The 57,671-nt window shown below is 38.7% G+C and carries 52 protein-coding genes (1 of these 52 running past the window's edge); 27 read left to right on the forward strand and 25 right to left on the reverse strand.

The features are described from left to right. Positions 1–432 precede the first annotated feature (432 nt). Together GJU39_RS10815 and GJU39_RS10820 are read left to right on the forward strand one after the other, a co-directional pair. A complete protein-coding gene (locus GJU39_RS10815) occupies positions 433–828 on the forward strand; it encodes a helix-turn-helix domain-containing protein (RefSeq protein WP_154280824.1) in 396 nt (131 codons plus the stop codon). A gap of 265 nt (positions 829–1,093) precedes the next feature. Beyond that, entirely contained in the window at positions 1,094–1,630 is a 537-nt protein-coding gene (locus tag GJU39_RS10820; RefSeq protein WP_154280825.1) for a hypothetical protein, read from the forward strand. Positions 1,631–1,757: 127 nt separating this feature from the next. Here the strand turns inward: GJU39_RS10820 and GJU39_RS10825 are convergent, their stop codons facing one another. Further along, positions 1,758–2,321, reverse strand: a complete 564-nt coding sequence (locus GJU39_RS10825) for a PIN domain-containing protein (protein WP_154280826.1) — start codon at positions 2,319–2,321, stop codon at positions 1,758–1,760. After that, complete coding sequence (locus tag GJU39_RS10830; RefSeq protein WP_245227794.1) at positions 2,311–2,793, reverse strand: helix-turn-helix domain-containing protein; 483 nt, start codon at positions 2,791–2,793, stop codon at positions 2,311–2,313. The genes GJU39_RS10825 and GJU39_RS10830 overlap by 11 nt, the downstream gene beginning before the upstream one ends. A gap of 555 nt (positions 2,794–3,348) precedes the next feature. Here GJU39_RS10830 and GJU39_RS10835 point away from each other — a divergent pair. Both GJU39_RS10835 and GJU39_RS10840 read left to right on the forward strand, forming a co-directional pair. Further along, positions 3,349–3,882 carry a hypothetical protein gene (locus GJU39_RS10835; protein WP_154280828.1) on the forward strand — a complete coding sequence of 178 codons (534 nt, stop codon included), beginning with the start codon at positions 3,349–3,351 and terminating at the stop codon, positions 3,880–3,882. A gap of 611 nt (positions 3,883–4,493) precedes the next feature. Then, positions 4,494–5,273: a leucine-rich repeat domain-containing protein gene (locus tag GJU39_RS10840; protein ID WP_154280829.1), complete on the forward strand. Its 780-nt coding sequence runs from the start codon at positions 4,494–4,496 to the stop codon at positions 5,271–5,273. A gap of 205 nt (positions 5,274–5,478) precedes the next feature. On the opposite strand, the gene GJU39_RS10845 is transcribed toward GJU39_RS10840, so the two are convergent. From GJU39_RS10845 to GJU39_RS10860, 4 genes are all read right to left on the reverse strand, one after another. Next, complete coding sequence (locus GJU39_RS10845) at positions 5,479–7,056, reverse strand: hypothetical protein (protein ID WP_154280830.1); 1,578 nt, start codon at positions 7,054–7,056, stop codon at positions 5,479–5,481. 10 nt (positions 7,057–7,066) lie between these two features. Next, a complete protein-coding gene (locus GJU39_RS10850; RefSeq protein ID WP_154280831.1) occupies positions 7,067–7,723 on the reverse strand; it encodes a suppressor of fused domain protein in 657 nt (218 codons plus the stop codon). A gap of 78 nt (positions 7,724–7,801) precedes the next feature. Further along, a complete protein-coding gene (locus GJU39_RS10855; RefSeq protein ID WP_154280832.1) occupies positions 7,802–8,803 on the reverse strand; it encodes a DUF6985 domain-containing protein in 1,002 nt (333 codons plus the stop codon). A 241-nt stretch (positions 8,804–9,044) separates the two neighbouring features. Then, on the reverse strand, positions 9,045–9,395 hold the full coding sequence (locus tag GJU39_RS10860; RefSeq protein ID WP_154280833.1) for a DUF4870 domain-containing protein: 351 nt from the start codon (positions 9,393–9,395) through the stop codon (positions 9,045–9,047). A 321-nt stretch (positions 9,396–9,716) separates the two neighbouring features. Here GJU39_RS10860 and GJU39_RS10865 point away from each other — a divergent pair, with 321 nt between their 5' ends. Continuing rightward, a complete protein-coding gene (locus GJU39_RS10865; RefSeq protein ID WP_245227796.1) occupies positions 9,717–11,465 on the forward strand; it encodes a helix-turn-helix transcriptional regulator in 1,749 nt (582 codons plus the stop codon). A 360-nt stretch (positions 11,466–11,825) separates the two neighbouring features. Here GJU39_RS10865 and GJU39_RS23865 read toward each other — a convergent pair whose 3' ends face one another. From GJU39_RS23865 to GJU39_RS10890, 6 genes are read right to left on the reverse strand one after another with little or no spacing between them, the layout of a single operon-like run. Then, the gene (locus GJU39_RS23865; protein ID WP_245227798.1) at positions 11,826–12,119 is read right to left on the reverse strand and encodes a malate:quinone oxidoreductase; all 294 of its coding nucleotides are present in this window, start codon (positions 12,117–12,119) and stop codon (positions 11,826–11,828) included. Continuing rightward, positions 12,073–13,389, reverse strand: a complete 1,317-nt coding sequence (mqo, locus tag GJU39_RS10870; RefSeq protein WP_245227799.1) for a malate dehydrogenase (quinone) — start codon at positions 13,387–13,389, stop codon at positions 12,073–12,075. The genes GJU39_RS23865 and mqo overlap by 47 nt, the downstream gene beginning before the upstream one ends. Positions 13,390–13,418: 29 nt before the next feature. Then, positions 13,419–14,606, reverse strand: coding sequence for a cation:dicarboxylate symporter family transporter (locus tag GJU39_RS10875; RefSeq protein ID WP_154280835.1), 1,188 nt, complete (start codon positions 14,604–14,606; stop codon positions 13,419–13,421). A gap of 35 nt (positions 14,607–14,641) precedes the next feature. Beyond that, positions 14,642–16,234 carry a phosphoenolpyruvate carboxykinase (ATP) gene (pckA, locus tag GJU39_RS10880; RefSeq protein ID WP_154280836.1) on the reverse strand — a complete coding sequence of 531 codons (1,593 nt, stop codon included), beginning with the start codon at positions 16,232–16,234 and terminating at the stop codon, positions 14,642–14,644. Between the two features lie 10 nt (positions 16,235–16,244). Then, positions 16,245–17,552 carry a cation:dicarboxylate symporter family transporter gene (locus GJU39_RS10885; protein WP_154280837.1) on the reverse strand — a complete coding sequence of 436 codons (1,308 nt, stop codon included), beginning with the start codon at positions 17,550–17,552 and terminating at the stop codon, positions 16,245–16,247. A 14-nt stretch (positions 17,553–17,566) separates the two neighbouring features. Then, positions 17,567–18,922 (reverse strand): hypothetical protein, encoded by a 1,356-nt coding sequence (locus tag GJU39_RS10890; protein ID WP_154280838.1) that lies wholly within the window; start codon positions 18,920–18,922, stop codon positions 17,567–17,569. Positions 18,923–19,092: 170 nt separating this feature from the next. Here GJU39_RS10890 and GJU39_RS10895 point away from each other — a divergent pair, with 170 nt between their 5' ends. From GJU39_RS10895 to GJU39_RS10925, 7 genes are all read left to right on the forward strand, one after another. Beyond that, positions 19,093–20,187 carry a sensor histidine kinase gene (locus tag GJU39_RS10895; protein ID WP_154280839.1) on the forward strand — a complete coding sequence of 365 codons (1,095 nt, stop codon included), beginning with the start codon at positions 19,093–19,095 and terminating at the stop codon, positions 20,185–20,187. Continuing rightward, positions 20,184–20,861 (forward strand): LytR/AlgR family response regulator transcription factor, encoded by a 678-nt coding sequence (locus GJU39_RS10900; RefSeq protein WP_154280840.1) that lies wholly within the window; start codon positions 20,184–20,186, stop codon positions 20,859–20,861. Before GJU39_RS10895 ends, GJU39_RS10900 begins: the two co-directional genes overlap by 4 nt. Positions 20,862–20,983: 122 nt before the next feature. After that, positions 20,984–21,727, forward strand: coding sequence for a DUF3108 domain-containing protein (locus GJU39_RS10905; RefSeq protein ID WP_154280841.1), 744 nt, complete (start codon positions 20,984–20,986; stop codon positions 21,725–21,727). Positions 21,728–21,747: 20 nt separating this feature from the next. Continuing rightward, positions 21,748–22,332 carry a Crp/Fnr family transcriptional regulator gene (locus tag GJU39_RS10910; protein WP_154280842.1) on the forward strand — a complete coding sequence of 195 codons (585 nt, stop codon included), beginning with the start codon at positions 21,748–21,750 and terminating at the stop codon, positions 22,330–22,332. A gap of 61 nt (positions 22,333–22,393) precedes the next feature. Continuing rightward, complete coding sequence (locus GJU39_RS10915) at positions 22,394–23,161, forward strand: hypothetical protein (RefSeq protein WP_209437631.1); 768 nt, start codon at positions 22,394–22,396, stop codon at positions 23,159–23,161. A 285-nt stretch (positions 23,162–23,446) separates the two neighbouring features. After that, the gene (locus tag GJU39_RS10920; protein ID WP_167515675.1) at positions 23,447–24,568 is read left to right on the forward strand and encodes a pectate lyase family protein; all 1,122 of its coding nucleotides are present in this window, start codon (positions 23,447–23,449) and stop codon (positions 24,566–24,568) included. Between the two features lie 382 nt (positions 24,569–24,950). Continuing rightward, positions 24,951–26,063 (forward strand): pectate lyase family protein, encoded by a 1,113-nt coding sequence (locus GJU39_RS10925; RefSeq protein WP_154280843.1) that lies wholly within the window; start codon positions 24,951–24,953, stop codon positions 26,061–26,063. Positions 26,064–26,242: 179 nt separating this feature from the next. Here the strand turns inward: GJU39_RS10925 and holA are convergent, their stop codons facing one another. Continuing rightward, positions 26,243–27,265: a DNA polymerase III subunit delta gene (holA, locus tag GJU39_RS10930; protein ID WP_154280844.1), complete on the reverse strand. Its 1,023-nt coding sequence runs from the start codon at positions 27,263–27,265 to the stop codon at positions 26,243–26,245. 128 nt (positions 27,266–27,393) lie between these two features. Here holA and GJU39_RS10935 point away from each other — a divergent pair, with 128 nt between their 5' ends. Further along, positions 27,394–27,852, forward strand: a complete 459-nt coding sequence (locus GJU39_RS10935) for a type I restriction enzyme HsdR N-terminal domain-containing protein (RefSeq protein WP_154280845.1) — start codon at positions 27,394–27,396, stop codon at positions 27,850–27,852. 339 nt (positions 27,853–28,191) lie between these two features. On the opposite strand, the gene GJU39_RS10940 is transcribed toward GJU39_RS10935, so the two are convergent. The 6 genes from GJU39_RS10940 to GJU39_RS10965 form a co-directional block, all read right to left on the reverse strand. Beyond that, positions 28,192–29,391 (reverse strand): Gfo/Idh/MocA family protein, encoded by a 1,200-nt coding sequence (locus GJU39_RS10940; RefSeq protein WP_154280846.1) that lies wholly within the window; start codon positions 29,389–29,391, stop codon positions 28,192–28,194. Continuing rightward, positions 29,391–30,755, reverse strand: a complete 1,365-nt coding sequence (locus tag GJU39_RS10945) for a 3-keto-disaccharide hydrolase (RefSeq protein WP_154280847.1) — start codon at positions 30,753–30,755, stop codon at positions 29,391–29,393. The genes GJU39_RS10940 and GJU39_RS10945 overlap by 1 nt, the downstream gene beginning before the upstream one ends. Positions 30,756–30,844: 89 nt before the next feature. Beyond that, entirely contained in the window at positions 30,845–32,200 is a 1,356-nt protein-coding gene (locus tag GJU39_RS10950; protein ID WP_154280848.1) for a Gfo/Idh/MocA family protein, read from the reverse strand. A 31-nt stretch (positions 32,201–32,231) separates the two neighbouring features. Continuing rightward, on the reverse strand, positions 32,232–33,095 hold the full coding sequence (locus GJU39_RS10955; protein ID WP_154280849.1) for a sugar phosphate isomerase/epimerase family protein: 864 nt from the start codon (positions 33,093–33,095) through the stop codon (positions 32,232–32,234). Between the two features lie 510 nt (positions 33,096–33,605). After that, on the reverse strand, positions 33,606–36,284 hold the full coding sequence (locus GJU39_RS10960; protein WP_154280850.1) for a valine--tRNA ligase: 2,679 nt from the start codon (positions 36,282–36,284) through the stop codon (positions 33,606–33,608). 1,327 nt (positions 36,285–37,611) lie between these two features. After that, positions 37,612–39,594 (reverse strand): heavy metal translocating P-type ATPase, encoded by a 1,983-nt coding sequence (locus tag GJU39_RS10965; RefSeq protein WP_154280851.1) that lies wholly within the window; start codon positions 39,592–39,594, stop codon positions 37,612–37,614. Between the two features lie 382 nt (positions 39,595–39,976). On the opposite strand from GJU39_RS10965, the gene GJU39_RS10970 reads away from it, so the two are divergent. Together GJU39_RS10970 and GJU39_RS10975 are read left to right on the forward strand one after the other, a co-directional pair. Further along, positions 39,977–42,013 (forward strand): M13 family metallopeptidase, encoded by a 2,037-nt coding sequence (locus GJU39_RS10970; RefSeq protein WP_154280852.1) that lies wholly within the window; start codon positions 39,977–39,979, stop codon positions 42,011–42,013. Positions 42,014–42,242: 229 nt separating this feature from the next. Then, positions 42,243–43,019, forward strand: a complete 777-nt coding sequence (locus GJU39_RS10975) for a DUF2625 domain-containing protein (protein WP_154280853.1) — start codon at positions 42,243–42,245, stop codon at positions 43,017–43,019. A 13-nt stretch (positions 43,020–43,032) separates the two neighbouring features. Here the strand turns inward: GJU39_RS10975 and GJU39_RS10980 are convergent, their stop codons facing one another. Next, positions 43,033–43,371, reverse strand: a complete 339-nt coding sequence (locus tag GJU39_RS10980; protein WP_154280854.1) for an MmcQ/YjbR family DNA-binding protein — start codon at positions 43,369–43,371, stop codon at positions 43,033–43,035. 158 nt (positions 43,372–43,529) lie between these two features. Here GJU39_RS10980 and mnmD point away from each other — a divergent pair, with 158 nt between their 5' ends. From mnmD to GJU39_RS11015, 7 genes are all read left to right on the forward strand, one after another. Then, positions 43,530–44,192: a tRNA (5-methylaminomethyl-2-thiouridine)(34)-methyltransferase MnmD gene (gene mnmD, locus GJU39_RS10985; RefSeq protein ID WP_154280855.1), complete on the forward strand. Its 663-nt coding sequence runs from the start codon at positions 43,530–43,532 to the stop codon at positions 44,190–44,192. 125 nt (positions 44,193–44,317) lie between these two features. Next, positions 44,318–45,265 (forward strand): aldo/keto reductase, encoded by a 948-nt coding sequence (locus tag GJU39_RS10990; protein WP_154280856.1) that lies wholly within the window; start codon positions 44,318–44,320, stop codon positions 45,263–45,265. Between the two features lie 82 nt (positions 45,266–45,347). Further along, complete coding sequence (locus GJU39_RS10995) at positions 45,348–46,457, forward strand: AI-2E family transporter (RefSeq protein WP_154280857.1); 1,110 nt, start codon at positions 45,348–45,350, stop codon at positions 46,455–46,457. Positions 46,458–46,573: 116 nt separating this feature from the next. Continuing rightward, positions 46,574–47,023, forward strand: a complete 450-nt coding sequence (locus tag GJU39_RS11000) for a DoxX family protein (RefSeq protein ID WP_154280858.1) — start codon at positions 46,574–46,576, stop codon at positions 47,021–47,023. Between the two features lie 10 nt (positions 47,024–47,033). Further along, complete coding sequence (gene mazG, locus GJU39_RS11005) at positions 47,034–47,840, forward strand: nucleoside triphosphate pyrophosphohydrolase (RefSeq protein ID WP_154280859.1); 807 nt, start codon at positions 47,034–47,036, stop codon at positions 47,838–47,840. 66 nt (positions 47,841–47,906) lie between these two features. Continuing rightward, positions 47,907–48,974 carry an ATP-binding protein gene (locus GJU39_RS11010; RefSeq protein WP_342448200.1) on the forward strand — a complete coding sequence of 356 codons (1,068 nt, stop codon included), beginning with the start codon at positions 47,907–47,909 and terminating at the stop codon, positions 48,972–48,974. Positions 48,975–49,006: 32 nt separating this feature from the next. Beyond that, positions 49,007–49,393: a hypothetical protein gene (locus tag GJU39_RS11015; protein WP_154280860.1), complete on the forward strand. Its 387-nt coding sequence runs from the start codon at positions 49,007–49,009 to the stop codon at positions 49,391–49,393. Here GJU39_RS11015 and GJU39_RS11020 read toward each other — a convergent pair. Next, entirely contained in the window at positions 49,390–49,770 is a 381-nt protein-coding gene (locus GJU39_RS11020) for a YchJ family protein (protein ID WP_154280861.1), read from the reverse strand. The genes GJU39_RS11015 and GJU39_RS11020 overlap by 4 nt on opposite strands. 73 nt (positions 49,771–49,843) lie before the next feature. Between GJU39_RS11020 and truA the strand changes: the two genes are divergently transcribed. Next, entirely contained in the window at positions 49,844–50,644 is an 801-nt protein-coding gene (gene truA, locus GJU39_RS11025; protein ID WP_154280862.1) for a tRNA pseudouridine(38-40) synthase TruA, read from the forward strand. 22 nt (positions 50,645–50,666) lie between these two features. Here truA and GJU39_RS11030 read toward each other — a convergent pair whose 3' ends face one another. The 3 genes from GJU39_RS11030 to gyrB all read right to left on the reverse strand — a co-directional run bounded on the left by GJU39_RS11030 (position 50,667) and on the right by gyrB (position 53,888). Beyond that, complete coding sequence (locus GJU39_RS11030) at positions 50,667–51,341, reverse strand: hypothetical protein (protein ID WP_154280863.1); 675 nt, start codon at positions 51,339–51,341, stop codon at positions 50,667–50,669. 1 nt (position 51,342) lies between these two features. After that, positions 51,343–51,681, reverse strand: coding sequence for a PadR family transcriptional regulator (locus tag GJU39_RS11035; protein WP_154280864.1), 339 nt, complete (start codon positions 51,679–51,681; stop codon positions 51,343–51,345). Between the two features lie 248 nt (positions 51,682–51,929). Next, positions 51,930–53,888: a DNA topoisomerase (ATP-hydrolyzing) subunit B gene (gyrB, locus tag GJU39_RS11040; protein ID WP_154280865.1), complete on the reverse strand. Its 1,959-nt coding sequence runs from the start codon at positions 53,886–53,888 to the stop codon at positions 51,930–51,932. A gap of 592 nt (positions 53,889–54,480) precedes the next feature. Between gyrB and GJU39_RS11045 the strand changes: the two genes are divergently transcribed. The 3 genes from GJU39_RS11045 to GJU39_RS11055 all read left to right on the forward strand — a co-directional run bounded on the left by GJU39_RS11045 (position 54,481) and on the right by GJU39_RS11055 (position 56,456). Beyond that, positions 54,481–55,080, forward strand: coding sequence for an OmpH family outer membrane protein (locus tag GJU39_RS11045; RefSeq protein ID WP_154280866.1), 600 nt, complete (start codon positions 54,481–54,483; stop codon positions 55,078–55,080). A 65-nt stretch (positions 55,081–55,145) separates the two neighbouring features. Then, entirely contained in the window at positions 55,146–55,628 is a 483-nt protein-coding gene (locus GJU39_RS11050) for a nucleoside deaminase (protein WP_154280867.1), read from the forward strand. A gap of 54 nt (positions 55,629–55,682) precedes the next feature. Next, entirely contained in the window at positions 55,683–56,456 is a 774-nt protein-coding gene (locus GJU39_RS11055; protein ID WP_154280868.1) for an EcsC family protein, read from the forward strand. Here GJU39_RS11055 and GJU39_RS11060 read toward each other — a convergent pair whose 3' ends face one another. After that, positions 56,457–56,858, reverse strand: coding sequence for an RNA-binding S4 domain-containing protein (locus tag GJU39_RS11060; RefSeq protein ID WP_154280869.1), 402 nt, complete (start codon positions 56,856–56,858; stop codon positions 56,457–56,459). Positions 56,859–57,021: 163 nt separating this feature from the next. Between GJU39_RS11060 and GJU39_RS11065 the strand changes: the two genes are divergently transcribed. After that, positions 57,022–57,671 carry the 5' portion of a 2,3,4,5-tetrahydropyridine-2,6-dicarboxylate N-succinyltransferase gene (locus GJU39_RS11065; RefSeq protein ID WP_154280870.1) on the forward strand. It continues 169 nt past the right edge of the window, so only the first 650 of its 819 coding nucleotides appear in the window; the start codon lies at positions 57,022–57,024; the stop codon falls past the right edge of the window.

The following is a 57,671-nucleotide window of genomic DNA, read 5'->3' on the forward strand; positions in this document are numbered from 1 at the left end:
ATATAAGAAAATAAACCCATAAAAACAAGTCAAATAGTTGGTAATCAGATATTTAAACACTTAACTTAATGACATTGCGCGTGCGCCAGCGAAGAAACGAAATAACGAGAAACATTTTTTTATTTCATGGTAAATTGTTTCTATTGCGAGAAACAAAATTTGGAGAAACTTTTTTTTGTTTCTCGATAAATTGTTTCTCCAACCCGAAACAAAATGATTGTAAACTTTTTTTTGTTTCCTGTAAATTTGTTTACAACAATAGCTTAAGAACGATTGTAGAAGGATTTTAGTTAAAAGTAGATTTTTGGAGGTTGAGAAATGAGCAATGAGACATACGCGCCGGCAGCAATGATAGTAACTTACCATTAAACTTGGTATCATACATCATTATCCATTGCACAACACTTGTGTAAATTAATTATATTTGGTGCTATGGAAACACCTACAAAATCTGGCAAAACGCACATCGGAAGAAAAATCAGCCGTATTAGAGAAATCAGAGGAATTAAACAAGATTTCCTGGCTGTTGAATTAGGCGTAAGCCAGCAAACTATCTCCAAAATTGAGCAGAGTGAAGAGGTGGAAGAGGCAACATTAGAAAAAATTGCAGGTGTACTGGGTGTGAGTGCTGAAGCAATAAAGAATTTTAATGAAGATGCTATTTTGAGCATTATCTCTAATACATTTACGAGCAACGATAGTTCCACAATCAACGCTATTAATATGCAGTGCACTTTCAATCCATTAGATAAAGTAGTAGAACTTTATGAGCGCCTACTTGCCAGCGAACGGGAAAAGATGGAAATTTTGAAAAACGGCAATCAATAACAAGCATCTAAATAACTAAAAAGAGACCGTTTCTATAACCTGCCCTCGCTAGCGCAGTCGCGCGTGTGAAGCTATTTATGATTTAGTTATCAAGCAGAAAAGTGATTTAATCCGATATCTTGCAATAAAATCGTCGAAATTGATATACCGCAGATAGATAGCATCGGCTTGAAACACATACGCGTCAAGCATGCGCCAGCATTGCGTTTGGCATTTTTTTTAATATATAGCCACTTACCAGAAAAGGTTTACATTATCATTTAAAATGGGTTTCGGACTTGCTTTACTCTTCATATTTATAATTTTCCCAACAACGATAATTCTTCTCGTACTGTGGATATCAACAAAAAAAAGACTGTATGGCAAAATTCTTGGCCTGTTTTGGACAGCAATTCTTCTACTAATTATTACCTCATCAACCTGGGCATGGTTTACGGCTAAGAAAGTACTTAAAAAAGAAGATTACTATGGAGAATACATTATTAATAGAGATTATTTTCCTGGTAAGCAAGCAGACTGGCAATATGATCACTATCGTTTTGAAATCAAAAGGAACGATTCAATATTTTTCTATGTAACAGATCGGGATAAAATTTTGAAAACATTTCGTGGTAAAATTGTCACGTCTGCACCTTATCGGTCGGTTCATATTAAACCCTTAATGGAAGAACCAACCTATCATATCATGGAGGCATTCCCTACTACTTACCGGAGTGCATGGAGTTTTTATTTGGTATTCTATTCCTCAAAGTTTAATAACGTCTATTTTAAAAAAGGCCATTGGAAACAGTTAAAAGACTAAGAGGCTTAAACTTTTTTATATGTTTAAATCACTAGTTCAAAACCTACCATTACTAGCGCAAGTCTTAGTGTCCTGGCAAGCGGGCTGTATGACTTGTGCTCTAATTAATAAGTATGGTACTAGGATTTTACAATAGCGCATGCAAATAATTTGCAGTATCGATAAGCCCATTCCTACGCAGGCTTTCCAATACTTGATATTCATCCATTGCGGGATTCTTCCGGTTCAGAACCATCTCGCGGAAAGCCTTAATTGCTTGCTCCTGATTCAGATCGATGATATCGGTGAGAAAATCATCAGCACTTTTGGCCTTCAAGCCGAAAGCGTCCAGATATTCCTCTGGAAAATCTTTCAGGTTATTGGTAACGATCACATTTGCGTTCGTTTTAATTGCAGCCGCAAGCACATGACGGTCATCCTCATCCGGTAGTTGAAGCTGCGGAATAAGGCCTTCATAATTACCCACCAAAGCATCTGGGAAAGCCTGGTTTGCCTTTTGCACCCGCTTTTCAGCTTCCCTTTCTTCCACGCCATGCCTGAGCATCACTTCTTTCCACTCACAAAAAATATTAGTACCCCACTTGGGCGTATAAAGATCATAATGCGCAAACCAAAAAAGCAGGTCCCTGATCACAACTGGATAGATGACATTGGTATCCAATACTGCCTTAAACCTTACACTATGAATCATACAATCCGAGTTCATCATCAGCGCCCATGATGTCGATAATATTATTCTTCTGCTGCACTTTCATTTTTTCTCTGTAAGCCACAACATCCTCGAATTTGATCCTGCGGTGCTTACCCACCTTGATAAACTCAATAGCCCCCTCTTCCAGTAATTTCACTAAATATGGCCTTGAACATCCCAATATCTCGGCTGCCTTCTGGGTAGTTACCTCTGTTGCCATTGGAACTATAGAAACAGGCTTGCCTTCACCCATAGCCTTTAAAATATCGCCAAGAAATACCAAAGCCCTGGCAGGTATCTTAATGCGTTCGCCCGTCTCCTCAATCTCAATCTCAGTATGTTCAGAATGGATGTTGGAGAGTATCGATGATAAAGCTGGTAAAGATTCTATGGCCATCTTCTGCTCTGTTTTGGAAGGACGGCGTATTTGATCGGTTGAAATCATGCTGCAATTTTCTACGAAGTTAAACAAAAAACACAAACGAAATAAACGAAATAAATAAAATAAACAAAAACCAACAAACCAAACGGAGCAATAGTTTGAAAAAAGAAACACATCATAACAGTACGAACAAAAAACTGTAAAAAGTTAAGGATACAAAAACAGGGAGAAATGAAATTTATCAATTTCAAAGAACAAGCTCATAGTGGTACAATGACTAACTGACGATCGACTGCAACGTCTGAACTATCGACTGTAAAGTCTGAACTGCCGACTGCAACCTCTGAACTATCGACTGCAACGCCTGAACTACCGACTGTAACCTCTGAACTATCGACTGCAAGTATGGAACTGCCTCCATTTGCGCGTTATTCTTCAAAAAGATTTCGTTAATTATTTTATTGTATCTATCTTAGTTGTGCAGATTAATAAATAACATATTTTTTCACCTAACAACGAGATATCAACTTCACAATTAAATTTCAAAAATATTCCTGGACGAGCGTTTTAGAAACGTATTTTCTCATATCTCTGAAAAGAGTTATTTGTTAGTCTGCAGCGTCCAGGGACTTTTATTTTAATGTTATGCAGACTAACAAAAGTAAAAACCGAAACACACAGTTCCCTGATCAGGTAGTAGCTGTAAACGAATTTCAAAAGCTTATTGAAGCCTATTTTGAAATGAATAGTTTATCAGAAGTAAATCGAATACTTACTGAAATGCTGAGTGCATCTACCGGGCCCGATCCACGATCGGGTAAACATCATCCTATTACTATTGCCAACACACTTTACAAGGTAAACAATATCATTAATCTGTTTACCAAAGCTAAACCTTTAGCCAATAAAGCATCCTTTCGGCATTCCGTTAAAAACCAACCTTATAATTTACAAGCAGTTGGCCATTTCGATATAGCGCAACTATCCGAACTATTACATTATGGATTAAGTGCCTTTATCTTTCAGGAAGAAGGTTTTGAAGGGGCAACCTTAAATTTTTCTGCCGAAATTATCCCTGCATATAAAATGATTTATGACTGGTTTACCGATTGCGATGCCTGGTATACAGCTGTAAAGAGGAATGAAAGTGGAAGGATAGTTTCAAATGAAATAAATTAATAGCTATTTGGTTTTAGGCGTTTGTTTTTAAAGCAGGCGCCTAAATTATATTATCGGTGGAGTTTTTTAACCAACCAAAACTCGGGCTTCTGGTTTTATCCGAACAAAAATATAAACGCATTAATTTTTGGCGGGAGACACCGCCCGATAGGTTGAATCTAATTATCAATAAAAAATTCAAGTTTAAAATGCTCTTAGCTAGCCATCTTTAATATTTATCAAAACATTTTCGAAACAAAATAATTCGAAACATTTTTTTGTTTCGAGAAAAATTGTTTCGAAAACCTGAAACAAAATAACTGGAAACATTTTTTTGTTTCGAAAAAATTTGTTTCGAAAAGCCTTTTCCTTTCAGGGGATGGGGAGTTTGCTGCGAAGAATGCTTTTTCTTGCGCCCTTTCCCCTCCCGGGGAAAGGTGCCGATAGGCGGATAGGGGCTGTTTCCCTTCATTTCAATGATTAAATGTAACTTGGTGCGCTTGTAAAGCCTAAAAAAACGAACCCTTTTTATCATCAATAAGAAATGGAATTCAATTACTTTAGGCTGTTTCTTCGAACTTGACACACACCATATCGAATCAAAATATTAACAACTCCTTAAAAAACAACCAATGAAATTAACAGACAAGCAGATAGAATTTGGTTTTAACTACTATTTTAAAGCAGAACACGATCAGATTAAATCGATTGTTGAAGTTTCAGAATACAATGGCGAAGAGAAACTGATGATCAATTGTACGCAGCTAGGCGATTCTTTTACCCATCAATATAAAACCCAGAAAGATAAAAAGCGTGTGGTAACAGAATGGTGTGATTTTTTATCCCACAATGAAACAGCCTTTAAAGAGCTACATTTTGGAACCAGAATGCCACAAGAACTTTTTGATGCGGTTTGCAAGCAAAAACTACTAAAGCGGCTGGAAATTAAGTGGGGTGGTTATAAGGACATTTCAGCAATTGAAAATCTGGAAAATATCGAACTCCTCCATATGGGTTCTGGTGCAGGTGTGGAATCGATTAAGCCCTTAGCTAAACTTGCAAAACTGATCGGCTTATCGGTAGAGAACTTCCAAAAAATCACCTCTTATACTGAACTTTCAAATCTATCTGCGCTCGAAAGTTTGAGCATTGAGGGTGATGCCTTCGGACCACAATACATCAAAATAGATCATCTTGATTTTCTAAGTGCAATGCCTCAACTCAAATTTTTCCGACTGTTGGCAGAAAGGCTGCAGAGCAAAGATTACAGCCCTGTTTTGTTGCTGAAAAACCTCGAACACCTATCTTTGAGCGCAAATAAAGAGGTTTTGAAACGCTATGATCAACTCTTGGAATTACCCGAATTGAAATGGGGAACAATCAAAAACAGACCTGAATTATATAGGAAGTAAAAATCAAACATTTTTTTTATTTAAGTAACACTTAAGAAATAGATGCTGAAATAATTCACCATGAGGGGTGGCTATGGGTTTTTCGAAAAACCTTCCTCCTGAACTTGTTTCAGGATCTAACTTTACTGCTTGTGAAATAGATACTGAAATAACGTCAGCATGACGTTGAATGTGGGCGTACAGCTGTAAATTGTGCTTTATTCTTCTATTTTTTCCTAAGCGAATTCACCAGGTAAAGATGCCAAACCGGAGGAAACATCATCGCTTTTTTTTCATACCAGAGCTGTAATAAAGGATCAAAAATAACTTCTTTTTGAAGTGCTGATACAGACATTGTCTCGACAATTTCCTTAATCTGATTCATTATTTTTTCGGCTTGCTGTACATCTTTTTTTTCTGCAGCCCATTTGGCGAAAGCAATTAAGGTGGTGATTTTGCTATCAAACAACACGTATTTCGGTATAGTGCCCGTTCCATCTTCCCCTTCATCCAACAAGTATAAAATTCTTTGGGCGTCTTGTGCCAGAAATTTTTCAGGGAACTCTGCCAATACAAATCTGAAATAATCAGCTTGTTTTAGCCCTTCAATCAAATTCTCCAAATGGCTTTTGAGTATTTTTTCTGATGATTTCAAATCAAACTTCCAGCTTCCCCAACTGCCTAAATGTTTATTTTTATTGGTAAAATCGCCCGATAGCCAACCAGACAGATCATAATAAAAATGCCAGTCTTTCGGTAAAAATGAAGGTTGCTTTTCCTGCCATTTCAAAATTAAACTGTGCTGCAGGGCAAGGTTGCAGAACAAGGTGCTTTCATCTGCATCCAATTTAAGTTGAATAAACAGGCGATGGCCAGGCCCTTCATATTGTTCATCATTAAGATCTTGATACCAAAGCCAGGTATTTTCAGGCTCCATACCAACATAGTTCCATCCAATACGCACCAGATAGTCATTAATAAAAGGTTGTACAATTTTTATTTTCTCTGGTCCGGTTTCTAAGGCCTGCTGATCTTTTCGGTAGGCCTTGCGCAGCTGATCTATGCTTTTTGAAAACTCGAGCAGGTAACGGATTTTATAGATTTCCTCCAAACCTGTTGCGCTATCCAGGTTACTTTTTAAATGGGGCAGCAACAAATAACCCTCCATTTCGCTCCCCATTTTTTGCTTCATAAGCTGATTGCGCAAGGCAATATCACGAATTTCAGTAAAATCCTCATCTTGCGAAAAACCTTCAAACGTGCCTGGCACACCTTCATCTTCTGCAAAATCGCCTTCTAAAATACCGTTTGCAAGTAAATTATACCACTGCTTTAATAAATCGTTACGGTGTTGCCTTTCTGCTTCTAACATCATTACTTTAACCAGTTGCAGCATTGAAAGCTGTTGAGGGCTTTTATGATCTGCTTTCGGTAAAATATCAAGTTCACATAATCGTTTCCAAAACCAATCTCCGGCATCACAATAGAGGTACATCACCCCATTTCCGCTTTGTGCATAACACATTTCCTTTTCATCCTGAGCATACACCCAATCACCATCATCATCCGTAGGAAGCTGTTCATCAGTAATACCCAACTGCGGGTATTTGGCTATAGGGATTTGATACACAAACCTATTTCTAAGTAAAATATCCATCACCCTGAAATGAGTGTAGCTGGTATCAAAAAATGCTTCTAAACGATACAGGTTAAATAGGAGATCTCGTTTAGTGATCAACTCATCATTAGAAGACCGGTCTACCAGATAAGTGGTTTCTTCAACAAGATCTTCAATTTCGTGCATTGACATGGCTTTACTTTCTGTTAAGGTCTGTAATCAATAATGGATTATCCACTTTAAAACGATCGATCAGTTCTTTTACGGCATCTGTAGTTGGATTAAGCTTCAGTTGTTCTACCTCAGCATTGGTAATACCTACCATTTGCAGAAAGCTAACTTCACCATGTGGCGTTTGGATTTTACCCAGTTCAGGGTCGAGGGTAAAAACAAAGCCGGTAATTTCGGTTTCCGTATCCAGCCTGATGGGGCCATTAGCCGGAACAAAATGATTTTCTTCAAACCACTTCCCACTCGAAAACACATAGCGGGCCAGGTTATTCATTACCTGTATGGCCCAGATCGGATCATGCTCATCATCCTGAAAAGGTGCCAGCCGGAAAGTAAACTCAAAACCCCATTTACTAAATTCATCACCCGCTTTCTCTTCATCATAATAAAGTTCGCTCATGCCGTAACTTACCATGTGCCTGTGAAATTGCTGGTGGTTGCTATCATAAACACTAACCCCATCTATTGGGTCGCTGCCCCCGGCCATATAATGCACCCCACACAAAGGTGGGTAATGGCGTGGCTCGATGCCGCTGTAAATCTTATCAAGCTGATGATCAATCGCCTGCCAACCTGGGGTATCTTCTGTTGTAAATTGTTTTTGATATTCTTCTTTATTCATTACAATTGCTTTTGTATTCTGGTTATGAGAAACATTATATATTGAATAATGATAACGTATTGAAGGGATAACTTCTTATTAGATTGTGCCCGAATCTGCTATCATTCCGTGGCCTTGCCATCCCAGTATATGTCCATCATCTTCACTTACCCGTACCAGTTTACCCTTTTGATTAAACACCAGTTGCAGGCCATGCTCCTGCTCCCATTCACAATAAAAGATTAAGCGAAGGTAAACGCCTTTGTCTTCATAGGGCTCGCGGGTAATATATATTTCTCTTGGTGTAGCGTAGTTCCATATCTGCTTAGGATCTTTTATATCCCACAAATGCTGGTCAGCTTCATCATAACCTATGGCATCTAAAAAATCCATACAGTTTTGATATACATAAGCACTGGCTGCTTCTCGGTTTTTAAATGTTTTTGCCAAGAAATTACGGATGGTTTCATCAGCTTCTTCCATAAAGCTTTCATCTTCAACGGGATGGTAATCAGTAATGGTGAATTTCATTTCAACATTGTCTAAAAAACCAATTTTTTGTGGTTCAGATACCCACCAATCATCAAAATCAGCATTTTTTAACGTCCCAATTACCGTAGATGTTACTTCCGTTTGGATAATAGGTATCCGTTTCTTCTGAGGTGGAATTTCATTAGTAAGGCTTGCAAAAGTAGCTTCTTTTTCTGCCTCTGTTTTAGGCGTAAAACTTTCTAGTTTCAAAAACAGTTCTTTAATATTTGTTACCCGTGTCATCTCCCTGCTGGAAATGGTAATGGCTACATCTTGTATATTTTGATCATACCTTATCGATAGCATATTATAATTAAAATGGGTAGGCAGTTCAAAAAAGAAATATCTGCTCACGGTATAATAGGCCAGGCATATTCTAAAACTATCTGATGGATTAGTGGAATCGTCAGGCGAACAGTTTAGCAAAGGATGGTATTTGCGGATGATCAGCAGCATTTCTCCATCAGGGCTAAGTGCCGATAACGGATAGGTTTTTATGAAAGTTTTAAGAATTTTATCTTGGTCTGCTATCAGATATTCTCCCGGATTTTCAATTTCCCAACCTGTCATGTCCTTATGGTTTAAATTTTAAACGTTCGTTGATTTGTTTTAATTGATTTACCCTTCGCCATTTCCGCTACCGAAAACTTATTACTGTTAATGCTTTTAATTTCTACGCATTGTTTTTTCTCTCCAAGTTTTGTGCCGGTGCTTAAAAACCTGGCGATATTAGAAAAAGTGCTATGGCACAGCCATAACACTAATGGAGCGTAGTTATAATATTTTGAATAATGGCTTCGTTTGTATTTTCTTAGATTTTACTTTCCTTTTCTGGAGCAAAATTAAATCTGCCTTCGAATATTTTACCAATAATTGGAACTGGTTTTTCTAACTCATTATTTGCTGCAATAATGCCCAACAATAAGAGTACAAAAGGAATGAATAAGATGAGGTAGAAAATTGCACCCAAAGATGGGATGATTGCCAATATAATGCTGCTTGCTATACTTAATAAAAAGGAGGTAATGATAATTCCAAGCGATTGACCCAAATGGTAATTTACGAGGCTGCTTTTTTCTGTTGATTTTTTAAACTCCAGGTAAGCAATGATCCAACCGATCAATGTAATGTAGGCTACAATAGCCATCGTCTTGTTTTTCATAGATTTATTTTTTTTGGTGATTGAATACGTCAAAATTAGGGCTGTATGCATCATTAACCAAGAAAACAACGACTACTCATCGACTACCGACAGAAAAACAGGCGTCTACAATGCGTCTACAGAAAGTAATTAAAAATCTTAATAACAGCCACTTAAGCTAAAACCATCTTTTTAGGGAATGTTTATTTTTTCTATTTTTGGTGATGCAGTTACCACTGAAAGCAATACTGATCCTGTTTTTTTTTATTCACTTGCCAGCACCAGGCAGATGCACAAAAAATATATCTGGATTCTATAAATCACTTACTGGTAAATAAAAATTTGCCTAAAGCAGACCGCATTAATATTTTATGTAAGCTGGCGAAAGCTAATTTTGAACAGAACCTGCCATTATCCTTTAAGCAGGCGAATGAGGCACTGCAACTCGGACAGACATTATCTGATGGACGAGGCAAAGCCATGGCTTTTGCAACGCTCATTCATCTCTTTGTTTGGAAAAAAGATTTAAAAAAGGCTTATTCATGCCGCGATAGCGCAATGTATTATGCCAAAAAAACAAAAGACCCGGTAACAATCGGCTTTGTTTGGTTTAGAAACGGCTGGCTGGATCTGATTAATGATGATAATGATCAATCTGCCAGAAAGCTCTTAAAAGCACTGGATTATTTTAAAGGCCACGGCGCATCAGAATATGAAAGCACCATCTACCATTATCTGGCTAGCTTCTATAGCTATGGAAATGACCCGGCTAAGCAAACAAAATATGCCAATTTGTGCTACCAGGCAGCGCTGGAAAGCAAACAGGTTGATGCATTAAATAATGCCTATTTTACCATCGGCCAAACTTATTTTGATCGTTTTAAGGCAAACCCAAACAACCGGACGCTATTGGATTCAGCCCTTATGATCAATAAAAAATCTCTCCTTTTGGCTAAACAACAAGAAGGCCGTTTATTATTAAGGAGCAACACGGCTGCAATTGCTTTAAATACTGCGAATACCTATTTCCAATACTTTCCAGCCGCCTATAGAGACAGCGCCGAAAAATATCTCGATGTGGCAATCGGCATTGCAACGAAAACAAATTTGCATGAGGTGCTGCTGAACTGCTATGGAATGCGAAGCGAATACGCCATGCGTGATGGACGTTTAAACGAAGCTGAAAAAATTTTATTGGATGGTTTAAACAAGGCCGATGGAGTGGTTAGCATGCCTTTAACAAAGGCCAGAATTTTTGAAGCACTTGCTAAGATTGCCGAAAAAAAAGGAGATAGTCAACTTAGTCTAAGTTACCTGAAACAATATTTTGAATGCTATAAACAAGCCTTTAACGAAGAAAAAATCAACAGCATTGCGCGGGTAGAAGCACAATATCAATCAGAAAAAAAGGAACAGGAAATTGCCTATCTGCAAAAAGAAGCATCTTTCGCTAAAAAACTTACCGCCTTCTATATTTCGCTGGGCGTTATGGCAATGGCCGTATTACTTTTTTTCCTTCGCTCTTATAATTTCAAATTGAAGGCAGCTGTTAAAAAGCAGGAACTGGTTGATCAGCAAAAAACGGCCGCAGAACTCAGGGCACAATTAAAAGAGGCAGAAGCTATCCGGTTACAAACAGAACAGGTTTTACTTAAAGAACGTGGAGAGCGTTTGCAAAAAGAAGTGATGGCCGGAACGCTGCAAATTGAAGAGAAAAATGAGTTGCTGGAATTGCTATCAGGAAAGGTTGATAAAGAGAGTCACCTTTCTTTTGATGAGCAAATGAAAAGAATTTTAAACCAGCAACGTAAAATGGATAAGGATTTTGAAGCTCATAAAGCAGACTTTTTTGAAACCAATCCTGCTTTTTTCGAGCGCTTACAGCAACAGGCGAATCAAAGCCTTACGCGTCTTGATTTGAAGTACTGCTCTTACATGTTGATGGGATTATCGAATAAGGAAGTTTCTGTACGCCTGGGGATTGAACCTAAAAGTGTACGCATGAGCCGTTACCGGATTAAGCAAAAACTGGGTTTAGGTAAGGATGATGACTTGAGCTTGTTTCTTCAAAATCAAAGTTTGAAACATTGAGAAATGTTTTGGAGGGTAATGGCTTAGAAGTTTAGGAGTTAGCAATTTGTCTAAGCCGTTTATTCTCCCGGGTGATCAGTAATTGCTCTATCAAAGAATCTACAAAATAGATTGCTTCGTCGTGCCTCCTCGCAAGGACGATTATGCTCGGGGGGTCGTCCTCCTGAACTTGTTTCAGTAATCTAACATAGAAAGGCCCCTGAAATGAATTCAGGGTGACGTTTCGTGTTAACGCATCCCGCTCAAAAATCCGTCATTGCGAAGGAGATCCTTCATCTGCTGAAGCAATCCACATCGAAGAAACCAACAAAAACAGATTGCTTCGTCGTACCTCCTCGCAATGATTACCGAAAAAAACCATTAATCAATAGTAAAATACTTAAGCCCAAGCGTAGTACTATTTGCCTTTCTTACTTTGTTTGTCAACGCCTTACTATCAGAAAGTTGCTGATCGTATGATGGAATCATCTCTTTCATCCTCGTCTGCCATTCTGCCGAAGCCATTTTTTCAGGGAAACACTTTTTCAGTACCGTAATCATAATATCTACAGAAGTGGAAGCACCCGGAGAAGCACCTAATAAAGCGGCCAGGCTGCCATCTTCTGCACTAACCACCTCGGTTCCGAACTTGCAGCACACCACCTTCTTTCTCATCTTTCTTAATAATCTGCACCCGTTGTCCGGCGGTTTCCAGTTTCCAGTCTGATGCTTTCGCTTCCGGAAAATATTCTCTCAGGGCTTTTAAACGTTCTTCATCTGATTGCGTAACCTGACTAATCAGGTATTTGGTTAGCGGAATATTATCTACACCTGCAGACATCATCGGGCCGATATTTTTTAAGGTCACAGAACGGGTTAAATCCAGGTATGAGCCTTGTTTCAAAAACTTAGAAGAAAAACCGGCATAAGGGCCGAAAAGCAAAGCTTTTTTACCGTTAATTATCCTGGTATCTAAATGTGGTACAGACATTGGCGGGGCACCCACACCAGCCTTGCCATACACTTTGGTAATGTGTTTGGCAATAACATCCTGATTGTTGCAAACCAACCATTCTCCACTTACCGGAAAACCGCCGAAACCTTTACCTTCAGGGATTTTTGATTTTTGCAATAACCTCAAAGCACCACCTCCGGCACCAATAAAAACAAATTTTGCTTTTATATTTCGCTCTTTCTCTGTTTTTTTATCCAGTACGGTTACCAACCAACTCCCATCATCAAGGCGTTTTAAATTTTTCACTTCATGGTTTAATTCTACCTTTACACCAGCTTCTTTCTTTAAAGAGGCAACCAAACCCCTGGTTAAACTCCCAAAATTAACATCGGTTCCAATGGCCATGTAAGTTGCGGCAACCTTTTGTTTCCGGTCTCTACCCGTCATTACTAAAGGCATCCATTTGGCAAGCGTATCAAAATTTTCAGAATATTGCATGCCTTTAAACAACAACTGCCTGCTCAATACCTCGTAGCGTTTTTTAAGGTATTCTACATTTTTATCGCCCCAAACGAAACTCATGTGCGGAACATTATTAATGAAAGATTTAGGTGCCGGAAGTTTTCCTTTATTCACCATATACGCCCAGAACTGCTTCGAAATTTCAAAATGCTCGTTTATGGCAATTGCTTTATTAAATTCTATTGTTCCATCCGGCCGCTGAGGCGTATAATTCAGCTCACAAAAAGCCGAGTGGCCTGTACCTGCATTGTTCCAGGCATCAGAACTTTCTGCAGCCACAAGATCAAGCCTTTCGTAAATATTTATTTTAAGCTTCGGGTTCAGCGTTTTCATCATCGAACCCAGTGTTGCGCTCATTACACCCGCACCCACCAGCACTACATCTGTCTGCTCATCTACCTCTTTATTTTTACAACCTACACTTAAACCTATAAAAAGGATAAGCAGGTACGAAATTGATCTTTTCATAATTTTTAATTTATGTTAGTTTTGGAGCGCTATGATTCGCTCCTTGATATAATTAATGCGGCAATAGCATGCCCAATGGTATTGGTAATTGCCCTGGCCTCGCTCATAAACCGATCGATGCTTAGCAAAACAGCCAAACCCTCTACCGGAATTTTGTGAATACTGCCAATGGTAGTTACCAAGGCTAAAAAACCCGTTCCGGGAATGCCCGATGCACTCTTTGAAGTGAGTAAAATAATCACCACGATTGCTGAAAGCTCCGTAAATGAAAAACTGATGTTATAGAGCTGAGCCAGAAAAATTACCGCCATGCCCAGGTAAATACAGGTTCCGTTTAAATTCAGCGAGTTTCCGGTAACCGTAACCAACGATACTACTGGTCTTTTTAAGCCCACTTTTTCTAGTTTTTCCAGTAGTAAAGGGATTACGGAACTAGATGATGACGTTCCTAAAGCATAAAGTAATTCGTTTTTGATCGAGCCTAAATAAGTATAAAGATTTACCTTCAATGCCACTAAAAGCGACCCAAAAACCACCGCTACGAATACAAACATGGTGATGTAAGTTCCGGCAAGCATTTTGCCAATAGGCAGCAGGGTATCCAGGCCAAAGCGGCCCACCGTATAGGCAATGCCGCTAAATGCAACTATTGGTGCCAGCAGAAAAACATACCGGAGTAAACGCAGTACAATTGATTTTAATTGCTCAAAAATTTTCACCACCCGATCCCGCTTTGCCAAACGATTGATTATAATGCCAATTAAAACGGCCAGAATAAATAACAGCAACATGCTGTTCTGCATTACAACTTTAAGCCAACCTTCATAATCAGGAGAAATTAACCTGGCTGGCCCGATGGCTTCTACTAAACTCCGGTCTATTTTCCCCGGCCTGATAATTAAGGCACTGCAAATCCCAAAAATAATGGCCAGCGTGCTTACCACCGTAAAATAAACAATGGCTTTTGCGGTGATTCTTCCTGCCACTTTAAGGCTTTCCAGGCTTCCAACCACGCTAACAATGCTTAGAAATATGACCGGTGGAACAAAGGGCTCAATCACCGAAACAAACAATCTCCCTACCCACTGCAACTTGATCGCAAAACCGGGCAGGTACACGCCAACCATCGTACCCAAAATAATGGCCACAAATATCTGTAAGCTTAAAGACTTGTTTAGCTTATCTATAATCGGATCGGTTTTTTCTGTCAGGGTCAAATTTTATGTGGATGATCTTCAATATAACAAAAATTCTACACAAAGGATGGTGCTGCTTCCTTAATCACTTCACTGGCTTGCCCTGCATAATTAGAAAAATGATCTTCAAATAACAGCGCTAAATCAGCAGCCTTTTGATCATACAGATTCACATCTTCCCAAAGGTCTCTCGGATTTAAAATTTCTTCCGGTACATTTGGGCAGGCTTGTGGTACCGCAAACTTGAAAACCGGATGCGACTCAAACGCAACTTTTTCCAGCGCTCCATTCATGGCCGCAGCAATTAGTGCCCTGGTATACTTCAAACTGATTCTGTTTCCCGTTCCAAAGGCACCACCAATCCAACCGGTATTTACCAGCCAAACATTTATTGCCGGATTTTCTTCGAGCTTTTTACCCAATAGTTCTGCATATTTTAAGGGATGCAAGGGTAAGAAGACCCTTCCGAAACAAGCAGAAAAGGTAGACTGTGGTTCAGAAACGCCCATTTCTGTCCCCGCAACTTTTGCAGTATAACCCGAAATGAAATGGTACATGGCCTGCCCTTTATCTAGCTTGCTGATTGGCGGCAAGATGCCGAAAGCATCACAAGTTAAAAAGAAGATGTTTTTTGGCGTTCCTCCTACCGATAGCGTTTTGGCATTGTTGATAAAATCTATCGGATAGGCTACCCTTGTATTTTCAGTTTTACCGGTATCAGAAAAGTCTACTTCGCCAGTTGCAGCATTAACCACAAGGTTTTCTAAAAGCGCACCCGGCTTAATGGCACCGAAAATCTCCGGCTCTTTCTCAGGGTTTAAATCAATGGCCTTTGCATAACAACCGCCTTCAAAATTAAACACACCTTCATCAGACCAGCCGTGTTCATCATCGCCGATTAAAGCCCGGCTGGCATCGGCGCTTAGAGTTGTTTTTCCGGTTCCCGATAAGCCAAAAAACAGCGAAACATCGCCATCAGGCCCTTCATTCGCAGAACAATGCATACTTAAAACACCTCTTTCAACAGGTAAAATATAATTTAACACGCTGAAAATTCCTTTTTTCATCTCTCCGGTGTAAGCTGTTCCGCCAATTAAAATAATTTTGCTGGTAAAGTTTACTACCGTAAAATTCCTTGCCCTTGTACCATCCGTTTCCGGATCAGCCTCAAAACCCGGGGCCTGTAAAATCAGCCATTCGGTTTCTTCAGCCGGCATATTTTCTTGCTCAGGTCTTAAAAATAAATTATAGCAAAATAAATTTGCCCACGGCGTTTCATTCACAATTCTAATGCTTAAACCATATCTGGCATCAGCACAGGCATAGGCATCTCTTATCCAAACCTCTTTTTCGGCCAGATAAGCACGCATTTTACTGTACAAACCGTAAAAATGTGCCTGCGAAATCGGCCGGTTTACATCGCCCCAATCAACAGTATCTCTCGTTGTATCATCAATTACCGTAAATTTATCTTTCGGAGAACGGCCGGTAAATTTGCCCGTATCTACACAAAGTGCACCACTGCTACTCAAGCTGCCCTGTCCCCGCTCCAGCGTTTGGCTAACCAGCCTTTCTGCGCTTAATTGGTAATGCACCTGCTTACCGTAAACGCTGAACCTTAATTCATTGAATGTTTCTGATGTATTCATTTTATTAGATTTAGTACACAAATTCTCGTTTTGCCAATTTCTTGTCTGCCTGGATCAAAGCCGGATCTTCCTCTGCTTCAACCTGCGGATGAAATTCATTTTCACTTTTGGAAATCACAATCGTGGCTACACCATTACCGATAATGTTGGTAAGGGCACGGGCCTCACTCATAAACTTATCTACACCAAGTAAAAAAGCCAGGCCTTCGATCGGGATTTTATGGATGGCTGCCAGCGTAGATGCCAGCACAATAAAACCACTTCCGGTTACGCCCGCGGCACCTTTAGAAGTAACCATTAAAATGCCGATAATACTGAGCATTTCCCAAACAGAAAGTTGAACGCCATATAATTGGGCAAGGAAAATAACAGACATAGAAAGATAGATTGAAGTTCCATCCAGGTTAAAAGAATAGCCCGTTGGCACCACCAGCCCCACTACAGATTTACTGCAACCCATTTTTTCCAGTTTCTGCATAATAGAAGGCAATGCAGATTCTGAAGAGGAGGTGCCAAGCACCAGCAACAATTCTTCTTTAATGTATTTGATAAACTTCCAGATGCTCATTTTGTAATACTTCATAATCCCGCCAAGGATTAAAAAGATAAACAGCCCCATAGTAAGGTATACAGTTCCCATCAGTTTGGCTAAAGGAACCAGCGTATGTAAACCAAATTTACCAATGGTATAGGCCATGCCACCAAAGGCACCCAATGGAGCCAGGTACATCACATATTTTAATCCCTTGAAAACAATTTTAGAGACGTAACTTAAACCACTTACGGCTTTTTCACGGTGTTTCGAGTAGTTTAAAATAATGCCGACGATGATGGCTACCAGCAACACCTGGATGGTGAGGTTACTCATAAAGAAGTTAATCCAATCGAATCCTTTAGCTGGCGCATTGGTATATTTCGAAGCATTCTGAATTTGCAGATGCGACTTATCAATATTCCCCGGCCTGATTAAAACGGCCATTAAAATTCCGATGGCCAGGGAAATAGTAGACACCACTTCAAAATAGATCAGAGATTTAAGTCCGATTCTGCCCACTTTTTTCAAATCGCCCATACCACTAATGCCCAGCACAATGGTTAAAAATATAATCGGGGCAATAAAGAGTTTAATAATATCAATGAAGGTTTTACCAATAACTTCCATTTTAACGGCGGTTGCCGGGGCATAACTACCCAGTACTACACCCGCGATAATGGCCAGGAGCACCCAAAAGGTAAGGTTAGATAAAATTCGAATCCCAAGGCTCCTGGAGCGTTTGGTTTGCTGATTTTCTGGTTGAGGAATTTCTTTAATTAACATGTTGCGCTGTTTTATTAATCTATATTGATATGGTATAGGAGAACGAACATCATTTTCCTTTCAGAAACTTTGAGATCGCTGCCCTGAAGCGTATAAATGGGTCTGCTCTGTGCATTAAACACGAACTTAGAGGCATGGTCTCTAAGCAATAAACTCAGGCCAAGATCATAGGTAATCATAGGATCGGCCAGGCGATCAAATTTGGAATATTGAATGGCAACCGCAGGCATTAGTCTGGCTTTCTTTTTTTGCTGGTTAAAGTAGGGTAAGGTAAAACCCGTTTGAAAAAGCAAGCTGTTACCGGTGCCAACAACCGGATAACTGTTACCGGATCCGTTGAAGGAAGCGGTAGCGGCATCAAGGCCGTTTGCAGTATTGTTAATTCCTAAATTACGAACATAACCAGGTCCATAATCATGGTGAAAAACCGCTGCATAAACATTAAATGAGGTTCCTTTTTGCAGGTTAATTGGCGTATCATAAAATACATCAGCACTGTAAAGCTTCATATCATTTAATACAGTATCTGCTCCGGCAAGGTGCCACAACAAATCTTTCTGTAATTCGGCTCCAACCCCAACGGCAAGCACTTTTTTCTTCCCCAGGTAACTCCCGGCAGCGGTTGGCCCCGCATTACTTTCCTTTTCCAAAAACTCCCATTTTACATAGGCAGACAGGTTTGGCTTTACCGATAAATTGTTAAAGCCTGATAGATCTTGTACGGGCTTGGTGGTTGATGGCACATAAGGTTTCGCCAGGATTACACGATAATCCAACCGGCCCAGTTGCCCTTTGGCAAATAAATTGAGGTTTCTTAAGGTAAGGTCTGTTTTATTTACGTTTCCAAGATCAAGGAAAGGAACATCATAAAGTAAGGTAGCTGTTGGCCCGGCAGCAAAGCGGGTTAGCCCTTTCCAGTTCGAACGACCTGCACCAACCGTTATTTGATCACTGAATTTATATTCGCCAAAAGCATCAAGCAAATCAAAAGCACTTTCATTATCATTTAAATAGGTAAGATTGGTGGTACCCCCCTGAAAAACCAGGGTTAAATTATCAATTGGATAAATAATCATTTTCATCCGCAACCTCCGCAAGGAAAGATCGGCGACACTTTTTTTAAGGCTCTCGTTTACCTTACTTCCAGGATTAAGTTGCGTATATCTTGCCCAGAACTGGCCATAGCCAGAAAATTTTATAAAATGAGTTTTATCATCATTGAGGTAGGCAACCAGGGGTTTATTTTGTTTCTTATCCTGAGCAGCTGAAGGATTAGCAAAAACGCAGCAAGTTATCGCAAGAAAAATGTAGCGTAAAATACGAAGTAGAGCAATATTTACTTTTAGAAAAAACGGTTGATTAGCCATCATTGATTGTTGCCTATTAATTGAAATAGTAAATCCTATGTTTATATTTGGTTAATTCAGATACAAATAAAGATGTAGCTGTTTATTAAAGATGGGTATAAGTAGTGCGCAAAAATATTTATATCAGTAAACGACAGAAATTATAAACGAACTACCGAAACAACCCCAATACCATGATCCTTTTGATCAATTTAGTTTTCCTGATTTTGGTGCTGCGGCTATCTTTTGATAAGAAAGTGATGGATTTTCTGTTAAACGGAAATTGGCCGGGTGTAATTACCATGCAACATATCTTATTCTGGATGGCTTTTTCAGGCGTTTGCAGCTATATTTATGTCAGCTTTTTTAATTTAACAGAAGCAGCACTGGCCATGCTCTTTATGCTGGCCATTAATGTTCCGGTTTACCTGTTGTGCTTCAAAAAATTAGTTCCCGAATTTTACCAGCAGGCCAGATACGGGGAATATGTACGCTATACGGCCTCCTTATTTGTAATTTCTTGCCTGATCAGAATATTGGTTGAGCCCGAGCTCTTCAGTGCTTTTAAATTCACAGATGGCAAATACCTGTTTATGGTTTATTTTATGCAGGCAATGATTATCCTGGTTCCCTCTATCCAGGGCATTTCCAAATACAAACTTATTGCCGAGCGGAAATTATCAGCGCTTACCTTGCGAAAAAAAGAAGCAGATATGGAACTCTTAAAATCAAAGATCAATCCACATTTTCTATTCAATACCCTTAATAATATCTATTCCCATAGCTATGCTACAGATGGCAGCTCGGCAGATTTGATTAAACAGCTGAGTTTGCTCATGCAGTATACCACCTACGAAATCGAGAAAAAAACCATTCCTATTGAGCGGGAACTGCAGATGATTGCAGCACTCGGCAAACTCTATCAATTAAAGAGCAATAGAAAATTAAACCTGGCAATGAACTTTGAGGCAAGCGAACTTACGGGTATTGTAGAAATTCCGCCAACAGTTTACCTCACTCTTTTTGAAAACGCAGTGAAATATTCGGCAATGGGGAGAGACGGGCAAGCCGCGATTTCTACAGCACTATCTTTTACGCAATCTACCGTGGAGTTTGAAATTTCTAATTCTATATCGGAGAAAAAAATAACGGAGGATGCCTCCACTTATCGTGGCGCAGGACTTAAAGTTTTGGAAATGGTTTTAGAACGGGAATATGGTGAAAAATACGAAATGAAAACTGAGCAAAACGATAATTCTTACTTCACCAAACTGACCATTAACATATGAAACCAATAAAGGCCATTTATGTGGATGATGAAGCTCCGGCGCTGGATTTGATCCGCAAATATTGTGAAACCATTGACGATATTGAGTTATTGGCCTGCTTTCAAGACCCCACGGAAGCGATGATTTTTGAGCGGATGGAGGAGGTTGAACTGCTTATTCTGGATATAGAAATGCCCGGTATTTCGGGTACGGAAATGGTAGAATTGGTACCTAAAGGTAAACTTTGCATTTTCATCACTGCAGATCCTACCCATGCGGCAAAGGCTTATGAACTCGATGTTATTGATTACCTGGTTAAGCCTGTATTTCCAGAACGTTTTGTTAAGGCCGTTCAAAAGGCTGTAGATTATCTCAAGTTTACAGGGCTGGATCAGGAGAATGATTTTCTGGTATTTAAATCAGATTATATGGTGAATAAGATTCCCATTAAAGATGTGTTGTGGGTAGAAGGCTTTGGAGAATATTTAAAAATCATCACCCGTTTTAAACAATATATGGTGCTCCAGCGCCTCTCTGATTTTATGGAGAAGAATGAAAAACTGGGCTTTACCAGGATTCATAAATCTTATATCGTGCACCTGAAGCAGGTAAAATCTCATAATTCGCAATTTGCTTTTCTAGCGGATGACAAGCAATTGCCCATCGGCCGGAAATATAAAGACTGTTTCAGGTAACACATTTAACGGAGATAGGAAGCCATTTTTTGATAGCGAATCTTGGCCAGATCCCTTTATTAAACGATTGGTGTAACAAGTTTCTGCACCTCGCATCAAATACAGATATTCAGCAAAATTTTATGAAAAAAATCTCCTTTACCTTCTTATTGCTTGCCGCCATGCCATTTTTGAGCTGGAGCCAGGAAATGATTACACCTAAGAAAAACCTTGTTGACAAAAAGTGGATTAAAAACAAAGATTACCAAATGGTTTGGACAATGCTTAGGGATACCAGCAGTATGAAAATAGGTATCGTAAATACTAAAGTTAACGTTTCCGGCGATCAAATCGTGGTCATTACTGAAGTGAAGATGAATGCAGTGCCATCACCATGGATAGATTCGACGATTGTAAAGCGGACAGATCTTTCGCCAGTTTATCATGCTTCTTATAATGTTCAACGGGATATGGTACTCAATTTTGGAAAGGAAGTTAAAGGCTTCTATAAAGATAAGGCAAGTGGTAAAACAACTGAAATTGCCCAAACTGTAGCGCCAGGTTATTTCGACAGCAACTTTTACCCGATGCTGGTGAACTGGCTTCCTTTAAAAACAGGCTACAAAGCCGACCTTGATATTTACGACTACAATCCTAAAGGAAAAACAGGCGTAATTAAGGCCCATATTTTAAATGTAAGCGAAGGAAAATACCCGAGTAAAAAATTAGGGGAAAGAAAAGTATGGATAGTGGAAGTTTCTGATGAAATTAGCGATACACCAGCTGGAAAAAGTATTTACCAGATTGATCAGCTTACCAGGCAGCTGTATAAACAAAAGATTATTGCCGGCAACCGCGTAATGGAAATGACTTTGGTAGAAAATTAAAGCGTAAGCGTTAATTATTAATGTATAGCAAACTAAAAGAATATTGTAGCGAGCGTGTTCGCCTTTCTGCTCCGGAACTCGAACTGATCGATAAATACTTCGAAGAAAAGTTCATGAAGAAAAAGGATTTTTTACTTCAGGACGATAAGGTCTGCAATTTCATCGCCTTTATTGCTGCGGGTTCAATCAGGCATTTTCATATCAAAGATGGTGTAGAAAAAACCTGCGACATTTCTTTCGATACCTTTTGGGTAACCGATTTTCAAAGCTTTACCTATGATACCGTCGGGAAGATGAATCTTCAGGCGATGGAAGACTCAACCGTTTTCCTGATTAGAAAACAAAATCTCTTTAAACTTTACCAGGAATGCGGTAAATATGAAACTTTTGGACGGTTAATGGCCGAACAAGTGGCACAAAGGGCTACGGAAATTGCCATGTCTTTATCTTCTGAAAAACCTGAAGAACGTTTTCAAAACCTGCTTAAAAAACAACCCGATTTATTTCAACGGGTTCCGCAAAAATACATTGCCAATTTCTTAGGCGTGAGTCCTGAAAGTTTAAGCCGAATCAGGAACAGAATTATTCAAAAGGAAAAGTCTTAACTTAAGTCATCGCTGCCGGTAAATCGCCCATGCATCTTTGTGTCTCATTCAAACCATAAAAATGAAACACAAATTTTTCACCTTAATCATTACAGCGATGACATTTAGCCAAGGCCTATCGGCACAGCAATTGAATTTTTCTAAAATAAAAGCCTATGAACATCAACTGGATGATGTGATGGAAATTACCGACACCACTCAGTTAAAGGCTAAACTCAAAGAAGTAGAATTACAGTTTCGCCAGCAACCCAACGAATTAAACCAGGTAAGACTCGGCTTGATTTATCATGAAACGGCATTGAATTTATCTTTCTTTTCTAAAACCGAATATAAAGGTTATGCCCAAAAGAGTTTTGATCAGTTAAGCAATTTGTTCAACTCACCGGCTACCAGCAGCGCACTTATGCCTTACATTGCATCGTACAGGGCTTCTGCATTATCTTTAGTCGGAGCGGAAACTAAAAAACTGAAACTATTGGGCGAAGCCTTCAGGTTATTTCAAGATGCCGTTACTCAATATGCAGCACTGAGTTACCTCCCTGAATTTTTAAGGGGAAGTGTTGCAGAGAACCTACCCTGGTATTTTATTTCAAAAAGAAAATTTGCTAAACTAGATTTCCCGTCCATCATTAGCAGGCAAAAAAAGGATGCGGCATATGCGAATTGGAAGGTAATGAGTTTCACCTATTTGGCCTGGGCAAAACAACATCGAAGCAATAAATACAGAAAACAAGCGATTTCTTATCTGGACCAATCCATCGCTTTGGATCCAAATTATAAAGCTGGCCGACATCAAGCCGAAACTTTAAAACTAGAATTTTTAAAATAGATATCGTTTTAAGGAGTTTATTAATCGTAGGAACAGAATCAAACTATCATCAGCTTCCGGAGTAAGCAGGTTCTGATGAGCTAAAACCGTATCCTCATCAATAAATATATTGTAGATTTAAGGAGAAATTTAATCATAATTTATTACATAATATTATACATTTTAATTTACAATTAAATAAGTAAATATAGAATATAAATGTAATTTTACGGCTACACATTTACAACACACTTATTCTTTAAATTATCTGTTTCTCTTTTTTAAAATAATAACAACCAAACTATAATGAAAAAAAGTCTATTTCTATGCCTCATTGCTGCTGCCATGTCGTTTTCTATGCTCAGTTGTAAAAAAACCACTCAATCAGATTCAGAAAATACTGCCGTAACAACTGAAGATACATCTACCAAGACAAACGCTGTTACAGAAGCCGTTTGTGCATCAATAGGCTGGGCATCACAAAATGGCGGTACCACTGGCGGCGGTAATGCTGCACCAACCGAAGTTTCAACATACGACGCTTTAAGAGCTGCAATTCAAAATACCAATGTAAAAGTTATTCAGGTAAATGGAATCATTAATTTTCCTCTTGGGGGAAGAATTCCTTTTCAAAATCAAACTGGAAAAACAATTTTCGGTTCAAATGGTGCCAAACTGGTGTCTTCAGATCAGAGTAAAGAAAACTCGGGTTTAATTTATTTACGGAGTTGTAAAAACATTGTTATTAGAAACCTAATTTTTGATGGCCCGGGAGCATTTGATACTGATGGACAGGATAATTTTACAATTGATGGCTGCACAAACCTTTGGATTGACCATTGTGAATTTAGGGATGGGGTTGATGGAAATTTAGATTTTAGAAACGCATCTGATTTCGTAACCGTTTCTTATTGTAAATTCACCTACCTGAAGGCACCTAAAACAGGCGGCCCTGGAGGAGTTGCCGATCACCGTTTTTCTGATTTAATTGGATCTTCAGATACTGTTTTTGCCGATAGAGGACACTATCGCATTACTTTTGTACGTTGCTGGTGGGCCCAAGGTTGCGTGAGCCGAATGCCACGTGTGCGGTTTGGTAAAATTCATCTTTTAAATAACCTATTTAATAGCACAGTGAGTAAAAGTTGTGTTCAGGCCGGTTTCGAAGCGGATATTTTGGTGGAGTCTAATCTTTTTGAAAATGTAAAAAACCCGATCGACTTGCTTGATTTCAGTGCTACTGCTGTTTCGCTGGTAACTAATCTGATGCCTGGGGTAACGGGAACGACTACGGGTATTAATCCAGGCCGGGTTTTCACTCCCCCATACATACTCAAAAAAATAGCCGCAGCAAACGTAAAAGCAACAATAACCGCCTCAAACGGAGCAGGCGCAACCTTAGCCGGTAATAGTTGTTCAACGTTGTAGTATGAAAAAGAATAAAATACCGATTCTGTTACAATGATTTTTCTAATGAGATAATCCAAATTTATTATGCTTTATAGCAGAAAGGGCCTGATCAGTGATCAGGCCCTTTTTTTGATTTGACAAAAAAACGTGTAAATCATTATTTGTTTGCGAAAGCATTAAACGCTTTCAATTTGTTTAATCACTGCCATACCAAATACATTTCAGATTTAAATTTAAAAATAACATTTCCGGTAACGATTGCACAAATAAATTCATTATAAAAAGACTTATTTTGAATATTAGTAATGTATATTTAAAATTACATACAATTTTTTATCCGACACGCTTCTACAACATCCCGCTCCTCCTCCTTTTAAATTTCTAACCAAATTAAATCTAAATGAAAAACTATCTATTTTTATGCCTGTTGGCTATTGCCCTATTTTTTTCTATGCAAGGCTGCAAGAAAATAAATCAATTTAATTCAGAAACTGAAACTACTGAAAACGTATTAGTTAACCCAACAGCAACTGTTGAAGCCGTTTGTCCATCCAAGGGTTGGGCCTCACAAAATGGGGGCACCACGGGTGGTGGTGAAGTAACGCCTACCGTAGTTACAAACTATACCGCACTAAAATCAGCAATACAAAACGCAGCTGTTAAAGTGATCCAGGTTAACGGAACCATCACCATTCCATCTGGCGGCAGGATTAATTTCCAGGATCAAACCGGAAAAACACTTTTTGGTTCAGCTGGTGCTAAAATTGTATCTGCTGATCAAACTCAAGCCAACTCTGGTCTGATGTATGTGAAGAGATGCAATAATATCATTATCAGAAACATTATTTTTGAAGGTCCGGGTGCTTACGACGTAGACGGCCAGGACAATGTAACTGTTGATGCCTGCAATAACGTTTGGGTAGATCATTGCGAATTCAGAGATGGTGTTGACGGTAACTTCGACATCAAAAACACTTCAGATTACGTCACCGTATCTTATACGAAATTCGCCTATCAAAAAACGCCAAAACCAGACGGACCAGGCGGAGCAGATGATCACCGCTTCTCTAACCTGATCGGATCCGGCGATGACGCTACTGCCGATAGAGGCCATTTCCGGATTACTTTTGTACGTTGCTGGTGGGCTCAGGGCTGTGTGGCAAGAATGCCTCGCGTGAGATTTGGCAGGGTTCACATCGTTAACAACTTTTTTAACAGCACCGTGAGTACGAGCTGTGTACAGGCCGGTTTAGAATCAAATATATTGGTCCAGGCGAACGTTTTTGAAAATGTGAAGAATCCTATCGATTTAATGGCGAATAATGCTACCGCAGTGCAAAGTGTTGGTAATGCATTTAATTCAGTAACAGGTACACAGGTGGGCAATGGAGTGAATGCTTTTACGCCGCCATACAGCCTTACCGTTCTTAATGCTTCGAGCGTTAAAGCTACGGTAACCGCTGCTAACGGAGCAGGTGCCACCTTATCGGGGAATGTTTGTTCATCGTTATAAACACACCCATATTTTATAATATAAATGGGAATAGGAAATGTTGTAGAATGGCCGGAGTATTATTGATGGAGACCGAAGATTAATGTCCTGTCAATCAGTTGTATGAAAAAAGCCTGAATCGTAAGAATCAGGCTTTTTTATTACCCATACACATAGTGTAGTAAAGGGCTTATGCTATTTTAATGGATGATTTTAAATACAAGTTCTTTCAACAGTTCTCCATCGCTTACATTTCCGGAGCTATCCAACCCTTTGCTCTTCAAATCATACGCCCTCAGTAAACTAATCACCTGGAACACTTTGCCTGTATTATAATTTCTGGCTGCCGTTTCATAATCTTTTATAAAAAATGGCGGAACGCCTAATGCTGATGCGGCATCGGCTTTATTTGGGATGTAATGGTATTTAAGCAGTTTGGTGAAATAGCCGCCCAAATTAGCCAAAACCATTACCGTTGGATTTGCTTTTGGGTTACTGGCGAAATAATTAATGATTTTATTGCATTTCAGCACATCTCGAATGGCCAGCGCTTTTTGCAATTCGAAAACATTATATTCTTTACTGATTCCAATGTTTTTCTGAACCAAATCTGTGTTGATCATCACATCCTTTGGAACATTCAACATCAGCTTTTCGATTTCATTGGCAATTTTAGAAAGATCCGTGCCCAGGTATTCGGCCATTAAAGCAGATGCCTGCTGATCAATTTTGTACCCTTTCTCTTTGATAAATTCTTCTATCCAGGGTACCAGTTTATAATCACGAACAAGATCAGACTGAAAAATTAACCCCGATTTATTAATTGCTTTATAGATTTTTTTACGTTTATCGAAGTTAGCGTATTTGAAAGCCAATACTAAAATGGTGCTGGGCAATGGTTTTTCGAAGTAGTTGAGTACAAATTCTGCTTCTTTGCTCCCCGCATCTTCTTTGCCCCATTTTAAATCCTGTGCTTCTTTAACAATCACTACCTGAAAGTCAGACATCATTGGATAACGTTTCGCTGCGCCCAGAACAGTCGCCATATCTGTATCCTTTCCGTAAAGCACGGTTTGATTAAATCCTTTTTCAGCATCATTCAAAAGATTTTCTTCTATATAATCGGCAATCTGATCTATATAGTAAGCTTCTTCTCCATGCAATAAATACACAGGCTTAAACTTTCGGGCTTTTATATCTTTTATAATTTCGGCAGCAGTCATTGAGGGTAAAATTACAATTTAGGTTTTAGGATTTTGGTAAATGTTTATAAACAATGTTAACTTTGGCCGATTGTTAATAGCAGATGGCTTTTGCATCTGGATGCCAACTAAAAACTGCCAACTGTAAAATGTTCCACCCTACCCCGCTCAACCTTCCACCTTATCCTTTTAAGATTACCAGAAAAGATAATGTGGTTTTTATTTTCGATGAACTGCGAAAAAAGCATTTGGTTCTAACTCCGGAAGAATGGGTGAGGCAACACTTTATTCAAGATCTTATTGCGAGTAAAAAATTCCCGAAAACCTTAATTCAAATTGAGGGTGGTTTGGTATTGAATCAACTACAAAAACGAAGTGATATCTTGGTTTACAATACTGCTGGAGAAAAAGTAATGCTGATTGAGTGTAAGGCACCGAAAGTGAAAATTACGCAATCGGTTTTTGAGCAGGCATCACGATATAATTCCATTCACCAGGCCAAATGGATTGTATTAACAAATGGCTTACAACATGTTTACGCAAAAATGGATTTAGAGAAAGGTAGTTTTGTTTTTACGCAGGAAATGCCTGATTATCTGGATTTGTAAACCTCTTTCATTTTTAGCATTTAAGAAATAGAAGTTTAGGGTTCTAAACCATCATATTATCACTGTTATTTATAATCCTATGATGGAAAAATCGCATTTACATCCGGCTAAGCCAAAGTACAAAATCTTCGTTCTACTTAAATCCGGCCTAACAAATTTTTCGGCAAGAACAGTCAAAGCCTAACAACTAACTTTAATAGAAAAATTTTCAGCCGGTGTTTTTTGTTTCTTTTTGACATCAAAAAGAAAAGAGCCGGTCCGGTCAGGACAAAAAATATATTAGCATGACATAGAAAAACCCAAATTATTATATTATTCCTTGAGACCGATATTTAAATACTAAAAACTATACTCCTCTTTCCACAACTGCTTATTCCCAGAGTAAACTGCTTCATTACACATGGCCACACAAATGGAAGCCTGTGTGCCTGTTTTTACATTAGATGCCGGAAGCTTGCCTGAAATAATAGATTCGTAAAATTCATCCAGGGCATAGTTCGTTCCATCTAAAGTCGGTTTTGGAAGAATTGGAATTCCACCATCTGTATTGACTACGATTTTTGATGCTCCGGTAACGCCATCAACGATGCCAAGTTCCTTTATGGTTTCCTGCTCCGGATAAAAAACCCCCGTATTAGTGAGTAAAGAAACCGAACCTTTCGTTCCTTTGATTTTAAATAAATACCCATCATGCGCATTGCCGCAGGTTGCGCCGAAATTCCCGATCATGCCAGCCTGATCATACCGAAGCATAGTTTGAATGTTATCATATGTTTCACGACCATCTTTAAAAACATCAATCCCGCCAGTGCCCGTAATTTCATCCGGCTGGGTTTCGAAAGCCCAGTTAATGAAATCAATCTGATGAGAAAGCAACTCAGCCGCCAGGCCACCGGAATATTCTTTATACATGCGCCAGTTGATCTGTCGCTCGAGTTTAGGGTCATTCACCTTTCGGCGCCAGTTTCCATTCCGGTCCCAACGGCAATCAACTTGAGAAACTTTGCCCAAATAGCCGGTTTTGATCATTTCCTTTACCCTGAAATATAATGGCGAATAACGATATTGGTAGCCCACCTGATAAACCTGTTTCGGGTATTTCAAAACAAGATTCCGCAGTTCTAATGCCTGCGCAATGTTGTATGTCATGGTTTTTTCCACATACACATGCTTCCCGGCAAGAACGGCATCTTTAGCGATTTGAAAATGTGCGCTAAGTGGCGTGGCGATAAATACAGCATCGATGCTGCGATCATCCAGAACCTGTTTATAATTTATGATGCCCTTTGCTGATGAAGGAACAAATCGTTTTGTTTCCTCCAGCCTAAAACCCAAAACATCGCAATAAGCAACAATATTAAACTTCGCTGGCATCGACTTAATCACAGAAAGTACACCCTTCCCCCGGTCACCGCAGCCAATCATTGCCACGTTAATTACTTTTTCGCGGTTAAGCGTTAGGTTGCCCAGCACCTGCCCGGAGGCTAAAATGCCAGACCCAAACAACGCAGATTTTGTTAAAAAGGAACGGCGGTGCATTATAGAGTTTTGATTTTGATTGTTCTGAAATCTACCTTATTACCATGATCCTGAATGAGAATATGTCCTTTTGGTGCCTCCCCAAAATTCTTCCAGTCTTTATATTTACTAATTGCCACCAGTTTTTTAAACTCCTCAGATCCACGAACGTATTCTAAAACCTTAACACCATTTAAATAGTGCTCCACTTTATTGTTTGGATAAACCACTAAGCGGGCATTGTTCCAGCTCCCAATCGGACGCAAATATCTCGCTTCTTTTTTGGAAGTAATTAAGTCATATAAAGAGGCTAATGTTCGGTTTCCATCTCTTCCCAGTTTAGCATCCGGGTGCAATTCATCATCCAAAACCTGGTATTCTAAACCAATTGCCGAACCTGTATTTTTTTCGTTTAAGGTTACAAAATACTTCAATCCGCTGTTTGCGCCAGGCGTCAACTTAAATTCGAAGGATAAATCAAAAGCAGAATATTCTTCTTTAGTTACAATATCGCCCCCATTTGTAGATTCTGATCCGCCCGATGGCTCCACACTAATTACACCATCTGCCATTTTCCAGCCCTTGGCAGGAAAGGTATTTTTATAAGCACCAACCCAGCCATTGTTCGTTTTACCATCAAAAAGCAACTTGTAGCCTTCCGATTTTTCATAGGCCGACAAAGCGTTTGGGCTTAAGTTTACCGTATAAATGCCTTTTGGAAATGCTTTTGATTTTAAGCCGGTGGTTTCAATGTTAATATTCTTGAAATAAACCTTTTTCCCATCATTTTCTAAATTGTTGCCAATGCTGTGTACCTGCAAACCAATAAATCCGGATTGATCCAATGTATCAATCACATAAGAAACCGGACTGCCATTTACCCAGGTTTTCAATTCGTTACCAATGCATTCGATTCTATAATGGTTAAACTCATTCTTTTTGTATAACGATTTTGCCGTCGGGTTTAACTCCAATGGATAAAGCCATAACCTTCTTGCTTCATCATAAACACCTCCGGTCCATGACCTGGGTGTTGGATCTATTTCTACCTGCCGGCCAAAAACCTGTCCTTTACCCCTATTTCCTTCTTGCTTAATGTGGCTTCTGGTTTGGATTCCTGAATTCGTGCTTTCGCCCTCGAGTTTTACATCTAGTTCCAGAATAAAATCGCCATACTCTTTTTCAGTAATTAAAAATGAATTTGGCGTATCCTTAGTCATGGTTCCCACAATCATTCCATCTTCAACTTTATAAGGCGCTGCGCCTGCAACAGCTTTCCAGCCTGTTAAAGTTTTACCATCAAATAATGGTTTTGTTTTCTGCGCAGCAGCGGAAAAACTAATTATGGAAAGGGCTAGAAGGCTATATTTTCTGATGTTTAACATGGTTTTGGTTTTAAAAAGCACCATCCAAGACAGGTAAGACCATCTTAGTATTTTGCAAAATACTAAGGTTTCTTAGATAGTAGAATAAATTAATACTTAAATACTTTTCCGTTTGCGATTACTTCCTGTCTGTTTTCATCAAAGATTGCTTTTGCACCGGTACGCACCGCAGCATTGGTCATGATGTTGGCAATAGAATGCGAATAACCTGCCTCAACTGGCGCATTTGGCGTTTTACGGCTCCGCACACATTCCATCCAGTTTCTCATATGACCAGAGGTTAGCGAATCTCCACCCATATTTGCACCGGTTGCCGCTTTAATTTCTGTTTTACTCAAATCAAATTCTGGCAGAAGGTTGGCTTTCATCCCCATTGCGGCAGCTTCCTGCTGTTTTAATCCGCCTTTTGGCGAAACCTTATTGGTGATTAAATTTAATTCTCCGCCATTTGAATAATATACTTCGCCAACATCACCTACACTATTTTGCATCCTTGAGGTGAACGTTACCTGAAAACCATCCTCAGCATTTGGCTGTCCGTAATCAAAAACAGCAACCATAGCATCCCAGTTTCTGCGTCCATCTTTCCAGGTATAAATTCCACCATTGGCCACCACGCTTCTCGGATGTTTCAACTTGGTAAACCAGTGTACCGTATCAATCTGATGCGACATCCACTGACCCGGCATCCCTGATGAATAAGGCCAGAATAAACGGTATTCTAAATATTTCCTTGGATCGAAAGCTTCAGCAGGGCGATTTAGTAAAAATCTTTTCCAATCGATATCTTCTTCCTTTAATTTCGCGACCAGATCTGGTCTGCGCCAGCGGCCCGGCTGGTTAACATTCCACACCAGATCTACAGCCGTAATAGGTCCGAATTTGCCATCTTGAATAAACTTTGCTGCATTTGCATAATTTTCTCCACTTCTACGTTGAGAACCGATCTGCACAATCCGATCCGTAGCTTTAACGGCTTTCAGTGCTGCTTTTGCGTCATCCATTGTTTCAGCAAAAGGCTTCTCAACGTAAGCGTCACAATTGGCTTTTACCGCTTCAATAGTATGCAAAGCATGTTGAAAATCTGCCGTGCTGATGATAACAGCGTCCAGATCTTTCATGGCGTACAACTCATCATTGTTTCTGCACGCTTTTATATCATGGCCGAATTTATCTTTCAGGTGAGCTACGCCCAAATCACGTCTAAAAGTCCATAAATCAGAAAGGCCAACAACATCGAAATTGAGTTCTTTATTGTGGTTGAGGAAACAAGGAAGCAATGTATCCTTGAAACGGTCAGAAAAACCGACGATCCCTACGCGAACGCGATCATTGGCACCGATAATTCGTCCGTAGCTTTTTGCACTCATACCCATTGTTCCTGCATAGGTAGCCGCAGCAAAAATGGTCGATTGTTTGATGAATTTTCTTCTGGAGTTTTCCATAAATAGTTTTGTACTTGACAGCAGTATAATATTATTCCGTGTAAACGGCTTCAATTTGTTTGGTTAGGAATTTAAAAGATTCTGCAATTTGAGCTGGTGTATAATTTATTCCGGCTTCTATAAAAACCGGACCTTTATATTTCGCTTCTTTTAAAGCCCGTAAATAAGGTTTAAAATCGTCTCCTTTAATACCGGGTAAGGTTCTGGCTTCATGCTCAGCAATTTCACAATGAATTAATACATCGGCTGCATCAACAATACTTTGGGGCGATTCATTCTCGCGACGCATATGAAAGATATCTGCATTGAGCCCGAAGTTCGGGTGATTCACTGCACGTACAATTTCAGCAGCTGTTTTCACATTGGTGATAAAATTTGTTTCCTGGCTTTGCAGGTTTTCGAGTGCGATTTTAACATGATGTTTTCCGGCAGATGCGGCCAGCTTTTTACACAAGAGAACAAAATCGGCCTTAGCTTTTTCAACTTCATATCCATCTGGAATTTTGCGTGCTGTACCGCTACCTAAAACAATTACGCTTACTTTCGCCTGTTCGGCTCTGGAAAATAAACCTTCAGCATATGCTAAAACATCTCGTTCCACCACATCCGGACCTGCAATTTTCATCTGCCCTGGAAACATGACGTTACACATGTAGAGCCTGCCATTGGCATTTTTAATGAGTGTTAGATTTTGCTTAAATTTTTCTTCTGATAAAGATGGAGAAATCATTCTGCCAACCGATTCACCGAAAATTTTGAAGCCAGCTGCAAATACCAAACTATCTTTATCTATAGGCGCAACTATACCAAGACGGAGGTAGGTCTTTTTTTCTGATTGAAAACTAAAAAGAAAAATGGAAAGTAAGAGCAGTAAAATAGTAATTCTTGACTTCATTTTAAACTGGATTGGTTATTAAATTAATTCATAACAATACCTAATTGCAGTTTAAATGCAAATAGCAGGTTTAGATTTGGTTAGAAAGCTTAATTTTAATTACCCTAAAATAGGGATTTAAGTTTAGAGATACAGGAAGGTTCGGTAACAATTTAGAAGCTAAAGACCAGGTATTAAAAAAAACCCTTTCATGATGCCTTTCATTTAATTGAAACATTAAGGCAATAAGATTCTAAGCCATAACTTTACCTTTCTTATTGCCTTAATGTTTAATAAATTTGGCGAAGTTCTGCCATGCTCTTTCCCATTAAACTTCATACTTGAACCTTATCATTGATAATGACTTTTATTAAAGCAACAAAAAGGAAAGGTTATTTTTATGAACTTAATCTTCGGATAATCTGCTGGCTATTCAATTTCGACTTTTAAATATCCAGACCTATAAACGCAAAAAACCCTTTAGACATTTAAATCTAAGGGCTTTCTGAATATATCGCATTTTAAAAATACTTATCCCAACAGCGCTAAACTCTCTTCAATAATTTTAATCTTAGCTTCAGCATCTGCTTTCTTATTGCGTTCATTTGCTATAATTTCGGATTTCGCATTCTGCACAAAACGCTCATTGCTAAGTTTAGCATCTACAGATTTTAAAAATCCCTGCAAATAAACCAAGTCGGCATTTAAGCGGATCCGCTCTGCATCAACATCAATATTTTCAGTTAATGGAATAAAAAACTCATCCTTCCCGGCCATGAAAGCTGTTGCACCTGGAATTTTATCATTTACAATTTCAGCGGCTGACACATTGGCCAGTTTAAAAACAACATTTAACCATTTTTCATAATCAATATCAGAATTTACTTTTAAGCTTAAAGGCAGCGCTTCTTTCGGTGAAATTTGTTTTTGGTTCCTTACATTTCTAATTTCTGCAATTACCGTTTTTACTACTTCTGCATCTTTCAATAATTTTTCATCTATTAAACCGCCTTTGGGAAATTCTGCCACAATACAGCAATCCATTTCTCCGCGTTCTGCAAACAGATCATCATGCCATAATTCTTCTGTTAAAAAAGGCATATTTGGATGCAATAACTTGATAATATTTTCAAAAAACCCGATCGTAGCGCGGTAACTTTCTGCATCAATTGGTTGCTGATAAGCTGGTTTAACCATTTCCAGGTACCAGGCGCAGAAATCATCCCATACCAATTTATAAGTAATCATCAGCGCTTCAGACAAACGATATTGTTTAAAGTTATCTTCAATTTCTACCAATGCTTCATTGAAACGGTTCCCGAACCATGAAATCGCCTGGGTATTTGGATTTTCTAATTGCTCATCAACCTCCCAGCCTTTAACCAGACGGAAAGCATTCCAAATTTTGGAGGCAAAATTCCGTCCCTGTTCACAGTAACTTTCATCAAACATGAGGTCGTTACCTGCCGGAGATGACATTAACATACCTACACGAACGGCATCTGCACCATATTTTTCAATCAACCCAATCGGATCCGGAGAGTTACCCAGGGATTTAGACATTTTACGACCTAACTTATCGCGAACGATACCAGTGAGATAAACATTTGTAAATGGCTTTTTACCCATAAACTCATGTCCGGCCATAATCATTCGTGCTACCCAAAAGAATAAAATCTCTGGTGCCGTTACCAGATCATTGGTTGGATAATAATAGTTGATATCTTTATTATCAGGGTTTTTAAAGCCATCAAAAACAGAGATAGGCCACAACCATGAAGAAAACCACGTATCCATTACGTCTTCATCCTGCTTTAAAAAGGGCTCCAACTGATGTTTAAATCCAGCTTTTTCAGCTTCAGAGCCGGTTTCGTCTAAATGTTTCTTTTTCCAGAATTCTTCCAGTGCCTCCTCTTTGGTTTTGGCAACTACCCAATTTCCTTTATCATCATACCATGCCGGAATCTGTTGCCCCCACCATAACTGACGAGAGATGTTCCAGTCGCGAACATTTTCCATCCAGTGGCGGTAAGTATTTTCAAATTTATTCGGAATCAGGTTTACCTCGCCGTTTAAAACATCATCTAAAGCGGGTTGAGCCATCTCCTTCATTTTCACAAACCATTGCATTGAAAGCTTAGGCTCAATAGCGGCATCAGTCCGTTCAGAGAAACCAACCTGTGATTTATAGTCTTCTACTTTTTCTAAATGACCAGCTTCATCCAATAATTTAGCAATTTTCTTACGGGCAACAAACCTGTCTTCTCCCACTAAAATAACAGCTAACTCATTTAAAGTTCCATCGTCATTTAAAATATCGGTAACTGGTAAATTGTGTTTAACACCCAGTTCATAATCGTTCAAATCATGCGCCGGAGTAACTTTTAAACAGCCTGTACCAAATTCGATATCAACGTATTCATCTTCGATTACAGGAATTTCATGATTAACCAGCGGCACAAAAACTTTTTTTCCTTTTAAATGCGTAAAACGTTCATCATTAGGATTAATACAGATTGCAGCATCAGCCATAATCGTTTCTGGCCTTGTTGTCGCTACCGTCAAGTATTCAGGTTCGTCTTGATTCTTGCTACTCGATACCTGATACTTAATATAATATAGCTTTTGATTAACTTCCTTACGGATTACTTCCTCATCAGAAACTGCAGTTTTACCTGCCGGATCCCAGTTTACCATGCGAATCCCGCGGTAAATCCACCCTTTTTTATACAAGTGAATAAAGGAATCAATAACGGCAGCAGAGAGATCTTCTTCCATTGTAAAGCGGGTGCGGTCCCAATCGCAACTCGCACCTAGTTTTTTCAATTGCTCTAAAATAATACCACCGTATTTCTCTTTCCATTCCCAGGCATATTTCATAAATTCTTCACGGGAAAGATCTTTTTTATTGATGCCTTGCTCCTTTAACATGGTCACCACTTTCGCCTCCGTGGCGATAGAAGCATGATCAGTTCCAGGAACCCAGCAGGCATTTTTGCCTTGCATACGGGCTTTACGAATCAAAACATCCTGAATGGTATTGTTTAACATGTGCCCCATGTGCAACACCCCGGTAACATTTGGCGGCGGAATGACGATGGTGTAAGGCTCGCGCTCATCTGGCTCTGAGTGAAAAAACTTCTTAGATAGCCAATAGCTATACCATTTATCTTCTGTTTCTGCTGGATTGTACTTGGTGGAAATGCTCATGAAAAATTAATCAATATCAATTTGAATGGCAAAAATACGTTTTTAAGCCCAAAACTTAAAGCAGAAATCATGTGAAAGGAGGTAATAGGATTACCTGCCAAAACGAGCTTTCCTTTTCGCCAAAACCCAATTACTTCTAAAGGAAGCGGACAGCTAAGCAGCCTCCAATGAAGATAGCAATCCGGTTATATCAATCATATTATCGAATTATCGAAGCATCTATTATTTCATAACCGTGGGTTTCAACCAACGGAAACTCCGGAGATCAAGCGTTCTAATCTCATTATAAAATAAATCGAGAATGCGGACAGCCGAATCAGCCTCCAAGGAATATAGCATCCGGTCATATCAATCGTATTATACAAGCGTCTGTTATTTCATAACCGTTGGTTTCAACTAACGGAAACTCCGGAAATTAAGCGCTCTAATCTCTTAAAAAATGAATCGAGAATGCAGGCAGCTTAAGCAGTCCGCAATGCAGATAGCAATCCGGTCATATCAATCGTATTATCGAAGCGTCTGTTATTTCATAACCGTGGGTTTTAACCAACGGAAACTCCGGAGATCAAGCTCTTTAATCTCTTTATAAAATGAACCGAGAATACAGGCAGCCTGCAAGGAATATAGCAATCCGGTTATATCAATCGTATTATACAAGCGTCTGTTATTTCATAACCGTTGGTTTCAACCAACGGAAACTCCGGAGATCAAGCGCTCTAATCTCATTATAAAATAAATCGAGAATGCGGACAGCCGAATCAGCCTCCAATGAAGATAGCATCCGCTCATATCAATCGTATTATCGAAGCATCTGTTATTTCATAACCGTTGGTTTCAACCAACGGAAACTCGGAGATCAAGCTCTTTAATCTCTTTATAAATGAACTGAGAACGCGGACAGCTTAAGCAGTCCGCAATGAAGATAGCATCCGGTCATATCGATCGTATTATCGAAGCGTCTGTTATTTCATAACCGTTGGTTTCAACCAACGGAAACTCGGGAGATCAAGCGCTTTAATCTCTTTATAAATGAACTGAGAACGCGGACAGCTTAAGCAGTTCGCAATGAAGATAGCATCCGGTCATATCGATCGTATTATCGAAGCGTCTGTTATTTCATAACCGTTGGTTTCAACCAACGGAAACTCGGGAGATCAAGCGCTTTAATCTCTTTATAAAATGAACCGAGAATGCAGGCAGCTGAAGCAGTCCGCAATGAAGATAGCATCCGGTCATATCAATCGTATTATCGAAGCATCTATTATTTCATAACCGTTGGTTTCAACCAACGGTATTGCTCACCAATCTTTCGGTAAAAAAATGGCTGCTAAAACTTCATTTTCTGAATTCGAACTGCATTTAAAATTGCGAGTAAAGCAACACCGACATCGGCAAAAACAGCTTCCCACATGGTGGCTAAGCCACCGGCACCTAAAATTAAAACCAGCGCCTTAACTGCAAAAGCCAAAACGATATTCTGAATCACAACTTTTTTAGTGGCTTTACCAATTTTGATGGCCGTTACAATCTTCGATGGCTGGTCGGTCTGAATCACTACATCAGCAGTTTCAATAGCCGCATCACTACCCATTGCCCCCATTGCAATTCCAATATCACTGATAGCCAGAACAGGTGTATCATTTATACCATCTCCCACAAAGGCAACAACATTAGATTTAATGTTTTTAATTTCTTCTAATCTGGCAACTTTATCTTCAGGAAGCAGATCTCCGTAGAATGAATGAATACCTAACGTTTGAGCTACTTTTTTAACAATGCTCGTTTTATCGCCACTCAACATCACCACTTGTTTGATACCATTTTCATATAGCTGCTTAACAGCATCTGCCGAGTCGTCTTTAATTTCATCGGCTATTAAAACATAACCCGCATATTTTTCATCCACGCTCAATGCCACTATGGACGCTTCTGTATCGTTTATTTTGAAATCAAAATCAATGTTAGACTTCGTTAAAAGCTTCGTATTTCCTGCCAGAATTTGCTTTCCATTTACAGTTCCTTTGAGGCCCATGCCTGAAATCTCTTCCACATTTTCTGCCAAATAACTGATGCCATCACCAACATATTGAACTATTGCCCTGGCAATTGGGTGCGTCGATTTAGCCTCTAATGCACCTAAGAGGTTCAAAAATTCAACCTTATCAATATTACTTTCTACTTTCTGAACTTTAAAAACACCCTTAGTCAGTGTTCCGGTTTTATCCATCACTACCGTATTCAACTTGGTGATTAAATCTAAAAAATTAGACCCTTTGAAAAGTATTCCATGAGCAGATGCAGCCCCGATACCACCAAAATAACCTAGTGGAATAGAGATCACCAACGCACATGGGCAGGAAATAACCAGAAAAACCAATGCGCGGTATAACCAGGTCTGAAACTGATACTCGCTTCCCAGAATTACAATTGGAATAGTCACTAAAGCAAGCGCAAGAAAGAAAACTATAGGCGTGTAAACTTTGGCAAACTTACGGATGAACAATTCTGTTTTTGCTTTTCTGGTGGTGGCATTCTGCACCATTTCTAAAATCCGGGAAAGCGCACTATCTGCAAATACTTTGGTAACTTTTATTTCAATAAGCAAGTCCAGATTGAGCATTCCCGCCAATACATTTTCACCTTTGCTAATGGTTCTTGGATTGCTTTCACCAGTTAAAGCAGCCGTATTAAAACTACTTTTTTCTGATAACATTTCTCCATCCAACGGGATTTTCTCTCCGGCTTTAATTTGAATGGTTTCTCCAACATCAACCTTTTCAGGACTCACACTTTCATATTTGCCATTACGTAAAACATTGGCTACATCTGCCCTAACATCCAGCAAAGCTGAAATATTTCTTTTTGCCCGGTTAACAGCGGCCATTTGAAATAACTCACCGATGGTATAAAACAGCATTACCGTTACGCCTTCCGGATATTCGCCGATAGCAAAAGCGCCAATTGTAGCAATGGACATTAAAGAAAACTCTGTAAAAAAATCTCCGGCTTTAAAGGTTTCCCAAACTTCTTTCAATACCGGAATACCAACTGGTAAATAAGCAACTATATACCAGTACGGGCGGATCATTTTAAAAGCTTCGATTTTAAAAACATTATCGAATGCAATGCCAATAAGTAACATACCTAAAGTAACTATTGCGGGCAGATAAGTTTTAAATGATGACGGATCACCACCATGATCATGGTCATGTTCATCGCCTTCTTCATGCGAGTGGCTGTGATGATCTTGGGTTTTTGAATGGGCTTTACTACTGCAACAGCTATCTTCTTGACTATGGGTATGGCTCATTATTTTATTTTGCTAACATTCATTATTTAATTATACACTTGGTTTTAACAGAAAAATCCAGGTGTTCATGAGCGCTTGTCGGTTTGATTTAATCACACCCAACAAAACAAATTTAGACAAAAAAATACTTTATCGTGAATCATTCTTAATAGCGATATTTTCGGTAAACACACAATAAATAATGTTAAAAAATGTTAATAATGTATTAAAGATCGAAAATCATGAAATCCATTAAAATCTCATTTTCAGCATCCGAAATTATCAGACGTCTAGGTTTGGCAAAAATTTACTACTGGTTTAACAAGTAATATTCTTAATATATTGTTTCAGTATTAATTAGTATTTCATAAATTTCGCAGTAATAACTAACTTATTGAAACGAATGAAATACAAAAATTCGAAAAGATATTTTGCAGCGCTCGCTATAGTTGCTGCTGGCTTTTCTGCCGATGCACAAACTGCAAGGAAATATATCGACCCGGCGAACATGGATTTAAGTGTTAAGGCTGGTGATGATTTTTACACATACGCCAGTGGTAACTGGGTTAAAAACAATCCCGTTCCTGCAAAAGAAACACGCTGGGGCTCTTTTAACGAACTTCGCGATTTCAATATTAATGCTGTAAAAACATTAGTAGAGGATGCAGCAGCGGATAAATCTGCGCCTGCAGGTTCTGTAAAACGCCGTGTTGGTGACTTTTTCGCTGCCGCAATGGATACTGTGGCTATCGAAAAATCAGGCTACACTCCAATCAAAGCCGATTTAGAAAAGATAAATCAGATTAAAGATTTGCAAGGCGTGTTAGACCATGTTGCTTACATGCGCGTGAGCGGAGTTGGAAGTCCGATGTTTGGCATTGGCGTAGGTCAGGATCGTAAAAATGTTAACAAATACATGGTTAACATTGGTCAGGGCGGCACCACATTACCCGATCGTGATTATTACCTGAAAGATGATTCCCGGAGCGTTAAAATTCGCGAAGCATATAACACCTACATGACCACCCTGTTCACCTTAACGGGAAGTGATGCTGAAACTGCGAAACAGAAAGCAGCAACTGTTTTTAAAATTGAAAAGGAATTGGCAGAAGCTCAAATGAGCCGCATGGAAATGCGTGATCCTTATGCAACTTACAACAAATTAACCGTTGCAGATTTAAGTAAAAAAACACCGGATATCAACTGGGCTACTTATTTACCTAAATTTAAAATAAAAGGACAAGATACGGTATTGGTTTCATCGCCTAAGTTTTTAACCAGCTTAGACGGTTTATTAAAATCGGTTTCACTGGCAGACTGGAAAACCTACTTGCAATGGAATGTATTGAAAAATGCTGCAGGTAGCTTAAGTTCTCCTTTTGTTAAAGCAAACTTTGCCTTTACTCAGGCACAAACAGGTCAAAAGGTGCAAACACCACGCTGGCAACGCATGTCTTCTTTAACAGATGGCACAATTGGCGAGCTCTTAGGTCAGCTTTATGTGGCTAAATACTTCAAACCTGAAGCAAAAGCCCGTATGGATGCGATGATCGTAAACTTACGGAAGGCCTTCGAAATCAGAATTAATGGTTTGGAATGGATGAGCGCAGAAACTAAGAAAAAAGCATTGGAAAAACTTGCTGCATTTAAACCAAAAGTAGGTTACACTACTAAGTGGGAAACCTATACTGGTTTAGACATCAGGAAAGATACTTATTTCCAAAACCTTCGTAATGCCAGCGTTTGGGGCTACAATGAAAACGTAAACAGATTAGGCAAGCCAATCGATCGCAACCGTTTCGGTATGACACCTCCAACCGTAAACGCTTCATACAGCCCGACAATGAACGACATTACGTTCCCTGCCGGAATTTTACAGTTCCCGTTTTTCGATCCAAATGCTGATGATGCTGTAAACTATGGTGGTATCGGCGCGGTGATTGGCCACGAAATGAGCCACGGTTTCGATGATAGCGGAAGTCAGTATGATGCACATGGTAATTTGAAAAACTGGTGGACAGCAGAAGACAAAGCTAAATTTGATGCTAAAACGAAAGCTTTGGGTGAGCAGTTCGATGCTTACACCGTGTTAGACACCGTACATGTAATTGGCAAATTAACCATGGGTGAAAACATCGGTGATTTGGGTGGACTAAACGCAGCTTATACTGCTTTCAAAATGACAAAACAAGGCCAAAGCAATGAGAAAATTGATGGCTTTACACCAGATCAACGTTTCTTCCTGGCATGGGCTCAAGTATGGAGAGGTAACATTTTACCAGAAAGTGCAGCCCAGTTAATTAAAACAGACCCACACTCACCTGGTCCGTACCGTACAATTGGTGCTCCGGTAAATATGGATGCCTGGTACACTGCATTTGATGTAAAACCTGGTGACAAATTATATAAGAAACCAGAAGATAGAATTAGAATGTGGTAATACTAAGGAAGAGGGTTTAACGGTAGAAGGCTTGAAGCTTTCTGCTAAAACTTAAAAATTTCATCCCTCACCGGAATATCTAACCTGTTATTTTGAGCGCTCCCGACAAACCGGGAGCGTTTCTTTTTTAAAAAATGTCTTTACCTTGTCTAAGATTTATTCAGTTCTGAAACAAAAATCCACGATAATCATTATATCTTTGATAAAATATATGCATCAATCATCATACATGAAAGGCACACTCAAAATCTTTTCCCTCATTGCTTTAAGCCTAATATCTTTCGGTGTTGCAGCTCAAAACAAACTCATCAGTTTAGACAAACTAATTAACAAAACCGATCCGGCCTGGCCCCTGGTTCAAAAGTGGATCGACTCAGCAAAAAATAAAGTTGAAGTTTTACCAGTAGATTCTGTAAAGGCGAAAGAGGTACTTTATAATGCGCAAATGACTACATATGCTACGCTGGGATCGGTAATTTACAACACCGGCGGTATTATGGTAGATAATGGATGGATCAGAATTCTAGGTTCCGGAAGTGAAAGAATGACGCGTAACATTGCAGATTGGAACAAAGGTAAAACCATTAAAGAATTTGGAGATAATGTTCCATACCTGCTCATTGCAGACGATGCCATCGGTGGTTTTTTCGCCATTAACTATGGAGGTTTAGGTCCGGATGTTAAAAATGTATATTACCTGGAACCAAACACGCTAACCTGGCAGCCACTTGGTGCAGGCTATGGCGAATTTCTGGTTTTTTGCTTCGACAGTGATCTTTCTAAATTCTATAAAGGCTTACGGTGGAGCAGCTGGGATCAGTTTATTGCCAATTTAGATGGAACTAAAAGTTATAGTTTCCGCCCGTATCTATGGGAGAAGGATACTGATATTGAAAAATGTTCGAGAAAATTAGTAGGGATAGAAGAAATGTACAATTTCAATATTATGAAATCCAAAGAGTTGAACGCCGATAAGGGCATCAAAAAAGACGACGCTAAACAATAATATATTACTTAAATCAAATATACCTGGCTTGAATTTTCTTCGGCAGCTTGGCCAAAACCATTGCACGCGAATCTGCCACCCGCTGTTTTAATTCCTGATCAGTTAACACATCCAGGTTTTCAACTTGAATCCATTGTCGCTTTGCCAAGTGATAAGCCTGTGCAATTCCGTCTCTCGCAGTTAAAGCATCAAAATCATCCGGATTGCATTTGATCGAAAATCTTGTTCCCTCATCAATAGCAATAATGATGTAGATCTTTTCCTCAATCATAAAACACAAATGATCCCACTTCATGCCTTCAGTTGTTCCCGGCAGAGTTAAACAATATTCTCTGAATGATTCGATATCCATTTTTGGGGTTTAGGGTTTAGGGTTTAGGGTTTAGGGTTTAGGGTTTAGGGTTTAGGGTAAACATATAGATAAAAACTAAGTTGGTGCTAAATTGAGATCGTTTATACGAAAGTAGTAATTTCGCATAATTATCCATAAAATCATTTAATCCTGCACACATGAACATTATTACTCAAACTGCCGATGGCTCCAATACGCTTTATAACGAAACTATTGGAGAACATTACCATAGTAAGCATGGGGCACTTCAGGAAAGCAAGCATGTTTTTATTAATGCCGGACTGAAATATGCAGCAGGCGAAAAATCAGGGATATCAGTTTTGGAAGTGGGTTTTGGAACCGGATTAAATTTTATACTCAGCTTCGAATATTGTGTTCAAAACAACATAGACATCGATTACACCAGTATTGAAGCTTTTCCGTTAACCAAAGAAGTAATCAATCAAACGGGTTATTCGGCTTATGTTTCACCAAAAACCTGGGATGATTTTATCTCCAATTATGAGGAAGCATTAAATAAAAAACAAACCCTATCGTCATACTGCAAGCTGGAAATCCCACATACAACACTGGCAGGTTTTGCAACCGACAAAAAATTCGATGTAATTTATTACGACGCATTTTCTGTACAGCACCAGCCGGAAATGTGGAGCAATGAAATCATTGCCCATGTTTGCAGCTTTTTAAAACCCGGTGGAACATTTGTTACCTATGCCATCACCGGCAACCTGAAGAGAGCTGTTAAAGCCTGTGGTTTTACGATAGAAAAACTGCCTGGCGCACCAGGCAAGCGGGAAATGCTTAGGGCAATAAAAATGTAAATCAGCTTTGCTGATAAGTTTGCTACCGGTTTTAATTTACATCTTTCCTAAATCTGACAGAAAGGAGACCGCCGGTAAAAACCACAGTTCGGTTCGTTTGTTACTTCTATATTAAAAAGAAGATCATGGAAAAAAGAATATTAGGTAAAACAGATTTAAGCATCGCACCCATTGTATTTGGAGGAAATGTATTCGGCTGGACAATTGATGAAAAAAAATCATTCGAAATATTAGACCAGTTTATAGATAACGGATTTAATTTTATAGATACAGCAGATGTATATTCCCGCTGGGTAGAGGGCAATAAAGGTGGTGAATCAGAAACCATTATTGGCAACTGGTTAAAAAAACATAGCAAACGCCACGATGTGGTAATTGCCACTAAAGTAGGCTCTGACATGGGCATGGGTAAATCACTCAAAAAAGATTACATCATTAACCAGGTGGAACACTCGCTTTCCAGGTTGCAAACGGATTACATCGACCTATATTTTTCTCACTTTGATGATGAAACCACTCCAGTTGAAGAAACTTTAGCGGCCTATGAAACCTTAATCAGGGCAGGGAAAGTGCGTTGGATTGGTGCCTCAAATTTTTCAGCGGCGAGATTGAAGGAATCTTTATTGTTTTCGATACAGCACAGCCTACCCCGCTATGAAGTTTACCAGCCAGGCTACAACTTATTCGATAGGGAAGAATTTGAACGCGAACATGAAAAAATCTGCCTCGAAAATGATTTAGGTGTAGTAACTTATTATTCTTTGGCAAGTGGATTCCTTACCGGAAAATACCGCAGCGAAGATGACTTGAAGAAAAGTAAACGCGGAGGTGGAGTTAAGAAATTTTTAAACGAGAGAGGTTTTAAAATTCTAGATGCCTTAGATCAGGTTGCACACAAACACCATGTAGAACAAGCATCAGTCGCTTTAGCATGGCTGATCAATCACCCTTCAATTACCGCACCTATAGCAAGTGTGACAGATTTGAGTCAATTAAAATCTTTTACGGAAGCCGCTAATTTGCTATTGACCCCGGAAGACATTTCACTCCTTGATAAAGCCAGTATCTATTAAGAAATAATCAACTATATTTAAATGCCCGATTAATCAAAACCATTAATCGGGCATTTTGTATTACTGTGGATTTAAAACTATCATGAGAGAAAAATTAACGTTCCTGCCCAAACTGGCCCTAATCCTTTTTTGCCTAATCAGTTTAACCTACATCGCCATATTGGGTCAGTCACTATTGGCACCACTACTTTTTTCTTTCCTAATGGCAATTTTATTGCTTCCGGCAGGGAACTTTTTAGAACAAAAATTCAGACTAAAAAGAAGCCTCGCAACAATTGTTGCAGTGATTTTAATGATTGCTGTTATCGGTGGGATCATGTATTTTTTTGGAAATCAATTAAGTGATTTATGGGCAGACTGGCCCTTATTGAAACAAAAAGCCAATATTTCTTTTCATGAATTGCAACACTGGATTTCGATTACCTTCCACGTAAATACCGAGAAACAACTCGCTTACCTTAATGATAGTACCGAGAAAGCCCTCGCAACCAGTGCTACAATCGTCGCTACAACGCTTGCAACCTTATCTTCCACCCTCCTATTTTTAGGATTCACTTTATTATTTACTTTCTTTATTTTAAACTACCGCCGGGTATTATTTACTTTCTTAACTTCTGTATTTAAAGAAGAGCATAAAGAAAAAGTGACTGAAATTGTGAACCAGATCCAATACATCATTAAAAAATATATCATTGGTTTGTTTTTACAAATGCTAATTGTAACCATTTTAATGATCGCCGTTTTAAGTTTGTTAGGAGTTAAATATGCTGTCTTGTTGGGTTTGGTAGCTGGCATCTTTAATGTTGTTCCCTATCTTGGGATCTTTTTCGCACTGCTGATAAGCTGTTTAATCACCTTTGCAACTGCTGGTGCAGGAAAAGTTCTCCTCGTTTTGATCACTTTTATTGGTGTGCATGCCCTTGATGGCAATATTTTGATGCCTTTAGTTGTGGGCTCCAAAGTAAAAATTAATGCCTTATTTGCTTTTCTGGGAATTATTGTCGGGGAAATGGTGTGGGGAATCTCTGGCATGTTTTTGTGTATTCCTTACCTGGCCATGTTGAAGATTATTTTCGACCGTGTAGATAACCTTAAACCATGGGGTATCTTAATGGGTGAAGAGCATAAACCAGCAAAGAAAAAACGAGTTTACCAGATCACTAAAAAAATAAAACTCGAAGAAAAAGACTAATTTAATATTCTAGCGTTTTAAACTGCAAATCTAAATGAGGTTTTCAAAAAACAAAGGTTGATTAACATTTAAGATTTAGCTTTACACTTATTTTACAGTTTATTATTAGGATTTAAATGAAACCACTATTCGTATTACTTATCGTCTATGTAGCCTTGCTTGCATTTGGCAGCCACACCCCTTTTGATAAAGGAAATATCTTTGCCGGAAATATTGCAATGGCCGTAATGCTCCTGTTCACCGCCATTGGCCATTTTAAATTTAAAACTTCCATGGCAGCAATGATTCCGCTTTTTATTCCAAAAAAAGTAGAAATTGTGATCATTACCGGCATTTTAGAAATTCTATTCGCAGTTGGATTAGGGATCGAAAATACACGTTACTACACAGGAATAGCACTAATTATATTTTTATTCGCCATTTTACCTGCCAATATTTATGCTGCAAAAAACAAAATTAACTATGAAGATTTGTTTAAAACTGGCCCCGGAATTAAATATTTATGGTTTCGGATTCCATTTCAATTTTTCTTAATCGGCTGGGTTTGGTATTTTAGCGTTCGATAAAAGAAACAACATGCCCAATAACCCAATTCCAGTTACTGCAAATAATCCTGCTGACGCTTTCAACAGACTGCTAACCGTACTCGATACCCTTCGTACGCAATGCCCCTGGGATAAGAAACAAACCATGGAAACTTTACGTCATTTAACCATTGAGGAAACTTATGAGTTAAGTGATGCGATTTTAGAAGGCGATTTAAATGAAATTAAAAAAGAATTAGGCGATGTAATGATGCACCTGGTTTTCTATTCAAAAATCGCATCCGAGACAAATGATTTCAATATTGTGGATGTATTAAACGGCGTTTGCGATAAATTAGTTAACCGCCATCCGCATATTTACGGCGATGTTGAAGTAGAAAATGAAGAAGATGTAAAACGAAACTGGGAACAGATTAAGCTCAAAGAAGGAAATAAATCAGTTTTAGCCGGTGTGCCAGGTTCATTGCCAGCCCTGGTAAAAGCATCCCGCATTCAGGAGAAAGCGCGCGGTGTTGGCTTTGATTGGGAAGATAAAAATCAGGTTTGGGAAAAAGTAGAAGAAGAGCTGCAAGAGTTTAAAGCAGAATTTAATGTTGCTGATAATACCGCTATTGATGTGGAAAAGGCAGAAGCCGAATTTGGCGATGTACTTTTTTCCCTGATTAATTACGCCCGCTTTATCAATATCAATCCAGAGAATGCCTTAGAGAAAACCAACAAAAAATTTATAAAACGTTTTCAGTATTTAGAAGATAAAGCAAAAGATAACGGAAAAGCTTTAGCAGATATGACACTCGCTGAAATGGATATCTATTGGAATGAAGCCAAAAAGCTATAATATCACGTAATCGAAAGAGCCCTTATTAAATCTATCGAAAAACATCTTGCAGATAAAAAGGCTATCATACTTTTAGGCCCCAGGCAAGTTGGAAAAAGTACGTTGCTCGAACAGCTTTCTTCTAAGTTGATCGCTCCTGTAATCTGGTGGAATGGCGACGACGCTGATATACGAAATATCCTGGAAAACACTACTTCTACATCATTAAGATCGCTGTTGGGTAAAGCTAAGACATTGGTTATAGATGAAGCCCAACGGATAGACAATATTGGTATTTCTATAAAGTTAATAATCGATCAACTTAAAGATGTTAAGGTAATTGCAACAGGATCTTCGGCCTTTGAATTAGCAAATCATATTAATGAACCATTAACAGGAAGAAAATGGGAGTATAACCTTTTTCCGTTTTCTTTCGGAGAGATGGTAAACGAACATGGATTACTGAATGAGAAAAGGTTGTTGAATCATAGATTGATTTATGGCTATTATCCAGAAATAGTAGTCAATCCGGGAGAAGAAGAAATCAGATTAAAACAGTTGTCAGACAGCTATCTATATAAAGATATCTTGAATTGGGAGAAAATCCAGAAACCCGATAAAATGGAAAAATTGCTCCAGGCACTTGCTTTCCAGGTTGGCAATGAGGTTTCTTACCACGAATTAGGTCAGCTAACCGGATTAGATAATCAAACCACAGAGAAATATATTAATTTGCTCGAAAGGGCTTTTATCATCTTTAGGTTAGGCTCATTAAGTAGAAACCTGAGAAATGAATTAAAGAAAAGCCGTAAAATATATTTTTATGATAATGGCATTCGAAACGCAGTTATTAATCAATTCAGCCCGGCCAATTTACGTCAGGATATTGGCGCACTCTGGGAGAACTTTGTAGTAAGTGAAAGAATTAAACTCCTTGCTTATGAACAAATTAATTGCAATAAATACTTCTGGCGCACACATGCCCAACAAGAGATTGATTATATCGAAGAAAGAAATGGATTAATGACTGCCTATGAAATAAAGTGGAATATTCACTCAAAAGCAAAATTCCCCAAAACTTTTATCAATGCTTATCAGGATGTTAACACCAAAGTTATTACTCCGGAAAACATCCACGAATTTCTACTTGTATAGTAATAAAGCAAAATGCGTTCAAATTAATCAACATGACACCAAAAAACTTGATTCATATTATCACTTTCAATGTCCGAGCAACCCGGACTATCGGAGATGACGGCATTATTCCCTGGATAAATATCGGTCGTGGAAATGAGGAAATTCTTAATCTGATTGATGCTGACGAAATTGTGATTACCGAACATGCATTAGCAATTTCACTAGACTATCCACTTGCTGAGCCTGTTACTTTTCAGCTATTCTCATCGATAGGTTTTTCAAGGAAACTGTTGTTGGTAGAAATCAGAGAAAAGTTCCTGGAAATACTGAAGCAGCAAGACGTTAATTTTGATCTTTCAACGCTGGATTTGGTTGCGTTAGATGTTTATAAAACCGAATCCGGAAGTGTTGAGCTTACTTTAGATATTGATCTTTAATAGAACACTCCATAAACGTAATACCATTTTCCATCTTCTAATCTAAAGTTAGACTGCTCATGTAATACCGCTGGCTGAAATTTTTGATTAAGATAAAAAGCCTTAAATTCTACCCGATCCAAGCTGGCAGAAACGATTTCCAGCTTCAGCCACTTTGTATCTTTCGCACTTGTTAAGTATGCATCTTTTAAGTTTCCCTTTCGTTTGCTCGCATGCGTAGTTTCATACAGGTAATCGCCATCGGCTAAAACAAAAGCCGAATACCTCGATCGCATTAAAGCTTCAGCCGTTGGAGCCTGTTTTATTTTTAAATGATAAGGCTGGCAACAGTTTTCGTATAGTAAACCACTTCCACAAGGGCAATTGTTATTATTCATCTTCTAATTTAACAGCAAAATTATGATTTAATATTTCCTCTACTAAATTTTCCGTAGAATTGCAGTCGAAATAATGAGATACTTCTTCCACATCGCCTATCAGGGTCAATATTACAGTGGCTGGCAAAAACAACCTGGGGTTAAAAGCGTACAGGAAGTTATCGAGCAAACACTTTCTAAAATTTTTAAGACGACAATCACTATTATAGGTTGCGGCCGAACTGATGCACATGTGCATGCAAGTCAGTTTTTCTTTCATGCAGATTTGGAAGAGGCATTTGATTTTGATTTGGTTTTTCGTCTCAATAAAGCTTTACCTTACAATATAGCTGTTTTTGATATTATCAAAATGGAGGGCAAGCCCCACGCCCGTTTTGATGCCGTTCAGCGGAAATACGACTACTTTCTGCACACCTATAAAGATCCCTTTCTGAGCACACAAAGTTCGCTTTACCAGGAAGCAAATCTTGATCTAAATAAAATGAAGACGGCGGTTAACCTTTTAACAAAGTATAATGATTACAGGGCTTTTTGTACCCACCCAAATAAGTACGACCATACAAAGTGTAATGTAATGGAGGCCGGTTTATTCGTGAATGCTAAAGGAGATAGATTTCGTTTTCACATTGCCAGTAACCGTTTTTTAGGTAAAATGATTCGAATAATTATGGGACAACTTTTAAAAGTCGGCAAAGGCGAATTAAGCGTAGATGAGTTCGAAAGTCATTTTATCGATTTGCAAATAGGTAATGTTGTTTCACCAGCTCATCCAACAGGCTTGTATTTATCTAAGGTAACTTATCCATATCTAAATCTGGAACCAAGAACTGAATTTTTAACCGCAACGCAAGGAATAGATTGGTTATCTGTTTAATTAATGAGCTAGAAATCTCTTACTAAATCTTGTCTATATTCTTATTGATTAAGTTAAACTTTTCACGCAGCTGTCTACTTTCAAGAATTCCCTGTTTCGCTACGCTAACAGCTGAAATATAATATAATCCATAAAGCGTAATTGCAACTGAAGTAAATAGATAGGAGGCATTCATTCCATACAAATATGCAAAAATAACCGTCACGAACACGTCCCTGTAACCCAAATACGATTCTGAAATCTTGTAAAGCATATATTTCTCATAGGTAGCGGTTTTTAGTTTCGAAGTTAGCGATGCAACTAAAAACATGATATAGCTTAATATTGCTAATGTTAAAAATCTATCTTGACTACCAATAAGTTCCTGAATTTTGTACACAGAAAAGCCAGAAAATAAAACTAACGCAATATACTTGTAGTTCAAAAGGTATATAAATTGATTAGAAAAAAGCTTGTTATATTTTCTACTTATTCCTTTTATAATAGAGGCTTCTATCTGTCTGAAGCCTTTTGGCCCAAAGGAAGACTGCGTTTGATTAACGCCATCTTGAAATGTCAGATTCGCATTTTCAGTCATCCTTTCTTCCACTGCAGTTGCCACGTGATCCAAAATTTCCATTTGAACATCAATATATTTAAATCCACTTTCTTCTAAATGAATTCTTAATTTTTCGATCTGTTGTTTTGTGAGCTGCATATTAAAGAGTCGGCTTTAAGTTCAACAATAGTTGTAATTGGGAGATAAATTCCTTTGCTTCCTGGAGTTTACTCACTACCTTTTTCTCACCCTCTTTCGATAACGAATAATATTTCCGTACCCGGTTGTCTACAACTTCTGTGGAGGTTTCTAAAAGTCCATCAGCTTCCAACTTATGCAAGGCAGGATATAAGGCTCCTTCTTTAAGCAATAATTCTCCCTGGGTAATAGACTTTACTCTTTGTGTAATTTCATAACCATACATCCGCTCATTTACTGATAACAAGTTTAAAATGATGGTTTGCAAAGTGCCCTTAAATAATTCATTATTTATTGCCATAACCAAATGTATAAAAAAAACACATACCTAAGAAATTTATGTATATAATTTATAAAGCAAGTGATCGATATTGAATTTAAAGCAGCATTCCTATAGGGCCAGCTGTAACCATTGTTCAGGTATATTTTAAATACAGATTAACCAAAAATTAACAATCCTTTAGCCATGTAAACAAAAAACCCTCTTCAATTTTAAACTGAAGAGGGTTTAGTATTTAAAAGCTTAAGTCTTTTGCCTTTCAGCTCAGATTAAGCATCAATTTTAGCATATTTAGCGTTACGCTCGATAAACTCTCTACGTGGAGCAACTTCATCGCCCATTAACATAGAGAAGGTATGATCACATTCTGCAGCGCTTTCGATAGTTGCTTGTAATAAAGTACGGGTTGCCGGATTCAAAGTAGTATCCCAAAGCTGTTCCGCATTCATTTCACCCAAACCCTTATAACGTTGAATGTGTACGCTATCTTCTTTACCATTACCTTTAATGCGTTGTACAGCCGCATCACGTTGCACATCATTCCAGCAATATTCAAAGTCTTTACCTTTTTTAACCTGGTAAAGTGGTGGCGAAGCGATATAAACATAACCAGCTTCAATTAGCGCCCTCATATAACGGTAAAAGAAAGTTAAAATCAGGGTGGTAATGTGAGAACCATCAATATCCGCATCCGTCATGATTACGATTTTGTGATAACGTAATTTCGTCATGTTCAAAGCCTTATCGTCTTCTGGTGTACCAATGCTCACCCCAATGGCAGTGAACATATTTTTGATCTCGTCATTTTCGTAGATTTTGTGCTCCATCGCTTTTTCCACATTCAAAATCTTACCTTTTAAAGGTAAAATAGCCTGAATATTTCTATCACGACCTTGCTTAGCAGTACCACCCGCAGAATCTCCCTCTACCAGGTAAATTTCGCATTTTACAGGATCACTGTCAGAGCAATCGGCAAGTTTTCCTGGCAAGCCAGAACCACCCATTACACTTTTACGCTGCACCATTTCGCGGGCCTTACGGGCCGCAGCACGAGCAGTAGCCGCTAAAATTACTTTATTAACAATCATTTTAGCTTCCTTTGGATTTTCTTCCAAATAAGCACCCAATGCCTCGCCAACTGCAATATCAACCGCACCCATCACTTCACTGTTACCCAGTTTCGTTTTGGTCTGACCTTCAAATTGTGGTTCTTGTACTTTTACAGAAACTACTGCAGTTAAGCCCTCTCTAAAGTCATCACCCGTAATTTCCATTTTCAAGTTTTTCAATAAACCCGATTTATCAGCATAACTTTTTAGTGTACGCGTTAAACCTCTCCGGAAACCTGCAATGTGTGTTCCACCCTCGTGTGTGTTAATGTTGTTTACATAAGAGTGAACATTTTCTGAGTAACTGTCATTATACTGGAAAGCCAGCTCAACAGGAACACCATTTTTAATTCCATCGATGTAAATTGGTTCCGGCAAGAAAGAAGCTCTGGTACCATCTAAAAAGGAAACAAATTCTTTTAAACCACCTTCCGATTGAAAAACTTCCGAAAAAAATGTTCCGTCTTCCAAAGCTTCACGCTCATCAGTCAGGGTTAATTTAATCCCTTTGTTTAAGAAAGCCAGTTCACGTAAACGACTAGCCAGTGTATCATATTTGTATTCTGTAGTTTGCGTAAAAATTGTTGCATCCGGAGTAAAAGTTACAATCGTACCCCGTTTATCAGTTGTTCCAACTTCTTTTACTTCATACTGCGGAACACCAATTTTGTATTCCTGCATCCAGATTTTACCTTCACGGTGTACTTCAGCCTTTAAATCTGTAGATAATGCGTTTACGCAACTTACCCCCACACCGTGCAAACCACCAGAAACTTTGTAAGTATCTTTGTCAAATTTACCACCCGCGTGTAAAACGGTCATTACGATTTCAAGCGCCGATTTATTTTCTTTTTTATTGATCCCGGTTGGAATACCACGACCATTATCTTCTACTCTAATTGAGTTTCCTGTTAAGATTCTAACATCGATTGTATCTGCATGACCGGCCAACGCCTCATCAATCGAGTTATCTACAACCTCATAAACCAAGTGGTGCAAACCTTTCACACCAGTATCGCCTATATACATCGAAGGGCGCTTACGCACCGCTTCCAAACCTTCTAAAACCTGTATATTATCTGCCGAATAATTTGACTTTAAATCTTGTTCTTCGCTCATATTTTAATTAAAAACTATAAGTATCAAAAATACGGAAAATTTGCCAGTTTAACTAATATGTGGATAAGTTTCAAGGTTGAAGACCACCCCTTAGAACCTAAGCAAAAACCCCTTTAAACAGTTTTAGATAAGGTATTTAAAATGAACATTAATATTGAGGCGCATGAGTATTAATTAACCACAGATAGACAGGATCAACACAGATAAAAGCCAGGATAAATGGCAATCACTTAAATTAATTAATCATGGATAAACATGATGCAATTTTCTCAATCTGTCACAATGAGCTTTTCGAAATGCACCAAATCATACTTTTAGCGCCTTAAAACATCAACAAACTGCAACCTGATTTGCATTTATATGGGCATCTGTTGATTAAAAATATAACTATCCTGCTAACTCTGCACCCTAATCCGAATTTATCTGTGTACATCTGTGGTTAAAATTTCCCAAACTTGCCGCCCTGCAGTAAACTCCAGCTTAATCTATGGTGAAGAAACTCCAAATTCGTATCACTATTTGCAACACCATTACTTTCAAATTGGATATAAAAACTAATTTCTATAAGTTTGCTAAAATTTATTAAACAATAATGGAAAGAAAAACCTTTAAAACCTTTGGTTTATTTGCTACTGCTGCTTTAATCACAGCATTTTCCGCATGCCAAAACAAAGACGCTAAAACAACTGAAACTAAAAAGACAGATAGCACAACTGCGGCAGTTTCTGTTAATGAAAAAATAGTATTTGTTAATCAAGATTCATTATTGAATAAATATGAGTATTACAAAGATTTGAGAACCAAATTCGAAACTAAAACTAAAAATGCTCAGGCAGATTTACAATCGAAACAACAAGCTTATCAACGCGAAGTAACTCAATATCAACAATCTGCGGGTACACTTTCTGCAGATCAGCGCAAAACTACTGAAGAACGTTTGGGTAGAAAAGGTCAGGAATTACAAGCTTACCAACAAAATGCTGGTGGTGCTTTACAAAATGAGCAGGCTGTAGAAACTGAGAAACTGTACGATAAAGTAGCTGGTTATTTAAAAACATATTCAAAAGAAAAAGGCTATAAAATGGTTTTAACTTTCTCTAAAGGCAACAGTGCAATTCTTTTCGCTGATGAGAGTTTAGACATTACGTCTGAAGTGATTAAAGGCTTAAACGCAGAATACTCAAAAAAATAGTTTGTAAAACAAATACTTTCAATGCTCCGATTTAATCGGGGCATTTTTTTTGCTTAAATTTTTAGATGGAGAATGAAAAACAACACGAAGAATTTATGAAGATGGCTATTGCGCTATCCGTAAAAAATGTAAGCGAAAATATTGGAGGTCCGTTTGGTGCCGTAGTGGTCAAAGATGGGAACTTGGTAGCCGGGTCGGCAAATAAAGTCACTTCAACCAACGATCCGACAGCGCATGCAGAAGTTTCGGCAATCAGGCTGGCCTGTACCAAACTGAATACTTTCGACTTAACCGGTTGCGTAATTTACACAAGCTGCGAACCCTGCCCAATGTGTTTAGCCGCCATTTACTGGGCCAGAATTGGCACCATTTATTATGCAAATACGAAGGTAGATGCCGAAAATATTGGCTTCAGTGATAAATTCATTTATGATGAAATAGACAAACCGATGGAGAAACGAAGTTTGCCGGTGGTGCAAATGTTGAGAAACGAAGCTCTTGAAGCCTTTAACCTTTGGGAAACTTCCCCGCTTAGACTTGAATATTAAGATCTCTTTGAAACAATTGAAGCCTATCAAACGTCTCAGTATAAACGAAGCGGCATGACTTACGAGCAAAAAATTACCAATGAACTGGACTTCTGGAAGTTTAAAACTTTACAAAAGTCTTCTCTTTTTAGCAAAGTTACCGACAGCGTTCAAAAAAAGATCAATAGCTATATTCCGGACAAAATTCACAATGCCATCACTACAGCCATAAAACAAATGGTTAAAGCGGTTTTGTTTGGATCAACGTTTACAACCGCTAAACCTATTTTAGATTTAACACTGATGCACCGGGAGGCATTAGTTAAACAAAAGATAGATACTTATAAAAAAACCGGAGCTGCAGAGGGCGGAATTACTGGCGCAGGCGGATTTTTAATGAGCCTGGCCGATTTCCCGCTATTGCTCGGAATTAAAATGAAAATGCTTTTTGATGTTGCCGCCGTTTATGGTTATGATGTGAAAGATTACCGTGAACGCCTTTACATTCTTCACATTTTTCAACTGGCTTTTTCCAGTAAAGAAGAAAGTAAAAACATTTATTTGAAAATGCAAAATTGGGATGAGCTTGCCCATAAGTTGCCCACAAATATCGATGAATTTGACTGGTTAACTTTTCAACAGCAGTATCGCGACTATATTGACCTGGCAAAACTGGCGCAAATGGTACCATTTATTGGTGCTGCCGTTGGTGCCGTAGCAAACTATAAACTCATCGAAAAATTAGGGAAAACAGCCATGATGAGTTACCGCATGCGTTATTTTAGTCTTCAGTCTGTAGTCCTCAGTCAGGGGTCGACCCACGACTTCCGACTCAAGACTAAGGACTAATTAATCTTCCTCCTCAAACATTCCACCAATTAAATCATCAGTTTCACGCCTGTCTTTTTTAGTCGGGCGACCCGTACCACGGTCACGTTTTAAACTCGGCGCATGGAAAGCAGATTTAAATGCATGCGTTTCTTCAACAGGAGTTAAATCTTTATATTTTGTTAATGCCGTTGGTGAATCTGTTCTGTTATAAGAAAAATCAACTACTTCGATTACTTTTTTCTCTATCCCTTTGGATACCTGATAAATATCACCAATTTTCACGATGGATGACGGCTTGATATTCTGACCTTTCAACTTCACCCGACCTGCTTTACAGGCATCCGTTGCCAGACTTCTGGTTTTAAACAACCTGATTGCCCACAAATATTTATCAATCCTTAGTTTTTCTGTCTCCGCCATAATGTTTTTTAGTTGATTGGCTTTTTAGTTGTTTAGCAACCATAGTCCAAATATCTAAAATCTAAAAAACCAAAGTTAAGCAACCAAAGTCTAAAAAACCAAACACCTAAAAATCTAAAAAACCAAAAATTTTAAGTTATTTTGCGTAAAATTTAAAAACATCATGTATTCAGATTTAAAGAAATTAATTGAAGCCGCTTGGGAAGATAGAACCCTTTTAAAGTATAGCAACTATTGCGAAGCCATTGAAACCGTAATTCAAGGATTAGATAAAGGTGAAATTCGCGTTGCTGAACCAGTTTTAAATTCCTGGGGCATTAATGAGTGGGTAAAAAAAGCTGTTATTTTATATTTCCCGATTCGTGAGATGAAAGAAATTAAAAGCGGTCCTTTTGTTTACCACGATAAAATGGATTTAAAAACAGACTATAAAGCAACTGGTGTTCGTGTTGTGCCGATGGCAAGCGCGCGTTATGGAGCATTTTTAGCAAAAGGTGTGATCATGATGCCATCTTACGTAAACATTGGTGCTTATGTTGATGAAGGCACAATGGTTGATACCTGGGCTACCGTTGGATCATGTGCGCAGATCGGAAAACGTGTTCACTTAAGCGGTGGCGTAGGCATCGGCGGCGTGTTGGAGCCTATTCAGGCGGCACCTGTAATTATTGAAGATGATGCTTTTTTAGGTTCAAGAGTAATCGTTGTTGAAGGTGTAAAAGTAGAAAGAGAAGCTGTTCTGGGCGCTAATGTAGTGTTAACAGCATCAACTAAAATTATCGATGTTACTGGCCCAACCCCTATCGAATACAA

It is taken from the genome of Pedobacter petrophilus, assembly GCF_009674725.1.
GTDB lineage: Bacteria > Bacteroidota > Bacteroidia > Sphingobacteriales > Sphingobacteriaceae > Pedobacter > Pedobacter petrophilus.

Bases quoted from the DNA above. Each gene is read 5' to 3' on its own strand.
- GJU39_RS10815 (WP_154280824.1), top strand. From the start codon at position 433: ATGGAAACACCTACAAAATCTGGCAAAACGCACATCGGAAGAAAAATC.
- GJU39_RS10820 (WP_154280825.1), top strand. From the start codon at position 1,094: ATGGGTTTCGGACTTGCTTTACTCTTCATATTTATAATTTTCCCAACA.
- GJU39_RS10825 (WP_154280826.1), bottom strand. From the start codon at position 2,321: ATGATTCATAGTGTAAGGTTTAAGGCAGTATTGGATACCAATGTCATC.
- GJU39_RS10835 (WP_154280828.1), top strand. From the start codon at position 3,349: ATGCAGACTAACAAAAGTAAAAACCGAAACACACAGTTCCCTGATCAG.
- GJU39_RS10840 (WP_154280829.1), top strand. From the start codon at position 4,494: ATGAAATTAACAGACAAGCAGATAGAATTTGGTTTTAACTACTATTTT.
- GJU39_RS10845 (WP_154280830.1), bottom strand. From the start codon at position 7,056: ATGCACGAAATTGAAGATCTTGTTGAAGAAACCACTTATCTGGTAGAC.
- GJU39_RS10850 (WP_154280831.1), bottom strand. From the start codon at position 7,723: ATGAATAAAGAAGAATATCAAAAACAATTTACAACAGAAGATACCCCA.
- GJU39_RS10855 (WP_154280832.1), bottom strand. From the start codon at position 8,803: ATGACAGGTTGGGAAATTGAAAATCCGGGAGAATATCTGATAGCAGAC.
- GJU39_RS10860 (WP_154280833.1), bottom strand. From the start codon at position 9,395: ATGAAAAACAAGACGATGGCTATTGTAGCCTACATTACATTGATCGGT.
- GJU39_RS23865 (WP_245227798.1), bottom strand. From the start codon at position 12,119: ATGAGAAAGAAGGTGGTGTGCTGCAAGTTCGGAACCGAGGTGGTTAGT.
- mqo (WP_245227799.1), bottom strand. From the start codon at position 13,389: ATGAAAAGATCAATTTCGTACCTGCTTATCCTTTTTATAGGTTTAAGT.
- pckA (WP_154280836.1), bottom strand. From the start codon at position 16,234: ATGAATACATCAGAAACATTCAATGAATTAAGGTTCAGCGTTTACGGT.
- GJU39_RS10885 (WP_154280837.1), bottom strand. From the start codon at position 17,552: ATGTTAATTAAAGAAATTCCTCAACCAGAAAATCAGCAAACCAAACGC.
- GJU39_RS10890 (WP_154280838.1), bottom strand. From the start codon at position 18,922: ATGATGGCTAATCAACCGTTTTTTCTAAAAGTAAATATTGCTCTACTT.
- GJU39_RS10895 (WP_154280839.1), top strand. From the start codon at position 19,093: ATGATCCTTTTGATCAATTTAGTTTTCCTGATTTTGGTGCTGCGGCTA.
- GJU39_RS10900 (WP_154280840.1), top strand. From the start codon at position 20,184: ATGAAACCAATAAAGGCCATTTATGTGGATGATGAAGCTCCGGCGCTG.
- GJU39_RS10905 (WP_154280841.1), top strand. From the start codon at position 20,984: ATGAAAAAAATCTCCTTTACCTTCTTATTGCTTGCCGCCATGCCATTT.
- GJU39_RS10910 (WP_154280842.1), top strand. From the start codon at position 21,748: ATGTATAGCAAACTAAAAGAATATTGTAGCGAGCGTGTTCGCCTTTCT.
- GJU39_RS10915 (WP_209437631.1), top strand. From the start codon at position 22,394: ATGAAACACAAATTTTTCACCTTAATCATTACAGCGATGACATTTAGC.
- GJU39_RS10920 (WP_167515675.1), top strand. From the start codon at position 23,447: ATGAAAAAAAGTCTATTTCTATGCCTCATTGCTGCTGCCATGTCGTTT.
- GJU39_RS10925 (WP_154280843.1), top strand. From the start codon at position 24,951: ATGAAAAACTATCTATTTTTATGCCTGTTGGCTATTGCCCTATTTTTT.
- holA (WP_154280844.1), bottom strand. From the start codon at position 27,265: ATGACTGCTGCCGAAATTATAAAAGATATAAAAGCCCGAAAGTTTAAG.
- GJU39_RS10935 (WP_154280845.1), top strand. From the start codon at position 27,394: ATGTTCCACCCTACCCCGCTCAACCTTCCACCTTATCCTTTTAAGATT.
- GJU39_RS10940 (WP_154280846.1), bottom strand. From the start codon at position 29,391: ATGCACCGCCGTTCCTTTTTAACAAAATCTGCGTTGTTTGGGTCTGGC.
- GJU39_RS10945 (WP_154280847.1), bottom strand. From the start codon at position 30,755: ATGTTAAACATCAGAAAATATAGCCTTCTAGCCCTTTCCATAATTAGT.
- GJU39_RS10950 (WP_154280848.1), bottom strand. From the start codon at position 32,200: ATGGAAAACTCCAGAAGAAAATTCATCAAACAATCGACCATTTTTGCT.
- GJU39_RS10955 (WP_154280849.1), bottom strand. From the start codon at position 33,095: ATGAAGTCAAGAATTACTATTTTACTGCTCTTACTTTCCATTTTTCTT.
- GJU39_RS10960 (WP_154280850.1), bottom strand. From the start codon at position 36,284: ATGAGCATTTCCACCAAGTACAATCCAGCAGAAACAGAAGATAAATGG.
- GJU39_RS10965 (WP_154280851.1), bottom strand. From the start codon at position 39,594: ATGAGCCATACCCATAGTCAAGAAGATAGCTGTTGCAGTAGTAAAGCC.
- GJU39_RS10970 (WP_154280852.1), top strand. From the start codon at position 39,977: ATGAAATACAAAAATTCGAAAAGATATTTTGCAGCGCTCGCTATAGTT.
- GJU39_RS10975 (WP_154280853.1), top strand. From the start codon at position 42,243: ATGAAAGGCACACTCAAAATCTTTTCCCTCATTGCTTTAAGCCTAATA.
- GJU39_RS10980 (WP_154280854.1), bottom strand. From the start codon at position 43,371: ATGGATATCGAATCATTCAGAGAATATTGTTTAACTCTGCCGGGAACA.
- mnmD (WP_154280855.1), top strand. From the start codon at position 43,530: ATGAACATTATTACTCAAACTGCCGATGGCTCCAATACGCTTTATAAC.
- GJU39_RS10990 (WP_154280856.1), top strand. From the start codon at position 44,318: ATGGAAAAAAGAATATTAGGTAAAACAGATTTAAGCATCGCACCCATT.
- GJU39_RS10995 (WP_154280857.1), top strand. From the start codon at position 45,348: ATGAGAGAAAAATTAACGTTCCTGCCCAAACTGGCCCTAATCCTTTTT.
- GJU39_RS11000 (WP_154280858.1), top strand. From the start codon at position 46,574: ATGAAACCACTATTCGTATTACTTATCGTCTATGTAGCCTTGCTTGCA.
- mazG (WP_154280859.1), top strand. From the start codon at position 47,034: ATGCCCAATAACCCAATTCCAGTTACTGCAAATAATCCTGCTGACGCT.
- GJU39_RS11015 (WP_154280860.1), top strand. From the start codon at position 49,007: ATGACACCAAAAAACTTGATTCATATTATCACTTTCAATGTCCGAGCA.
- GJU39_RS11020 (WP_154280861.1), bottom strand. From the start codon at position 49,770: ATGAATAATAACAATTGCCCTTGTGGAAGTGGTTTACTATACGAAAAC.
- truA (WP_154280862.1), top strand. From the start codon at position 49,844: ATGAGATACTTCTTCCACATCGCCTATCAGGGTCAATATTACAGTGGC.
- GJU39_RS11030 (WP_154280863.1), bottom strand. From the start codon at position 51,341: ATGCAGCTCACAAAACAACAGATCGAAAAATTAAGAATTCATTTAGAA.
- GJU39_RS11035 (WP_154280864.1), bottom strand. From the start codon at position 51,681: ATGGCAATAAATAATGAATTATTTAAGGGCACTTTGCAAACCATCATT.
- gyrB (WP_154280865.1), bottom strand. From the start codon at position 53,888: ATGAGCGAAGAACAAGATTTAAAGTCAAATTATTCGGCAGATAATATA.
- GJU39_RS11045 (WP_154280866.1), top strand. From the start codon at position 54,481: ATGGAAAGAAAAACCTTTAAAACCTTTGGTTTATTTGCTACTGCTGCT.
- GJU39_RS11050 (WP_154280867.1), top strand. From the start codon at position 55,146: ATGGAGAATGAAAAACAACACGAAGAATTTATGAAGATGGCTATTGCG.
- GJU39_RS11055 (WP_154280868.1), top strand. From the start codon at position 55,683: ATGACTTACGAGCAAAAAATTACCAATGAACTGGACTTCTGGAAGTTT.
- GJU39_RS11060 (WP_154280869.1), bottom strand. From the start codon at position 56,858: ATGGCGGAGACAGAAAAACTAAGGATTGATAAATATTTGTGGGCAATC.